Source organism: uncultured Clostridium sp. (assembly GCF_947072515.1).
Taxonomy (GTDB): Bacteria; Bacillota; Clostridia; order Clostridiales; family Clostridiaceae; genus Clostridium.
This window is the reverse complement of record NZ_CAMTIG010000002.1, coordinates 115343-171778: the sequence shown is the minus strand read 5'-3', so window position 1 is coordinate 171778 and position 56436 is coordinate 115343. Positions and strand designations below refer to the sequence as shown.

At 28.0% G+C, this 56436-nt stretch carries 51 protein-coding genes, 1 tRNA gene, 1 pseudogene and 1 other annotated feature (1 of these 54 running past the window's edge); of the genes and pseudogenes, 2 read left to right on the top strand and 51 right to left on the bottom strand.

Annotation, left to right across the window (positions count from 1 at the left end):
* Positions 1-13 precede the first annotated feature (13 nt).
* From Q0W06_RS01735 to Q0W06_RS01695, 9 genes are all read right to left on the bottom strand, one after another.
* On the bottom strand, positions 14-211 hold the full coding sequence (locus tag Q0W06_RS01735; RefSeq protein ID WP_297630496.1) for an alpha/beta-type small acid-soluble spore protein: 198 nt from the start codon (positions 209-211) through the stop codon (positions 14-16).
* An 86-nt stretch (positions 212-297) separates the two neighbouring features.
* Positions 298-876, bottom strand: coding sequence for a hypothetical protein (locus tag Q0W06_RS01730; RefSeq protein ID WP_297630493.1), 579 nt, complete (start codon positions 874-876; stop codon positions 298-300).
* 259 nt (positions 877-1135) lie between these two features.
* Positions 1136-1211: transfer RNA gene (locus tag Q0W06_RS01725), tRNA-Trp, on the bottom strand.
* 48 nt (positions 1212-1259) lie between these two features.
* Positions 1260-1991, bottom strand: a complete 732-nt coding sequence (locus Q0W06_RS01720) for an ABC transporter ATP-binding protein (RefSeq protein WP_297630492.1) — start codon at positions 1989-1991, stop codon at positions 1260-1262.
* Complete coding sequence (locus tag Q0W06_RS01715) at positions 1988-2890, bottom strand: glycine betaine ABC transporter substrate-binding protein (RefSeq protein WP_297630489.1); 903 nt, start codon at positions 2888-2890, stop codon at positions 1988-1990. The genes Q0W06_RS01720 and Q0W06_RS01715 overlap by 4 nt, the downstream gene beginning before the upstream one ends.
* Complete coding sequence (locus tag Q0W06_RS01710; RefSeq protein ID WP_297630511.1) at positions 2887-3360, bottom strand: ABC transporter permease; 474 nt, start codon at positions 3358-3360, stop codon at positions 2887-2889. The genes Q0W06_RS01715 and Q0W06_RS01710 overlap by 4 nt, the downstream gene beginning before the upstream one ends.
* Before the next feature lie 275 nt (positions 3361-3635).
* Positions 3636-4655, bottom strand: a complete 1020-nt coding sequence (gene asrC, locus Q0W06_RS01705) for a sulfite reductase subunit C (protein WP_297630486.1) — start codon at positions 4653-4655, stop codon at positions 3636-3638.
* 14 nt (positions 4656-4669) lie between these two features.
* Entirely contained in the window at positions 4670-5680 is a 1011-nt protein-coding gene (locus tag Q0W06_RS01700; RefSeq protein WP_297630483.1) for a 4Fe-4S dicluster domain-containing protein, read from the bottom strand.
* A 256-nt stretch (positions 5681-5936) separates the two neighbouring features.
* Positions 5937-7169: an MFS transporter gene (locus tag Q0W06_RS01695; RefSeq protein ID WP_297630480.1), complete on the bottom strand. Its 1233-nt coding sequence runs from the start codon at positions 7167-7169 to the stop codon at positions 5937-5939.
* A gap of 280 nt (positions 7170-7449) precedes the next feature.
* Here Q0W06_RS01695 and Q0W06_RS01690 point away from each other — a divergent pair, with 280 nt between their 5' ends.
* Positions 7450-8517: a nitronate monooxygenase family protein gene (locus Q0W06_RS01690; RefSeq protein WP_297630478.1), complete on the top strand. Its 1068-nt coding sequence runs from the start codon at positions 7450-7452 to the stop codon at positions 8515-8517.
* 85 nt (positions 8518-8602) lie between these two features.
* Here Q0W06_RS01690 and Q0W06_RS01685 read toward each other — a convergent pair whose 3' ends face one another.
* The 40 genes and pseudogenes from Q0W06_RS01685 to Q0W06_RS01490 all read right to left on the bottom strand — a co-directional run bounded on the left by Q0W06_RS01685 (position 8603) and on the right by Q0W06_RS01490 (position 54062).
* On the bottom strand, positions 8603-9769 hold the full coding sequence (locus tag Q0W06_RS01685) for a lysozyme inhibitor LprI family protein (protein ID WP_297630476.1): 1167 nt from the start codon (positions 9767-9769) through the stop codon (positions 8603-8605).
* 104 nt (positions 9770-9873) lie between these two features.
* Complete coding sequence (locus Q0W06_RS01680) at positions 9874-10359, bottom strand: VTT domain-containing protein (RefSeq protein WP_297630475.1); 486 nt, start codon at positions 10357-10359, stop codon at positions 9874-9876.
* 169 nt (positions 10360-10528) lie between these two features.
* Complete coding sequence (locus Q0W06_RS01675) at positions 10529-10984, bottom strand: S-ribosylhomocysteine lyase (RefSeq protein WP_297630474.1); 456 nt, start codon at positions 10982-10984, stop codon at positions 10529-10531.
* A 71-nt stretch (positions 10985-11055) separates the two neighbouring features.
* Entirely contained in the window at positions 11056-11967 is a 912-nt protein-coding gene (locus Q0W06_RS01670) for a cysteine synthase family protein (RefSeq protein ID WP_297630472.1), read from the bottom strand.
* Complete coding sequence (locus Q0W06_RS01665; RefSeq protein WP_297630469.1) at positions 11964-13103, bottom strand: PLP-dependent aspartate aminotransferase family protein; 1140 nt, start codon at positions 13101-13103, stop codon at positions 11964-11966. The genes Q0W06_RS01670 and Q0W06_RS01665 overlap by 4 nt, the downstream gene beginning before the upstream one ends.
* Positions 13104-13115: 12 nt before the next feature.
* Positions 13116-13742, bottom strand: a complete 627-nt coding sequence (locus Q0W06_RS01660; RefSeq protein WP_297630466.1) for a class I SAM-dependent methyltransferase — start codon at positions 13740-13742, stop codon at positions 13116-13118.
* A 121-nt stretch (positions 13743-13863) separates the two neighbouring features.
* Positions 13864-14109, bottom strand: a binding site (T-box leader).
* Positions 14110-14178: 69 nt separating this feature from the next.
* Positions 14179-14775 carry a YdcF family protein gene (locus Q0W06_RS01655; protein WP_297630464.1) on the bottom strand — a complete coding sequence of 199 codons (597 nt, stop codon included), beginning with the start codon at positions 14773-14775 and terminating at the stop codon, positions 14179-14181.
* A 66-nt stretch (positions 14776-14841) separates the two neighbouring features.
* Positions 14842-15045 (bottom strand): hypothetical protein, encoded by a 204-nt coding sequence (locus tag Q0W06_RS01650; protein WP_297630461.1) that lies wholly within the window; start codon positions 15043-15045, stop codon positions 14842-14844.
* Positions 15046-15261: 216 nt separating this feature from the next.
* Positions 15262-16053, bottom strand: a complete 792-nt coding sequence (locus Q0W06_RS01645; protein ID WP_297630458.1) for an ABC-2 family transporter protein — start codon at positions 16051-16053, stop codon at positions 15262-15264.
* Positions 16054-16057: 4 nt separating this feature from the next.
* A complete protein-coding gene (locus tag Q0W06_RS01640) occupies positions 16058-16876 on the bottom strand; it encodes an ABC-2 family transporter protein (protein WP_297630455.1) in 819 nt (272 codons plus the stop codon).
* A 4-nt stretch (positions 16877-16880) separates the two neighbouring features.
* Positions 16881-17879: an ATP-binding cassette domain-containing protein gene (locus Q0W06_RS01635; RefSeq protein WP_297630452.1), complete on the bottom strand. Its 999-nt coding sequence runs from the start codon at positions 17877-17879 to the stop codon at positions 16881-16883.
* Between the two features lie 182 nt (positions 17880-18061).
* Positions 18062-19093 (bottom strand): M42 family metallopeptidase, encoded by a 1032-nt coding sequence (locus tag Q0W06_RS01630; RefSeq protein ID WP_297630449.1) that lies wholly within the window; start codon positions 19091-19093, stop codon positions 18062-18064.
* Positions 19094-19168: 75 nt separating this feature from the next.
* Positions 19169-19585 (bottom strand): universal stress protein, encoded by a 417-nt coding sequence (locus Q0W06_RS01625; protein ID WP_297630446.1) that lies wholly within the window; start codon positions 19583-19585, stop codon positions 19169-19171.
* Positions 19586-19812: 227 nt separating this feature from the next.
* Positions 19813-20595 (bottom strand): endonuclease/exonuclease/phosphatase family protein, encoded by a 783-nt coding sequence (locus Q0W06_RS01620; protein ID WP_297630444.1) that lies wholly within the window; start codon positions 20593-20595, stop codon positions 19813-19815.
* Between the two features lies 1 nt (position 20596).
* Positions 20597-22234: a PTS transporter subunit IIBC gene (locus Q0W06_RS01615; RefSeq protein ID WP_297630441.1), complete on the bottom strand. Its 1638-nt coding sequence runs from the start codon at positions 22232-22234 to the stop codon at positions 20597-20599.
* Positions 22235-22263: 29 nt separating this feature from the next.
* Positions 22264-23925: an alpha-glucosidase gene (locus tag Q0W06_RS01610; protein ID WP_297630438.1), complete on the bottom strand. Its 1662-nt coding sequence runs from the start codon at positions 23923-23925 to the stop codon at positions 22264-22266.
* 359 nt (positions 23926-24284) lie between these two features.
* Entirely contained in the window at positions 24285-25274 is a 990-nt protein-coding gene (locus Q0W06_RS01605) for a LacI family DNA-binding transcriptional regulator (RefSeq protein ID WP_297630435.1), read from the bottom strand.
* 198 nt (positions 25275-25472) lie between these two features.
* The gene (locus Q0W06_RS01600; protein WP_297630508.1) at positions 25473-27830 is read right to left on the bottom strand and encodes a glycogen/starch/alpha-glucan phosphorylase; all 2358 of its coding nucleotides are present in this window, start codon (positions 27828-27830) and stop codon (positions 25473-25475) included.
* 21 nt (positions 27831-27851) lie between these two features.
* Positions 27852-29315, bottom strand: a pseudogene (gene malQ, locus Q0W06_RS01595) (4-alpha-glucanotransferase); the annotation flags it as partial.
* Between the two features lie 61 nt (positions 29316-29376).
* Positions 29377-30390: a LacI family DNA-binding transcriptional regulator gene (locus Q0W06_RS01590; protein WP_297630432.1), complete on the bottom strand. Its 1014-nt coding sequence runs from the start codon at positions 30388-30390 to the stop codon at positions 29377-29379.
* A gap of 68 nt (positions 30391-30458) precedes the next feature.
* Positions 30459-31571 (bottom strand): sn-glycerol-3-phosphate ABC transporter ATP-binding protein UgpC, encoded by a 1113-nt coding sequence (gene ugpC, locus Q0W06_RS01585; RefSeq protein WP_297630429.1) that lies wholly within the window; start codon positions 31569-31571, stop codon positions 30459-30461.
* A 41-nt stretch (positions 31572-31612) separates the two neighbouring features.
* Positions 31613-32467, bottom strand: a complete 855-nt coding sequence (locus Q0W06_RS01580) for a sugar ABC transporter permease (protein WP_297630426.1) — start codon at positions 32465-32467, stop codon at positions 31613-31615.
* Position 32468: 1 nt separating this feature from the next.
* On the bottom strand, positions 32469-33416 hold the full coding sequence (locus Q0W06_RS01575) for a sugar ABC transporter permease (RefSeq protein WP_297630423.1): 948 nt from the start codon (positions 33414-33416) through the stop codon (positions 32469-32471).
* 86 nt (positions 33417-33502) lie between these two features.
* The gene (locus tag Q0W06_RS01570) at positions 33503-34705 is read right to left on the bottom strand and encodes a maltose ABC transporter substrate-binding protein (protein WP_297630420.1); all 1203 of its coding nucleotides are present in this window, start codon (positions 34703-34705) and stop codon (positions 33503-33505) included.
* A gap of 399 nt (positions 34706-35104) precedes the next feature.
* Positions 35105-37072: a YgiQ family radical SAM protein gene (locus Q0W06_RS01565; protein ID WP_297630417.1), complete on the bottom strand. Its 1968-nt coding sequence runs from the start codon at positions 37070-37072 to the stop codon at positions 35105-35107.
* Between the two features lie 233 nt (positions 37073-37305).
* Positions 37306-37866, bottom strand: a complete 561-nt coding sequence (locus tag Q0W06_RS01560) for a phosphatase PAP2 family protein (protein ID WP_297630414.1) — start codon at positions 37864-37866, stop codon at positions 37306-37308.
* A 284-nt stretch (positions 37867-38150) separates the two neighbouring features.
* Positions 38151-38411 carry a hypothetical protein gene (locus tag Q0W06_RS01555; protein ID WP_297630411.1) on the bottom strand — a complete coding sequence of 87 codons (261 nt, stop codon included), beginning with the start codon at positions 38409-38411 and terminating at the stop codon, positions 38151-38153.
* Between the two features lie 86 nt (positions 38412-38497).
* On the bottom strand, positions 38498-39217 hold the full coding sequence (locus tag Q0W06_RS01550; protein ID WP_297630408.1) for an MBL fold metallo-hydrolase: 720 nt from the start codon (positions 39215-39217) through the stop codon (positions 38498-38500).
* Between the two features lie 285 nt (positions 39218-39502).
* Entirely contained in the window at positions 39503-39925 is a 423-nt protein-coding gene (locus Q0W06_RS01545; protein WP_297630406.1) for a hypothetical protein, read from the bottom strand.
* Between the two features lie 166 nt (positions 39926-40091).
* Positions 40092-41276, bottom strand: a complete 1185-nt coding sequence (locus Q0W06_RS01540; protein WP_297630403.1) for a hypothetical protein — start codon at positions 41274-41276, stop codon at positions 40092-40094.
* Positions 41277-41310: 34 nt separating this feature from the next.
* Positions 41311-42255, bottom strand: a complete 945-nt coding sequence (locus tag Q0W06_RS01535) for a glycosyltransferase family 2 protein (RefSeq protein ID WP_297630400.1) — start codon at positions 42253-42255, stop codon at positions 41311-41313.
* Positions 42256-42461: 206 nt separating this feature from the next.
* On the bottom strand, positions 42462-42905 hold the full coding sequence (locus tag Q0W06_RS01530) for a hypothetical protein (protein WP_297630397.1): 444 nt from the start codon (positions 42903-42905) through the stop codon (positions 42462-42464).
* A gap of 140 nt (positions 42906-43045) precedes the next feature.
* The gene (locus Q0W06_RS01525; protein WP_297630395.1) at positions 43046-44398 is read right to left on the bottom strand and encodes an SLC45 family MFS transporter; all 1353 of its coding nucleotides are present in this window, start codon (positions 44396-44398) and stop codon (positions 43046-43048) included.
* 290 nt (positions 44399-44688) lie between these two features.
* Positions 44689-45552, bottom strand: coding sequence for a DMT family transporter (locus tag Q0W06_RS01520; protein ID WP_297630392.1), 864 nt, complete (start codon positions 45550-45552; stop codon positions 44689-44691).
* 31 nt (positions 45553-45583) lie between these two features.
* Positions 45584-45979, bottom strand: coding sequence for a hypothetical protein (locus Q0W06_RS01515; protein ID WP_297630389.1), 396 nt, complete (start codon positions 45977-45979; stop codon positions 45584-45586).
* Positions 45980-46003: 24 nt separating this feature from the next.
* On the bottom strand, positions 46004-47875 hold the full coding sequence (locus tag Q0W06_RS01510; RefSeq protein WP_297630386.1) for a molybdopterin biosynthesis protein: 1872 nt from the start codon (positions 47873-47875) through the stop codon (positions 46004-46006).
* 16 nt (positions 47876-47891) lie between these two features.
* Positions 47892-49112 carry a molybdopterin molybdotransferase MoeA gene (locus tag Q0W06_RS01505; RefSeq protein ID WP_297630383.1) on the bottom strand — a complete coding sequence of 407 codons (1221 nt, stop codon included), beginning with the start codon at positions 49110-49112 and terminating at the stop codon, positions 47892-47894.
* A complete protein-coding gene (gene fdhD, locus Q0W06_RS01500) occupies positions 49093-49881 on the bottom strand; it encodes a formate dehydrogenase accessory sulfurtransferase FdhD (protein ID WP_297630380.1) in 789 nt (262 codons plus the stop codon). The genes Q0W06_RS01505 and fdhD overlap by 20 nt, the downstream gene beginning before the upstream one ends.
* A gap of 80 nt (positions 49882-49961) precedes the next feature.
* Positions 49962-52652 (bottom strand): formate dehydrogenase subunit alpha, encoded by a 2691-nt coding sequence (fdhF, locus tag Q0W06_RS01495; protein WP_297630505.1) that lies wholly within the window; start codon positions 52650-52652, stop codon positions 49962-49964.
* Between the two features lie 234 nt (positions 52653-52886).
* Positions 52887-54062, bottom strand: a complete 1176-nt coding sequence (locus Q0W06_RS01490) for a DUF1002 domain-containing protein (protein WP_297630377.1) — start codon at positions 54060-54062, stop codon at positions 52887-52889.
* Between the two features lie 250 nt (positions 54063-54312).
* On the opposite strand from Q0W06_RS01490, the gene Q0W06_RS01485 reads away from it, so the two are divergent.
* The gene (locus Q0W06_RS01485) at positions 54313-55365 is read left to right on the top strand and encodes a hypothetical protein (RefSeq protein ID WP_297630375.1); all 1053 of its coding nucleotides are present in this window, start codon (positions 54313-54315) and stop codon (positions 55363-55365) included.
* Positions 55366-55386: 21 nt separating this feature from the next.
* On the opposite strand, the gene Q0W06_RS01480 is transcribed toward Q0W06_RS01485, so the two are convergent.
* Complete coding sequence (locus Q0W06_RS01480) at positions 55387-56193, bottom strand: hypothetical protein (RefSeq protein ID WP_297630372.1); 807 nt, start codon at positions 56191-56193, stop codon at positions 55387-55389.
* A gap of 143 nt (positions 56194-56336) precedes the next feature.
* Positions 56337-56436, bottom strand: partial view of a hypothetical protein gene (locus Q0W06_RS01475; protein WP_297630370.1) — the final stretch only. 317 nt of this gene lie beyond the right edge of the window; only the last 100 of its 417 coding nucleotides appear in the window; its start codon lies beyond the right edge, outside the window — the gene reads right to left on this strand; its stop codon occupies positions 56337-56339.

Here is a 56436-nt window from a genome sequence, read left to right as displayed (position 1 = left end):
TTCACTTAGAATACTATAAATCTTCTTTTTCTAAAGATTTTTCATACTCCTTAACCATTCGCTTAACCATTTCTCCACCAACAGCTCCACACTGCTTTGCTGTTAAATCTCCATTGTATCCTTTCAATGGAACTCCAATTTCTCTAGCAACTTCATGCTTAAAAGCCTCTAATTTATCTTTATTATTATTTAAAGCTGTTTTCTTTCGCATAAAGAATCCTCCCTATTGATGAATTAGTCTGTCCTCATATATATTATCTATTATGTATCTATTTTTATTCTATGTAATTTTATCCACTATATTAATGCTTTAAAGCTATACCCTTTTTCTTTTAATTCATTTATTTCATTTTTTACTTTTAAATCATTTTTTTCTACTGTATTAAGATTATTTATAAAAATTATAATTCCACTATTGTTTAAAAGCTTTACTCTAATTCCATCAGCGGTTTTAGTTGTCTTCGCATCTTTTTCATTCATATAGTTTTCTAATTCTTTACTGTCTGGAATTACAGTATTTCCTTCACTTTCTATAGTATTCTTATCTAAATTTTTTTGATCTATAAAAGTAAATTTAACCCCTAACTCTTTACTTAGAGTTGCTATTTTTGCACTATCTATCTGGCTTACATCTTTCGTGTCTACTACTACGTAAGCCTCTTTATTTACCGAATCATCTATTCCACTAACTTTTTGATAACTTTCATTTTCTATTACATCAATTACTGAATTTACTTCCTGACTTGATTCTATTGATGTCCCATTTATGACTTCATACTTTTCACCACTTAAGCTTATATTTGAGAAAGTAATAACTAGTCCTAAAACAAATAGAACTGAAATCAATATCCCGATCCCCCATCTTTTCAACCTCATCTATTTCACTCCTTTCTTTATTAAATTATACCACATTTTTTAAATAAATAGTGAACTTTTTTATTTTTTTGTTTAATTTAATTATACTTTTACCTTAAATAATCGCCTTTTTTCATATTTTCTTCATATTTTTATTTATTATCACTTTTTAACTGGATAAATTTAATAATTTGATAAAATCTTTACTTTTCTTTCTATACTTTATCAATAATAAAATTCGACATAAAAAAAAAGACATTTAGATTAATCTAAATGTCTTTGGCAGGGGCAGTAGGACTTGAACCCACAACCAATGGTTTTGGAGACCACTACTCTACCAATTGAGCCATACCCCTAGAACGTCTTTAATTCTATCAAACCTCCTATTAGTTGTCAACATATTTTTATTTCTCTTTTATAAGTTCCTTAACAAAATCAGTTTTAGGATTTTGAGTTATTTCCTTTGGTGTTCCATCTTGTACTATCTTTAATTTATCCATCACTATAACTCTACTTCCTAATTTTAAAGCCTCTTTAATATCATGAGTTATAAATATTATTGTTATTTTTTCCTTCTTATATATTTTTATTAATTCTTCTTGAAGACTCTTTCTAGTTATTTCATCTACAGCGCCAAAAGGTTCATCCATTAAAAGAATTTCTGGTCTATTTGCTAATGCTCTAGCAATACCAATTCTTTGACATTGTCCTCCAGATAGTTCTCTCGGAAATTTATTTAATACTTCTATATCTAATGATGCTATTTTCAGTAATTCCTTTATTCTACTTTCTATTACTTCTTTATCTTTTATTCCTTCTAATTTCATTACATATACTATATTTTCTTTAATCTTCATATGTGGAAATAATCCTACTCCTTGCACCACATATCCTATTTTTCTTCTTAAATTAATAATATTTAAATCTTGTATGTTTTCCCCTTTTATAAACACATCTCCTTCATCACCTTTAATAAGTCCATTTATTAATTTTATTAATGTAGTTTTTCCACACCCTGAACTTCCTATTATAGTTATAAACTCTTCTTTTTTTATTTTTAAATTTATATCTTCTAAAACTTTATTCTCTTTATAACTTTTATTTATATTTTCAAATTCTATAAGTTCTCTCATCATTTTATTATTCCTTTTTCTCTTAAAAAGTCTTTTGCTACCGTTCCTTCATCTTTTCCATTTCCCTCAACTTCATAATTTAACTTCGCCATTTCTTCTTCATTTATTATTCCATCCATTTTCATTAATACTTCTTCTAATTCTGGATATTCATTTAATATTTCTTTTCTAATTATAGTTCCACAATAATAGGTATTATAAAAGCTTTTATCATCTTTAAGTATTACAACATCTGATGTAGTAAGTTGTCCATCTGTTGTAAATACATTCATAACATCTATCTTCTTTTCATTTATAGCTTTATGTTTCAATCCTATATCTAAATCTATAGCTTTTTTGAACTTTAATCCGTAAGTATCACATAATCCTTTATATCCATCTTCTCTTTCATAAAAATCATATTCTGCTCCAAATACTAACTCCTTAGAATATTTCGCCAAATCTGAATATGTCTTTATATTATATTTTTCTGCTAAATCTTTTCTAATAACTAATCCAAAGTTATTTTCAAAACCATATAACCCAACCCATTTCAAATTATAATCTTCTTCATATTTTTTATTTAATTCTTTAAATAACTTATCATCTTCTAATTTTCTTTTTTCTTTTAAAACAAAATTCCAACTTGTTCCTGTATATTCTGGATATAGATCAAAATCACCTTTTACTATAGCAGGATGTATATTGCTAGTTCCTCCCCCAATCCCTTTAGTTATTTCCACTTTTAAATCTGTATTTTCTTCAATAATTTCTTTTATCATCTCACTTAAGATAAATTGTTCTGTCATAGGTTTAGTTGCCATCTTTAAAATTTTACTTTCTTCGGCTGTCCCACATCCACCAATTATTGCTGTTAAACATAAAAGTAACATTATTGCCCCTACTCTTTTTATTTTCCTCACAAATCCAGTCTCCTTTTTATTTTTTTCTCTATTATTCCTATTCCCCAATCTAAGGTAATTGCTAATACCGCAATTAATAGACTTCCCCCAATCGTTAATAAACTATTATTAGTTGTTATTCCTCTATATACTGCTATTCCCAATCCTCCTGCGCCTATAAACGATGCTATCCCAGTTAATGCAATAGTCATTACTACCATATTTTTAAATCCTGCAATAATGATCCCTGCTGCTAATGGCAATTTTATCTTATATAATATTTGAAAATTTGTACTTCCCATAGCCTCTGCTACTTGGACTATACCTTTATCTACTCCTATAATTCCTTCATAAGTATTTCTAATCATTGGTAATAACCCATATAAAATCAAAGTTATTATTGCTGTTTTATCTCCAATTCCAGATACCGGAATAAGAAAACCTAAAAGAGAAATAGATGGAATTGTATAAATAAAATTTACTCCTCCTATAACAAATTTTGATAACTTTTTTTTCTCACTAATGATAATTCCAATAACTCCACCTAATACCGCACTAATTATAATTGCTATTATAGAAATTCTTAAATGTTCTACTGTTAATTCTATAAAAAACTCTTTTCTATCTATATATAGATTTATTAATTCTTTAATTTTTTCTCACCCCTTAAAAGCACTTAATACCAATATATGTATTTAAAATCTTTTATATTAATGATTTTATGCATAAAAAATAGGAGCTACTACAGCTCCTATTTCTATATATACTATTTTATAACTTCACTTGCTTTAACTACATTTATGTTAGTTTTATACTCAACTTCACTCCAGTTAATTCTTTTTGCTATTTTAGCTTCTTCATTAAACTGAACATCTTTAAATAACATTTCCTTAACTTTTTCATATCCAACCATATCCATTAAATGACCACCATGCATATAAACAGGTTGTCCATGTAATACGTATTTAGAGAATGGAATCCAATTTTCAAATATACTTAATAATGTTTCTTCTGTTACATAATCAACAAACACTTTACCTATTCTTGGATTCTTTCTTCCTGTTCTTCCACCAATAGTTATTCTATATAGTTTCTTATCATATCTTTTCATAGCTCTAGTTGGACATACATCTGTACATTCTCCGCAACCTATACAAAGATCTCTATTTATAATCATTTTTCCATTTTCTTCTGTTATAGCACCAACACTGTGTGCTCTACATGTTCTTTCACATCCACCACACTCTACACATCTACTATAATCATATTGTGGAAGTGTAACTCCATATATTCCAAAATCACTCATATGTGCTTTTATACAGTCATTTGGACACCCTGTTATATTTATCTTTATATGATAATGACTTGGATATATTATTTTTTCAAGTTTTTGAGATAATTCTGCTGTGCTAATATTAGCTTTTATACAATGCTCCCCACCAATACATGCTCCAATATTTCTTGCTCCTAATGTTGGATACCCTAAGTTATCTGTTTCCATATCAACATTACATCTTTTAACTTCAATTTCTTCTATATATCCCTTTACTAAAGCATTTACAGCTTCAATATTTTCATACTTTATACCTGGAACATTAAAAGTTTGTCTTGTTCCAAAGTGAAAAGTTCCATTTCCATATTTAGTTGCAATTTCTTGAACTAATCCTAAGTGCTTTGCATCCGTTATTCCTCCAGGAACTCTCATTTGAAACATAAATTCTCCTGGTATTTTTGATTGACGGAAACAATTTGAACGTAATGCCTCTACATTTATATCTTTATTCATAATCCCAAACCCTCCTAATTACTTTCTAACTCTTCAGCTAATCTAGTTGCTGTATTTGCGAAACTTATTAATTTAGGACAAATATCTGTACAACGTCCACATCCTACACACATTTGTTCTTGTGAGTTTTCAGTTTTAGGATTATAAAATTTATCTAAAATCCTTTGTCTAATTCTTGTAGGAACTACTTCCTTTACTGTATGTCCGTTTAATGATTTTGTTTTTACTAATTGACATCCATTCCAAACTCTTCTAATTTCAATCACATTAGAATTATTAACTGGAACCTCTTTTGTATGAAGGCATGTACATGTTGGACAACTTGCATTACAACTTCCACATCCTATACAACGATTTTTATATTCTTCCCAAAGCTTAGAATTCATAACTTTATCTAATGCTTTATAGTCCCATACTTCTAATTTAGGAATCTTCATAACTACGCCATCTTCTTTAGCAAATCTAATATCAAATTCTTCTTTAGTGAATCCATCAGAAATATATTTATCAAAATCTGAATCTTTAACTTTGATAAATATATTTTCTTCAGTAGCTCTTATTCCTAAAGAATAGTTTTCTGTTTCATTTGTCTTTGTTGAAACACAATAACAAGTATCAAAAGCTTTTGGACACTCCATTATCATAAACTTAACTTTTTCTCTTCTTGCCTTATAGAAATCATCTGATAAAAATTTATTATCTATTCTTTCTATTGCATGTACATCACAAGAACGAAGCATTATAATTTTTTTCTTTTCATTATCAGCATCTTCATTTTTTATGATATTTCCATTTATCTTAACTCCATATATATGATTTATTGGTAATAATACTTCTTTTGCTGAATAGTGAGATTTTTTATCAAAAACCACATCATTAAAAGACTCAATTTTACCATATCTAATACTATCTACATTGCTATATCTTCCCTCATTTTTATAAGCTATCGGTGCAAAAATATCATATTCTTCACTTAAGCTTTTTAAGAACATATCTGCCGCTTCTCTTGAAAATTTAATATCCACAAAATCACATCCTCATCAAATTTAATCGAGACTTTCGATTAAAGCAATTATAATTGATAATTCCGTAGAAATACAAGGAATTAAATTTTAATAATGATTCTTTATTAACACAATGTAGTGTTACATCATTCTTTTTTGCTAATTTGTATATTCTAATATATACATTGTATAAATACTTTAAAAAATACCCATTATATATATAAAATTTAATTTTATTATATATATTATAAAATTTCCCTATTATTAAACTATTTTTTTATTTAATTCTAATATTTTCTGAAAAGGCTCTTTTACTAAGAATAATGAACATTATGAATATTATTATTGAAAATATTAGTAATCCCATAAATAAAAACCCTTTATTTATATGATATATAAATGCCGCAACTATTGGTCCTATTGAATATCCTATTGATTCTGAAGCTCCAATAATTCCAAATACTATACCTTTTATATTTTCATTTTCTCCAAACTCTAACAATGAGTTTTGAAGTGCTGAGTTTAAAAATGTTGCACCTAAGAAATAAAAAAATATAACTACTGTAAATAATATTTTTGCTTTTATTATCCATAATAAAAATAAAGTTATAAGCATTACTATAAACGATGCATATAATTGCTTTTTTACACCAATTTTATCACTGACTACTCCTCCAAGAGGTGCAAAAAGACCAAACACAAAAAGGTATATTGAAATTATACATGAAGTATAAAAAGCTGTTCCCCCTAATACTTCCTGTCCATAAAAAGGAAACATTGATACTACACATCCATATATAAAATCTCCAAGCAATGCTACAGCAGATAAAACTATTATTCTTGCTAATAATTTATGCTCTTTTATTTCAGAATATATAACTTTTATTCTACAGCTTAGTGGTTCTTTAGATTCTTTACACTTTGTCATAATCTTTGTTGGCTTTTCTATTTTAAAAATTAAATACAATAGTGATAAAAATATTCCTATTGATGCTAAAATAAATGCTAATGCATAACTATTAAAGTATGCTGAAACAAATCCTCCAATTATTGCCCCTATTCCCCCACCTAATGTAAATACTGCTGATGCATATCCAGTACATTCCCCTCTTTTTCTCTCATCCAAAGATCTTGATAACACTGAAAAAGTTGCTGGTGCTGCCATTCCAAGTACAGCACCTTGAATTATATACGTAATTTTAGCTCCTATCTGTATTTTTATAAAAATATAACTTAAAGGAACTATAGTCATAAGTACTAATGCTCCAATCCATAAAATTTTATCTCCTATAGAGTCTGAGATTATTCCAAATGGAATTTGTGCAATAGCTTTTGCAACTCCATATAATGACATAATTGTTCCAATTACTAATGTTCCTATACCTATAGAATTAAAAAATAAAGGTATTATGGGTATCATAAAACTATAACTTATTCCAAAGAGAAATCTTAATGAACAAAATCTAAACAATTCTTTCTTTTTAAATAAAATATTTTCTTTTATTTTCATAATTAGCCTTTTACTCCTTTAGATATTTTTCTATTTTATAGTTAATCTCTTTTTCTAGTATTCTTTTACTTATCATCTATTATTCATTCTTAAATTATTATTAAAGTATTTTTAATTTATAATTATTTGTTGTTAAATTCTAAAAATTAGATTATAATGAAATAAATTAATTTGATTATCAAAGTATTCTATATTCAAAGTACAAGTTTTTTATTTGTCCACTTATTTTGATATTCAAAATATTTAATTTTCAAAATATTGATTAAGAGAGGTATTTTTTATGAATATTAAACCTTTAATAATAGGAAATTTAAAAGCAAGACTTCCAATAATACAAGGTGGTATGGGAATCGGAGTTTCTCTTTCATCTTTAGCTTCAGCTGTTGCTAGAGCTGGTGGTATTGGTATAATCTCTGCTGCTCAAACAGGATTTAATGATAAAGATTTCTTAAAGAACCCAAAAGAAACAAATTTAAGAACTCTTAAAGAACATATAAAAAAAGCTAAGGAAAATTCAAATGGTGGCGTTATAGGTGTTAATATAATGGTAGTAACTCAAGACTATCAAGATTATGTTAAGGCTGCTATCGATGCTGGTGTTGACCTTATAATTTCGGGTGCTGGAATGCCAACGATGTTACCTAAAATAGTAAAAGATTCTAGTGTTAAAATTGCACCTATTATATCTTCTTTAAAAGCTTGTAAAGTTATACTAAAACTTTGGGAAAGACATAATAATAGACTTCCTGATTTAGTTGTTGTAGAAGGTCCTAAAGCCGGAGGACATCTTGGATTTAAAAAAGAAGATTTAAATATTTCTGATGAAGATTTCGATAATGAAGTTGTTAAAATTTTAGAACATGTAAAGGAATATGAAGTAAAATTCAATAAAAAAATTCCTGTAGTTGTTGGTGGCGGTGTTTTTGATGGAAAAGATATTGCTAAATATTTAAAACTTGGTGCTGATGGTGTACAAATGGCTACTCGCTTTGTTACAACACATGAATGTGATGCTTCTGATGAGTTTAAAAGAGCTTATATCAATGCTAAAAAGGAAGATATTCAAATAGTCTCAAGTCCAGTTGGACTTCCAGGTCGAGCTATCTTAAATAGCTTCGTCTCTAAAACAAAAGAGGGAAATGTACCTGTTAAAAGATGTTATAATTGTATGATTCCATGTAACCCTTCTGACACTCCATATTGTATAAGTCAAGCATTAATTGATTCAGTTCAAGGGAATGCTGATGGAGGATTAGTATTCTGTGGTGAAAATGCATATAAATTAGATAAAATAATTTCTGTTCAAGAGCTTATGAATACTTTAGAAAAAGAAATTTTAGAATCTTAAACCGATATATTTTTACAAAAAATAAACAAGATTGCAATTAAGCAATCTTGTTTATTTTACTTTTATTCTTTATTTTATCTCTACTCTACATATAAGTATTGACTAAATAATAACACCTTTGTTTTGCAAGGTCTCTTTGCGTTTGATAATTAGCTGTTTCTTTAACTATCTGTTCACTATATTGTGCTTCACTTGCTGTAGCTTGCTGATCTTTCTGTTTCAGCCAATCAGCTTGCCCACTTTGAAGTTTACTAAGTTGTGTAGAATTCAAAGTATTTTGTAACTGTGTATAAATTTTATTTAATTCATTATTCCATGCATTATATTGATCTTTTGCTTTTTGCAATTTTTGTTCATAGCTTTGAGCATTTGGATCCATGTTATTTACTGTATTCGTTAATCCATTTAATCCATTTAAATACTTTCCTTTTTGTGAAAATTGAGTTTGCCCTTGTCCCGATGCTCCTAATGATTGTTCTACGCTACTAGCGATTTCAGATACATAAGCTTGCTGCGTACTATTTAAATCTTCACTATCTAATCTCTTAATAACCTCTAAAGCTTTTTGGTATTGTCCACTTGAATATAATGAATTAAGTGTCATTAAATCTTGTTTTGTCTGGTCTGCTCCACTTTGTGCGCCTTGTTTTCCCCCATTAGAATCTAACTGACTCTTAAGTTCATTGACTTTTACCCCTATTGGATATCTCATATAATCTGGGTTTATTCCATCTAAAGTTTGAAGTGCCGCTGATGCATTTCCTGCCTTATACTCACTTTGTGCTTTCAAATAGCATTGTAATATCTGAACTAAATCAGTTGCTTGCTGATTTGTTTTATCTAGTTTAGATACTTCCTCATAGCTATTTAAAGCATTTTGATATTGATCATTTAATACATAGTTATTTCCTTGTGTCATATATTTATTTATCTTATTTATACTTGGTGTCTTTAATTTATAGATAGTTATTATTCCTACAAAAACAATAACTACAATTAATGCTAACAATCTTCTTCTTCTTTTATATTTTAATATATTATTTTTCTTATTTTGTCCTATCTTTTTATTAATGCTTGCACCTGTTTTACTACTAGCTTTATTAATATTATTTTTAGCAGTACTACTTTTAGCAGTATTTTTTTTCTTATTATTTTTAGTAGTGTTATTTTTTTTCTTTATTTGTTTTTTTTGCGATGAAGATCTATTACTTGCATTGGGTTTCATTGTTTTCTTTTGCTTTTTATTATTCACTTCTCTTCGCTCCTTCTACTATTCATCTTCTTGTTAAAACATACAACTAATTATATATGAGTATTTTAAAATTTAGCAAAAGTCAATGAAAGTTCACACTTATTTTACATAAGAATTCCACCTGCTATATAACCACTCATTATTATAAGTAAGTTAAACCCAAACACTCCAACTATAGCAGTTTTTATAAAATCTGAAAATTTTATTCCTATCCCCCCTTCAATCAAAGGTGTAAGTGTTCGTACTCCTGGAATAAATCTTGTGCTAATTCTTCCATATGCATTTCTGGATAGTATTTCTACTTTCTCTATTCCCTTTTCAAACTTAGGAATTTTTTTCACTAAATACTCAATTACTTTACTTCCTGCATATTTTCCTATTAAGTAAAGTATTATATTAGCTAGAAGTGCTGCTATTAAACATATTATTAAAATTATAATTATATTAATATCTCCTTTTTTTGCTATAACACCAACTCCACCAAGTAAAATACCTGCCGCAAGTCCAGGTGTATTTAAATTTTCTAAAAATATCAATATAAATATAATAAAAACTCCATAATTAGAAACTACAGAAAAAATATCATTCATTTTCTTTCTCCTTTAATTCGAACTTATTCTTTCTATATTTTAATAAAAACATCTTAATATTTGCTTAATAGTAACTTATGATATTCTTAAAGATATCTTATTTTTAATACATTAAAATGAGGTCACATTTTGTAACCTCATCATGAACACTTTATTTTTTTTACTTCTATTATTCTATATAGAATTTATTATTAATTCCTTCATTTAAAAGCTTTTGTGCATATTTTTTAGCTAATTCTAATGAATGCAGTTTATAAGAACCACACTGAACTTCATTTTCTGCTGGAATTACTTCTTGTTTTAAAATCTCCTCTAATGAATAATTCAAAGCTTCTATTACTTCATCTACTGGAGTCTCACCAAAAGTCACCATATAAAATCCTGTCTTACATCCCATAGGTGAAATATCAATTAAATCCTCAATTTTATCTCTCATGAATCCTGCTAAAAAATGTTCTAATGTATGAATTCCTCTTTCATCCATCATTTCCTTATTAGGTTGTACAAATCTTATATCAAATTTTGTAACTATATCCCCTTTTTTTCCTTCTTTAATCCCAGCTTGTCTCACATATGGTGCTCTAACTTTTCTATGATCCAATTCAAAGCTTTCTACTTTTTTCATACTTATCCCTTCCTTTTATATATACTTTTTAATAGTTTTTTATTTTGAAATTTATTCTTAATCTTAACTTTTTATACAAATAAATTTTTACTAAAATATCTATCGCCTCTATCTGGTAATATTACAACTACATTTCCTTCATTTATACTTTCTATAAACTCTACGGCACCTGCCATAGCTGCTCCTGATGAAGAGCCTGCTAAAATCCCTTCTTTTTTTGCTAAAAGTTTTGTATATACAAATGCCTTTTCATCGCTAACTTTAATTATTTTATCTATCAATTCCTTTTCTAAAACTTCTGGAATAAAGTTATTACCAATCCCTTCTACTTCATAATTACCATGCTTTCCGCCTCCAATAATAGAGCCTATTGGATCTATTAAAATTCCTTGTACATTTTCTAATCTATCTTTTAAATATTTAACTACTCCTGTAAAAGTTCCCCCACTCCCTGCTCCTGCAATTATATAATCTATTTTTCCATCTAAATCTTCATATATTTCTTTCCCTGTAGTTTCATAGTGTGCTTTAGGATTACTTAAATTTTGGAATTGTTTAAGTGAAATAGAATCTTTAATATCTTCTAAAAGCTCATTAGCCTTTTTTATTGCTCCTTCCATTCCATCCTCTTCTCTAGTATTTATTATTTCTGCTCCTAAAGCCTTCATTATTATTTGCTTTTCAATAGAGAATTTATTTGGTACAACAAAAATTACTTTATAACCTTTATTTAAAGCTCCTAATGCTATTCCTATTCCTGTATTTCCTGCAGTAGCTTCAATAATAGTACTTCCCTTTTTCAAAATCCCCTTTTTCTCAGCATCTTCAATCATATAAATCCCTACTCTATCTTTACAACTTCCTCCTGGATTCTGACCTTCAATCTTTACAAACAAATTTACCCCTTTCTTTATGTTAAAATTATTTATTTTTACTAAAGGAGTTTTTCCTATTGTATCTTTTACTTCATTGTAATAATTCATATTTTTGCCTCCTCTATAGCCTTTAAGATATCTTCTAACAAATCATTTTTATCTTCAATTCCTACAGATAATCTAAGCAAACTCTCTGTAATCCCACTTCTTTCTCTTAATTTCTTTGGAATAGCTGCATGTGTCATACTTGCTGGATGACATAAAAGTGATTCTACTCCACCTAAGCTTTCGCCAAAAGTTATAAGTTTAAGATTTTTTATAAATTTTCTATAATCTATATCTGCTGTTAGTTTAAATGAAATAATACTTCCAAATCCCGATGCTTGTCCTTTTTGAATTTCATATCCAACATGATTCTCCAGCCCAACATAGTAAACCTTTTCTACAAAGCTATTTTCATCTAATTTTTCAGCTATAAACTGTGCATTCTTTTCATGTCTCTCCATTCTTAATCCCAGAGTTCTTATTCCTCTTATTAATAAAAAGCTATCAAATGGTTGAAGTATTCCTCCTGTAGAATTTTGAATAAATCCAATTTCTTCTGCTATTTTTTCACCTTTTGTTACTACTAATCCAGCTACTAAATCACTATGTCCACCTAAATACTTAGTTGCTGAATGGACAACTATATCGGCTCCAAGTTTTATTGAATTTTGAAAATATGGACTCATAAATGTATTATCAACAATTAAATATATTCCTTTTCTTTTAGTAACCTCTGACACCTTTTTTATATCTACAATATCTAAAAGTGGATTTGTAGGTGTTTCTACATATACTGCCTTTACTCTACTATCTATCTTTTCCTCTATTTCTCTATAATCATCAAATATTTCATATTCAATATTAAATCGCGAAAAAATTTTATCTAGTAATCTAAAAGTTCCTCCATATAAATTATTATTTATTAAAATTTTATCTCCACTTCTAAACATACTTAAAACTGCTGTTATTGCTGCAAGTCCTGATGCAAATGCAAATCCTTTTTCTCCCTCTTCTAAATCAGCAATTAATTTTTCTAAAGCCTCTCTAGTTGGATTTCCACTTCTTGAATATTCATAATCTCCTCTTTCACCAATCCCATATTGTTTATAAGTTGATGTCTGATAAATTGGAACATTTACTGCTCCTGTATTTTTATCAAATGATATTCCCCCATGTATTAATAACGAATCTTTTCTCATTTTTCTTTCCTCCTATAATTTAATAGCTTCAGCTAAAAATATTCCCGGTTTTATTTTTTCTCCAAAACTTGATTCACCAATTGCCTCTAGTCTTGTATCTTCCATATTAAATTCCTTGAATCCAACATCTAAATACCATTTTTGGAGCTCTATTTCATTAAATCCTAACCAAACATCAAACATTTCTTCCTTTGCCCATTCTCCTTCATGTTTCATAACATCTGTTATGACAACTCTTCCACCTATTTTTAGTATTCTATGAATTTCTTTCAATACTAAGTTAGGATTATGTGCATGATGTAGTGCCATATTCATAAACACTATATCTACTGATTCATCAAATAAAGGTATTTTTTCAAAATTACTCTTCAATAGATAAATATTATTTATTTCTTTAATTTTTATCTCTCTATTTAATTCATTAAGCATATTTTTAGATACATCTAATGAAAAAACTATACTTGCCTTTTGACTAGCCTTTAGACTCATAAACCCTGTTCCTGCTCCTAAATCTGCTACTACTTTTCCATTTAAATCATACTTATTTAAAACTAAATCTCTAAGTTCCTCTTTAAAATAGGATCTACTTAATGTGTTCCATTCATTTGCTATTCCATTAAAATATTTTTTTGAATTCATATATAACTCCCCCTAAAACATCTATGCCTTTAAGCCATTGTTTTATAGTATTTTTAATTTATATAGTTTCTGTGCACTAAAATTATTATTTTTAAATATAAAAAAACCCGTCTCTAAATAAATTAGAGACGAGTTATAAAAATCGCGGTTCCACTCTAGTTCAAATATATAAAAATATATATTTACACTCACTTTCTGATACTAACATATCATATCACTATAACGGGTGAACCCGGAAAACTCTACTATTACTTCGAATCTCTGCTCTAAAGCGCACTTCATCTTTTTTATAATTAAAAAGCTCACACCACTTGCTTTTCTCTCTGTGAATCTCCAAAAGATTACTTTACTTTTTCATTGCATTTTATTCTTACTATTTCTATCAGATTACTTGTTTATGATTATATTATTATCATAAATAAAAGTCAACCTCTTTTTATTTTTTTATTGCCCCTTTTAAATATTCATCAAAATATGTTCCACACTTTTTTACTTCTCCAAGAACTCTACTTATTCCATACTCATTTTCAAACCAATTCCCCTTAGAAATCCCTTGTGTATTTACTGGTACTATATAAAATTTCACTTCTGGAAATGCCCATGAATACGTCATTAAAACTCTTCTTGCATGAAAAGCTTGACAACAAATTATAGCTTTTTTAACTTTTATTTTCTCTTTTTCTAAAATTCTTTGTGAAAAAAACGCATTTTCTTTAGTATTAGTAGATTCATCTTCTTCTATAATATCCTCTTTAGCTACACCATTATCTATTAATACTTTTTTACAAAATTCACAATCAGTCTCATATATCCCTTCATATCTTGTCCCTTTAGTATTCTCACTTATAAATCTATTATTCTTAGATGAATACTTTCCTGCTGGCATTATCTTTTTTGCAAATCCTTTTATATATAATTCACTAGCCTTTTCAGATATCTCATACTTTGATGCACCTGGTATGAATATAATATCTGCTTCCACTGGCTTATCTTCTACAAATATAAAATTTGTAATATCATCTATGACTCTCATTTCAATTCCATCTCCCTAATATAATTAATGCTTGTTTATCTATTTAAATAAACAAGCATTTTACTTTTATTTTCTTTTTGATAACTCTATTTTTTCCATTTCTTTCTCGTCTTTTGATAATCCTACTTCTTCCATTTCCTTTTCACCTTTTCCATCTCTTGCAAAAACTAATCTTGTTACTGATTCTTCTTCTGATGTTTTGGTTGATGCAAATGGATTTACACATTCTAAAACTTCTTCTATCTCTTCTATAATTCCTTCTTTTTTCATCTTCATTTCTCCTATCTTTAAGGATTCTCTATTTCTTATTATTTTTTAATTATATAACTTATTTTCTTTATCTTTTTTTCTGTAATTTTATAATCTTTGTTATACCTCTCCATATATCTACGGATTTATTACCTCTAGTAATTAATTACTAATAAAATTTTATAGTTACTTCTCTTTTATTCTCTATTTCTCATTTCAAAAGTTTAATAATCTCATTTAATTTCCTGAACTTTCATATGCTGCTAAACCTTTAACCCATACATAATAAGCTATTAAAATAAATATAACTCCTACTACTAATGTTAACATTATCCCTTCAAGAAAATTAATTTTCCCTAGCAAATATGCAGCTGGATAATATCCTGTAAAAGCAAATGGAACTATAAATGTCAATATTCCTTTTATTCCACCTGGATATATAGATACAGGGTATTTTGCAAATCCTGCAAGTTCATATCCAATTCTCATACAGCTAAAACTATCTTTTATCCAAAAAGCAATTGATGCTGTTATAAGCTTTATTGCAGTATAAATTAAAGTTCCACCAATTACAGCAATTATAAATCCTATTACAAACATAACGCTAACTTTCAAATCTAGCTTTACTCCTGTATAAATTACAAGTATAAATCCTATAACAAGTTCTCCAAATCCATCTGGTTGAAATCTAGTTGCTATTACTTGAAATAATGGATTTAGCGGTCTTAAAAGATATCTATCAACTTCACCTTTTACTATAGATACTCTACTAAAAAGCCATAAATAATCTGTAAAAATATGATCTATTCCTCTTGGAATTTGTGAAAATCCATATATAAATAAAATCTCATCAAAAGACCATCCTTTTAAATCTGGAATATTATTAAATACTAATCCAATAAATATTAATGATGTTCCTTGAACTAAGAAAAAACCAAATAATCCAAATATAAAATCTCCTCTATATTCCATTAATGTTTTTAAATATTGCTTCAAAAAGCATCTATATACATAAAAATATCTTTTCATCCTTTTAGCCCCCTTGTATAGTTAATTTATAAGCTAATCTATTCCAAATTAATTTTGATAAGACAGACATTATAAATACCCAAATAACTTGCAATACTATCATTTTCAATGCATAAATTGCATCGTATTTTCCTAGATATATCATTGCTGGAGTATATATTATTGAACTAAAAGGTAATAGACTAAATATTTTTTCCACTATACTTGGAAAGAATGTTAATGGAATAAGTGCTCCTGATATAAGCATTACTATAGCATTTGCAATTTGGCTAAGCCCCCAAACATTATAAAATTTAAAAGCTAACAACCCAAACATATAACTATAAAATGAGTTTATTAAAAACCCTAAAAACATACTTATAAAAAATAAAACTATTTGTATAATTCCTATGTGCATTCCCTTATAAAATGAGTAAGCCGTTACTATTATAAATCCTGGTAAAAATAAAAATATAAAATTAAACAAAAATCCACCAAAACTCATAAACATTATTCTTTTTCTATAATTTATAGGCTTAATAAGTTCCATAGCTATAGATCCATCCCAAACTTCACCTCTTACAACCATTGTGCAGTTAGATGATGTTATTATACCTATTACAAAAGTTATCATTACATATATAAGCATGTCATTTAAAGTGAATCCTTTCATAATTCCCTTAGATGAACTGCTATAAATCGCTTTCCATAAAAAGAAAGTAACGCTTACAATAATTATATTTCCTATAGTTCCTAGAAAAATATTTGCATTATATGCCATACTTCTTTTTAAACTTCCCATAGAAAAGGCTAAATATATTTTATTTTTTTTGTAAAAATTCATATATCTACACCTCATCTCTATATATCTTTTTAATTATTTCCTCAAGGCTTGTTTCTTCTATAGTAAAATCAACTATATTAACTTTATGAATAATTTCACTTATAATTTCTGATGAAGTAGTCTTATTTCTATTAAATTTAACTATAATTTCTCTATCCCCAATTTCCTCAATTAAATCCTTTTCATTTAAGGATAGCATTTCCCCTATATTTAATTTATTCTTTAATGTTTCTTTTATTTTTATATTTAAAATCTTTATAAATCCAAACTTATTTTTTATATCTTCTAAATCTCCATCATAAAGCTTTGTTCCTTTATCTATAATTATTATTCTGCTACAAAGTTCTTCAATATCACTTAAATCATGTGTAGTTAAAATTACTGTTGTATTATACTTCTCATTTAAAATTTTTATAGCTTCACGCACTCTTTCTTTCACAACTACATCTAATCCTATTGTAGGTTCATCTAAATATAAAACTTTCGGTCCATGTATTAGTGATGCTGCAATATCTGCCCTCATTCTTTGCCCTAATGAAAGTGTTCTAACAGGCCTTTCCATAAAATCTTCAAGCTCCAAAACACCATTTAAAAAGCTCATTTTCTCATTAAAATCTTCATCACTAATATCATATATTACCTTTAAAATTTTAAAAGTTTCTCTCAGTGGAATATCCCACCACAATTGAGTTCTTTGTCCAAATACAACACCAATATCTTTTGCATTCTTCTCTCTTTCTTTATACGGCACTCTTCCATTTACTGTAACCTTACCTTCTGTTGGTGTCAAAATTCCTGTCATCATCTTTATAGATGTTGATTTTCCAGCTCCATTTGAACCAATATATCCTACAACTTCACCTTCATCAATTGTAAATGAAATATTTTTCACCGCACTTTTAACTTCATACTCATTACTAAATAATCCTTTAAATGCTCCCTTTAATCCTTCTCCTTTAACTTTAATTTTAAAATCTTTACTCAGGTTCTCTACCGTTATCATTTTATCCCCTCCTTTTGAAACGATTCCATTTTTAGTTAAACATTTACATCTACCTTTATATTCTACTACTTTTTTTCTCTTATATATTTCAAATTCTAATTTTTTACTTTTTTTTAATATTTTATATTCTATGGATTTTATAAAAAATAAGACTACAATTTTAAATTGTAGTCTTATTTCCATTATTTAGTTAAATATGCTATTAATAATTTTATTGTACTTTCTAATGCAGTATAATGTGTTCTTTCCATTCCATGACTTGCATGTACTCCTGGTCCTATAAGTGCTCCTCTTATATTGTTTCCACCTCTAAGAGCTGCTCCTACATCTGAACCATATCTTGGATAAATATCTACTGCATATTTTAAATCATTTTCTTTTGCTAAGTTTATTAAATCTGAAACCATATTATAGTCATATGGTCCTCCTGAATCTTTAGCACAAATACTCACATCATATTCTGTACAAGTTAAATCGTCTCCAATACAGCCCATATCAACAGCTATCATTTCAGTTATATCTTCTGGAATATATGATGATCCATGTCCAACTTCTTCATAAGTTGAAATAAATAATTTAGTAGTATACCTTGGTGTTATATTTTCTCTTTTAAATACTTCTAATAAACTAATAAGGCAAGCTACACTTCCTTTATCATCTATAAATCTTGATTTTAAAAATCCACTCTTTGTTACTGTAGTTTTAGGATCTATAAAAATGAAATCTCCTACACCAATTCCTAGATTCAATACATCCTCTTTATTTTTTACTATTTCATCTATTCTTATTTCCATATTTTCAGGATCTCTTTTTTTTGATGCTGCATCTTCATAAACATGAACTGCTGCACTAGTAGATAAAAACGTTCCTGTATACTCTCTTCCATCGCGAGTTCTTATACTACAATATTCCGAATCTAAAGTTGGAACAATTGGTCCACCAATCAAAGTAAATTTTAAAGTTCCACTGCTAGTAATAGACCTTACCATTGCACCTAATGTATCTACATGAGATGATAATCCAATAGTTTTTTCATTTGATTTTCCTTCTATTGTAATTATTCCACAGCCTTTATTAGTTCTTTCAAACTTATATCCAAAGTTATTAACTTTTTTTTCAATCATATCCATTATTTCAAAACAAAAACCACTAGGACTGTTAAATTCTAATAACTCTTTAGCTGTATCTAATACAAAATCTTTTTTTATTTCCATTTTTAACGCTCCTTTTTACTTACATATTAGAAAATTGGCAGTTATTCAACTGCCAATTTTCTCTATATCTATATATTAGTTTTTTTCTGGTATTATAACAAGTATACATTTTGTTTTTTTAGCAACTTGTGCTGTAACAGAACCTACTATTGCAGCAAATTTTTTCTTTGTATTTTTTGCCATAAGAATTAAATCTATATTTTTATCTTCAACATATGCAAGTATTTCATCAGCAGCATATCCAAATGAAAGTTCCGATGTACTATCAAATTCTTTTATTATATCAGCAGCTTCATTTAAAACTCTTGTTCCAATTTCTTCTGCTTCTTTTATTTCTTCTGTGACTGCCATTCCATCCATGAATACTATTTCTCTAACATGAAGTAAAACTACTTCTACTTTATTTGGATCATATAAATCTTTTAAATATTGTAATGATATTAAGCTTTTTTCACTTCCATCAATTGGTATTAACGCTCTTCTTTTGTTCATAGTAAATCACTCCTTCATATTTCTTTAAATTAATTATACCAAATTTTAATCCAAAATTTCACATCAAACTTTATTTAAAACTTTATTCATTTTATATTTCCTGAAAATATAATACTATTCAAATAAAATTTTTCTATTTTCTACATTAAGATAGCATTATTATTTCCCAAATAAGTTATTTTATGAATTCTTTTTTATAAAATAAAAAACTGGCTTAAGCCAGTTTTCTATTCCTCTATCTCAACCTCTACTCCATAGTGATCTGAAATAATTTCTTTATTCATATCATTAAAAATAGTATTACATTTTAAAACTTTCATTTTTTCTGTTACAAATACTATATCAATTCGTAATTTTTCTTTATTTCCTTCCCAACCTGCTATTTCACATTCAATAGTTACTCCACTATCTTTTTCTCTAGCTAAACTATAACTATCTACAAGCCCTAAGTTTTTCAACATGTCATATCCTTCTTTTTGGGTAAATGCATTATTATTAAAGTCACCCATTAAAATAGCTTTCTTTTTTCTTTCTTTAATCTTATTTGCTAAGTTTTCACATTGTACTTCAAAAGGTTCTTCATCATCATTAAACCATCCTAAATGACATGAATAAATATCTGTATCACCTACTGTTGCACACAGTATTTTTCTTGTTTTCCAAAAATATTTATCATTACTCTTCGTTAAGAAAAAACTTTCTTTGTTCTTCATTTCTTGCTTAGTAAGTAAACATAACCCTTCTTCGTAAATATCATATCCTATATGAGAAAAGTCCCAGAAGAAGTCATATATGACTCCTCCTAGTTCTTTTATCTTTTCTAATAAAATTAATCCATAATTATCTATTTTTATATTCTCATATGCTATTTCCGAATCTATTTTTTGACTTACTTCTTGAAGTGAAATTATATCATAATCATTTTCTATAATCGTCTTTGCTAAAATCTCTATTTTCTCTAATTGGTTTTCCTCTTGCCATGAATGGCAATTTAAAGTAAGTAATTTCATTTTAAACTCCTAAAATATCCTGAACATTCGATTTTAAAATATCTGCTTTAGGTCCATATATCGCTTGTACACCTTTATCTTTTAATATAAGTCCTACAGCTCCATTATCTTTCCATGCTTTATCATCTGCTACTAAAGATAAATCTTTTACTGTAACACGCAATCTTGTCATACATGCATCTACATCTACAATATTTTCTTTTCCACCTAAAAGTTCTATTGCTTTTACAGCTATTTCATCTTCGCTTACATTTGCTTCCTTAGCCTTAACTTCTGTATCTTCTGAATCTATATAATTTCCTTGTCTACCTGGTGTAGCAATTTTAAATTTCTTTATTAAGAAATTAAATGCAAAGTAATTTAAGAAGAAGAAAATTCCTGATGTAACTATAAAGTTTATTATGTCTCTAACTAGTCCTGCATTTACCATAAGCGGCATACGCGTTAAAAGTTCTATTCCACCAAAAGCATGGACTCTTAAATTAATTATATCTGCCATTGCAAATGCTATTCCTGTTAAAAATGCATATACTCCATATAAAATTGGTGATACAAACATAAACATAAATTCTAAAGGCTCTGTTACACCTGTTAATAAAACTGCTATTGCTGCTGAGAAAAATACTGATTTATATTTTTTCTTTTTATCCGCATCTACATTTTTAAACATTGCTAATGCTATACCCATTAATGATGCACATGATCCTATAACTTGCCCTGCTTTAAATCTAGCTGGAGTTACTGTAGCTAAAAGATTATTATAAGATGCCATATCTCCTGCTTGTTTAAAATTATTCAAATCTGTAATCCATGCAAGCCATAAAGGATCTTGTCCTGCTACTACAGCTCCTGATGCTGCCTGATATACTCCTCCAAGCTCTGTATAATTTATTGGAATAGTTAACATATGGTGTAATCCAAATGGTAATAATAAACGTTCTAACATTCCATATAAAAACGGTGCTAAGATTGGTGCTGTATCTTTAGATGCTGCAAGCCACACTCCAAAACTATTTAATCCATATTGTATAAATGGCCATATTAAAGCTAAAATAACGGCTGCTACTGTTGAACCTACAATAACTACAAATGGAACAAATCTTTTCCCATTGAAAAATGCTAATGCATCAGGTAATTTATTAAAATTATAATATTTATTATATAATGCTGCTCCTAAGAAACCTGCAATAATCCCTACAAAAACCCCCATATTTAATGCTGGTGCACCAAGTACTGATATAAAGTAGTCTTTAGTTAACAACGTTTGTCCAAAAAGTGTTGTAATAGTCGCTGTTGAATCTGGTGCTATCATTGCTGCTGTTATTCCAAATATAGCTCCTGTAATTCTATTAATTAATATAAATGAAATTGCACCTGCAAAAGCTCCTCCAGCTTTTTCTTTAGCCCAAGAGCCTCCAATCGCTACTGCAAATAATAAGTTTAAGTTACCAATTATCCCCCAACCGATATCTTCCATAACTCTAGCTATAGTTTTTACAAATTCAACATCAATATAGATACCCATGACTTTTCCTATAGATATCATAAGTCCAGCTGCTGGCATAACTGCTACTACAACTAATAATGCCTTACCAAACTTTTGCCAAAAATCAAATGAACCAAGTTTAAATTTTTTCATATCTTAAATCCCCCTACCCTTTTTTAAAACTAAACTTTATATACTCTACATTCATAAGGTTTTAATCTGAACTTATTTAAAGTTTCCTCTTCTAAAACCTCATAATTATTTATCATTAAATTCTCATATTTAAGTTTTTCTTTTGCATACTCATATTTAGCATTTTCTTCTGTTAAATTAACTATTATCACATATTTTTCATCATTTAAATTTCTTTCATAAGCAAATATCTTTTTATCCTCTTCTAAAATCGGATTAAATCCTCCATATATTAAAGCTTCATTATTGTTCCTAAGTTTTATAAGTTTTTTATAGAAATTTAAAATTGAATTGCTATCTTCCTCTTGTGCCTCTACATTTATACTCTCATAATTTTCATTTATTTTAATCCAAGGCTTTCCAATTGTAAAACCTGCATTTTTCTCATTTGACCATTGCATTGGTGTTCTTGCATTATCCCTAGATGTTGCATACACCTCTTCCATTGCTTCTTCTTTAGAAATATTATTTTGCATTCTTTCTTCAAATACATTAATACATTTTATATCGCTATATTCTTTTATATTTTCAAATTTAACATTCGTCATTCCTATTTCTTGTCCTTGATATATAAAAGGTGTTCCCATTTGAAGGAAATAGCAAGTTGCAAATGCTTTTGCTGATTGTACTAAATATTCTTTATCATTTCCCCATGTTGATACACATCTTGGAATATCATGATTTTCTATAAATAAAGCATTCCATCCATCTTTTTCTAAGTCTTTCTGCCACCTTATCATGACATCCTTATATTTTTTAGGATTAAATCCTTGTCCTTTTTCATAATCCCAAAGATGTAAGTGTTCAAATTGAAAAATCATATTAAACTTTCCATCATTCTCACTCACCCATTCATGAGCCTCATTTGATTTTACACCATTTGCTTCTCCTACCGTTACGATATTATAGTTATCAAATGTTTCTTCTTTTAGTTCTTTTAGATATTTTTGTATTCCCTCTACATTCATATGTTTATCAAAAGATGATACATATTGTAAGTTTTCAGGATTATCTATATCTCTAAGTCCTTCTTCCTTTTTTATATGACTTATTGCATCTACTCTAAATCCATCAATTCCTTTATCTAACCACCAATTTATAGTATTATAAACTTCTTTTCTAACATCTTCATTATCCCAATTTAAATCTGGTTGCTTTTTAGTAAATAGATGCATAAAATATTGTTCTCTTTCCTCACAATATTCCCATACCGATCCTTTAAAAATACTCTCCCAGTTATTTGGCTCTAATCCATTCTTTCCATCTCTCCAAATATACCAGTCAGCTTTCTCATTATCTCTAGATTTTTTAGATTCTATAAACCATGGATGCTCATCACTTGTGTGATTTACAACTAGATCTATAATAAGTTTCATATTTCTCTTATGTACTTCTGATAACAATAACTCAAAGTCTTCCATTGTTCCAAATTCATCTAATATTTCTTTATAATCGCTTATGTCATATCCATTATCATCATTTGGAGATTTATACATAGGACAAACCCATATAAGTCCAATTCCTAAGTCTTTTAAATAATCTAATTTCTCAATTATTCCATTTATATCTCCAATTCCATCCCCATTAGAATCTTTAAAACTCTTAGGATATATTTGATAACCAACTAATTCTTTCCACCAATATTTTTTCATATTTTTCTCCTTTCCTTGTGCAATCGTTTGTCTTATAATTCAAAAAAATATAACATTTGTAAACATTTTCTTAATTTTATAAACTAATAATAGCAATTTAATTAACTTTATTCAACTCTTATTTACAGTCAATTTTTAAATTTATCATTATTTTCCTTTAATTATCTTTCATTTAATGCAAACGCTTGCTCATTAATTATAAATATTTTATTTTATATTTTCAAGAACTCTTTTTTAATTCACTCTTTTAAACTTTTATTTTAATTTCATAAATACCAATAAAAAAATGCCCACTTTATATGTTAAGTTGGCACTTTTTCTCTTATTATTTAAACTCAATGTTCTTTTCATATATAAAATTATTTTCTTTCTATAAATTTAGTTTCTACTATTTTATTTTTTTCTTCTATTTCTTCATTATCTAAATAATCAATTAAAAGTTTTGCTGCTTCATATCCTAATTTACTTCCATTTATATCTATAGATGAAATTGGTGGATTTTGATATTGAGTAATAGGTGTATTATTAAATCCTATAATTTCTATTTCTTTAATATTGTTTGCAAATAAATATTTATTTGCTCCTACTGCAAGTAAATCTTCTGTTCCTATTATAGCTGTTGGTTGTTCTTTCTTTAAAATTTGGATTATTCCTTTCTCTCCATCTTTTTCCGAAAAACTTTCACCTTCATAGATCAGCTCTTTTTTAAGTTCTATCTTATTCTCTTTCAAAGCATTCTGGTATCCCTTAAATCTATCTTTAGATACTTTTAAATCTCTATTTCCACCTATAAATGCTATTTTTTTATGTCCTTTTTCTATTAATTTATTTGTTATATTATAGGTTGCATTAATATTATCATTATCTACCCATAATGCTTCCTTTATATCCGGTGTTCCTATTACTACAAATGGGAATTTTATTTTTTGCAAGTATTCAATACTTTTATCATTATCTCTAACTGTTAAAAGACATATTCCATCTAATAAATTATTAGATACAAATTCTTTTACATTTTTAAGTTCATCCTCTTCAGTCTTTCCAAATGCATACATAAGATAATATTTTTCTTCGTCTGCTGCTATACTCATTCCCATCATCGCTTCAACAAAAAATGGATTTGAAAAGAAAGAACTAGCTTCTTTAGGAATGATAACACCTAATATTCTGCTTTTGTTGCTTACTAATTTTCTGGCAAGCTCATTCGGCTTATAATTTAATCTTTGAATTACTTCATTAACTCGCTTCTTTGTTTTTTCACTAATTCTTCCACTATCTGATAAAACTCTCGATACTGTGGAAGTTGCAACATTTGCTTCTCTTGCTACATCTTTTATAGTTACTTTCATAATTTTATACCCCCAAACTTTCTCTCTCTTCTCATTTATTTCAGTATCTATACTTTATATAGATTACACCTTATACCTTTATGTACATTATTAATTCTATCATAATGTAGCCATTTATATAACACTAGAATACAACTAAGGCTATTATACTAAAATAGCATAATAGCCTTTATATAAATATTTATTTAGGAGTAATCTTTATTTATTTTCTTTTTTGTCAATATGCCAAATATCTTTGCAGTATTCAACTATAGTCCTATCTGAAGAGAAAATTCCTGCATTACACATATTTTCAAAACAGATTTTTGCCCATGCTTTTTTATTTTTATATGCTTTAAATACTCTATCTTCTGTTTCTTTAAAGCTTTCAAAATCTGCTAATAAGTAATATTGATCATTTTCATCTATTAATGATTCATATAAATCTTCATAAAGTCCTGTTTCTTCATCATCAAATGTTCCATCTATTAATGTATCTATAACACGTTTTAAACTCTTATCTTTTTTATAATAATCTTTTGATTTATATTTATCTTCAATTTTTTTAATTTCTTCAACAGTTAATCCAAATATAAAGTTATTTTTTTCTCCTGCTTCTCTAACTATTTCTACATTTGCCCCATCCATAGTTCCAAATGTAGGTGCCCCATTTAGCATAAATTTCATATTCCCTGTTCCTGATGCTTCTTTTCCAGCAGTTGAAATTTGTTTTGAAACATCTGCTGCTGGGAATAGTTTTTCTGCATAAGAAACTCTATAATTTTCTACAAATACAACTTTAATTTTTCCGTTTATTTCTTCATCATTATTTATAAGATTTGCTACATCATTTGTAAATTTAATTATAGCTTTTGCTCTCTTATATCCTGGGAAAGCTTTTGCACCATAAATAAATGTTACAGGTGGTATATCCATAGTCTTATCTTCTTTTAATCTATAGTAAAGGTCTAAGACATATAAAGTATTTAATAATTGTCTCTTATATTCATGTAGTCTTTTAACTTGAATATCAAAAATTGAATCTGGATTTAATTTTATTCCGCTATTTTGTTCTATATAATTTGCTAATTGAACTTTTTTAGCTTTTTTAATTTCCATAAATCTATTTAATATTTTTTCATCATCTGCATACTTTTCTAAAGATTTTAATTTACTTAAATCTTTTACCCATGATTCATCACCGATAAGTTCAGTTATAAGTTCAGATAATTCTTGGTTACAAAGTCTAAGCCATCTTCTTGGAGTAATTCCATTAGTTTTATTTTGGAATTTATTTGGATATAACTTGTACCAATTATTAAGTTCTGTATTTTTTAAGATTTCTGTATGAAGCTGTGCTACTCCATTTACAGCAAATCCAATATGAATTGCTAAATTAGCCATTCTAACTTTTTCATCTTCAATTATTTTAAATTCTTCTATTTCATCTTCAGTATATTTTTTCTTTTCTAAGATTTTCACAAATCTTTTATCTATTGCTTCTATTATTTCTAATATTCTTGGTGATAATTCTTCAACTAGTTCTATATCCCATTTTTCTAATGCTTCAGCTAAAATAGTATGATTAGTATATGCAAATATTTTTTCAGCATAACCCATAGCATCTTCTATTTTCACACCTTTTTCGTCTACTAAAACTCTTATAAGTTCTGGTATTCCTATAACAGGATGTGTGTCATTTAATTGAATAGCTGCATAGTCTGAAAGCTTTGAATAATCTGTTCCATGATATTGTTCAAATTCTCTTACTATATCTTGTACCGATGCACTTGCTAAGAAATATTGTTGCTTTAATCTAAGCATTTTTCCTTCTTTTTTGTCATCATTAGGATAAAGTATTCTTGTTATATCATCAGCTTTATTTTTTAAACTTACTGCTTTATCATATTCTCCATCATTAAAAGCTTCAAAATCTAATTCTTCCATAGATTCGCACTTCCATAATCTTAATGTGTTTATATTTTTATTATCATACCCTATAATAGGTGTATCATAAGGCACTGCAAATACTTTCATTCCTGCAAATGTTATTTCTATTTTTTCTGATTCTTTTCTTATACTCCATGGATCACCATATTTTAACCAACTATCTGCTGTTTCAAATTGGAATCCATCTTTAAAATATTGCTTAAATAATCCATTTGAATATCTAAGACCATATCCTCTAATTGGCATTTCCATAGCTGCTGCTGAATCCATAAAACAAGCTGCAAGTCTTCCAAGCCCACCATTTCCAAGTGCTGCATCTTCTTCTGCTTCTTCCACTTTATTAATATCTATATTAAGTTCATCTAGTAAATCTTTAACTTCTTTGTACATTCCCATACTTATTAAGTTATTTCCTAGTGCTCTTCCCATTAAATATTCTGCTGAAAGATAGAACGCTTGCTTTCCTTGTCTATATAAATCTGTTGTTTCTTCCCATTCATCCACTATTCTTTCTAATAATGAACTTGAAAGACTAACCATTATTTCTTCTTCATTAGCTCTTTTTATATCTACACCAAATTTTATTTTTAAATTTTTTTCTAAATCTTTTCTTAATGGACTACTCATACTATTAACCCTCCCATATAATCTTGTAAGATTATATAACTTTCTTTCTAATTCTTTTGTTAATACTCCTTCTTTCATTCTCCAACACCAATTACCACCTAGCGTTGATGGAGTATTCATTCTTCCTTCATTTCCTATCTCTAAAAGATCTTGCATTGTGGCTATTGATACCTCACTTGGAGATGACCAAATAGCTTTTATATTTTTAAATCCTATTTCATCTTCATTATTAATTTCTAAAAATTCTTTTGCTCTTCTACCATCTTTATTAAATTTATTATTTAAATACCATCCCTTTGATGTTTCATTATCATGTGTTCCTGCATAAGAAACAGAGTTTACTTTATGGTTATATGGTAAATCTTTTGAGTTATACTCACCAAAAGCAAATTGCAGAATATTCATCCCCTTAAATCCAGTTTCCTTTTTAAACTCTAAAAATTCATCTGTTATAACACCTAAATCTTCAGCAATTATATTTACATCACCAAGTTCCTCTTTAATCTTATTGAATAATCTTATTCCAGGTCCTTTGGTCCATTTACCATTTCTTGCTGTTTCATCTTCTGCTGGTATTTGCCAATAAGAGTTAAATCCAATAAAATGATCTAATCTTAATACATCATATAATTTCAGATTTTCTCTAATTCTCATTATCCACCAAGCGAATCCTTCTTTTTCCATTTCAGCCCAATTATATATAGGGTTTCCCCAAAGTTGTCCATCTGCTGAAAAACAATCTGGTGGACATCCAGCTACAAACTTAGGATTATTATCCTTATCTACTTTAAACATTTTAGGATTTACCCACATATCTGCACTATCTTCTGAAATATAAATTGGTAAATCTCCGATGATTTCTATACCACTTTCATTTGCATAAGTTTTTAATTCTTTCCACTGTTTAAAAAACTCATACTGTATAAACTTATAGAAGTCAATTTTCTCTTTTAAGGCTTTTCTATATTTTTTAAGAGCTTTGTCTTCCCTATTTCGTATATCTTTATCCCACTCTCTCCAAGCTTTTAAATCCATTTCCTCTTTTATAGCCATATATTCACTATAGTCTTTTACCCAAAACTCATTTTCTTCTATAAATTTATAATATTCTTTATCATCTAATTTTTTAAATCTTTCATATGCCTTATATAAAATTCCTTCTCTTACATTAAATAATCTTCCATAATCGACTTCTTCTCTATTTTCACCAAAGTCTACATCTATATATTCATCTTCTAAAAGTAATCCTTCATTTTTAAGTGTTTCTAAATTTATAAAATTAGGATTTCCTGCTATTGATGAAAAACATTGATATGGTGAATCTCCATAACTCGTATGCCCTAGAGGTAGTATTTGCCAATATTTTTGTCCACTTCTAACTAGAAAATCTACAAATTCATATGCTTCCTTACCAAATGAACCGATTCCAAAATCATTGTTAAGAGAAGATATGTGAAGTAAAATCCCACTACTTCTTTTATTCATTATAATCCCTCCATCTTATTCTATTAACGGGGGCATCCACGATAGCCCCCTCTTCAATCTTCTATGACTTACCTTTTGATAACTCTGTTTTTAATTCTATATGCCTATGAGAACTTTTATTTTTTATTAAATCAATAATCATATTAGCACCTATTTCTGCCATTTCCTCTATAGGCTGAATAACCGTAGTTATTGTTGGATTATAAAATTTAGCTATATCCATTCCATCAAATCCTGATAAAAATATATCTTTACCAACTTCAAATCCTGAATCAATAATAGCTTTTGCACATCCTGTTGCCATAATATCTGATGTACAAAATATTCCGTCTATATTTTGCCCCCTCTTTAACAACTCTATAGTTGCTTCATAAGCACCTTCTGCCGTATAACTTCCATAAGCTACATTTTCCTCTTTGAATTTTAAATTATTTTCCAAAAGTGTTTTCTTATACCCTAAAAATCTTTGGCTACTAATCATTGAATTATCATTTGCCCCTAATATAATTCCAATATTTTTAGCACCTTTTTCAACTAAATATTTAGTTGCTATTTTAGATGAATCTACTTGATTTATGCAAACTGATGAGAAATTTGTTATATTATCATCTACATAAGATTTATTTGGTGACACTAATACAAGTGGTACTTCAACATCTTTAAAAGTTTCATCTGATATTATATCTATATCACACCCCAAGTATATTAATCCTTTTAAATTTACTGATTTGCAAAGACTTATAACTCTTCTCACTTCATTATCCCCAGCCTCAACAAAGTCATTTTGTCTAAGTACTATATTATATCCATCAGTAGATAATATTTTATTTATTATAGTTACCATTTCATAAAAAAACGGTGTAAATACTCCTCTTATTAAAACGCCTATAGAATTTGAATTTACTGAATTCTTTTTTAAATTTACTGCGCTTTTATTTGGAATATAGTTTATCTCATTTATTACATCCATTACTTTTTTTCTAGTAGATTCTTTTACATTTGGATGGTTATTTAAAACTCTTGACACGGTTCCTACTCCAACACCTGCCATTTTTGCTATATCTTTTATATTCATATTAAGTTCCTCCATACTAATTGTTATTTTCACCAAAATATATTAGTACTAAGATTATATCATTAATATTAGAATATTGTTATTTGAGTCTCCTCATCAAAAATATGAAGGTCTTTAACATTAATCTTTAAATCAATGTTATCTCCTACTAGCATTTCAGTTTCACCTTGTTTTTTTACAATTATTGTTTTTTCACCTATTGTTATATGAAGACAAATTTCTCCACCTAGGTTTTCAATAAGTTCTAGTCTTCCTTTAAAATTTATACATTCTTCTGCTGGAATATTGGCATCTTCATAATGTATTTTTTCTGGTCTTATTCCAACTAAAACTTCTCCATCCTTAGATCCAAAGTTAGATACTTTTTCACATTGCTCTTTTCTAAGTTTAACTTCATTTGATCCTTGTACCGATAAGAATTTTTCTGCACTTCTTGAATCTAATTTTCCGTATAAGAAATTCATTTGAGGACTTCCTATAAATCCTGCAACAAACATATTTGCTGGATTATTATATATACCTCTTGGTGTGTCTATTTGTTGAATTTCCCCATCTTTCATAACTACTATTCTTGTCCCTAATGTCATAGCTTCCACTTGGTCATGTGTAACATATATAAATGTTGTATTTAATTCCCTGTGTAATTTTGAAATTTCAATTCTCATTTGACCTCTAAGTTTAGCATCAAGGTTTGATAAAGGTTCATCCATTAAGAATACCTTAGGACTTCTTACTATAGCTCTTCCCATTGCAACCCTTTGTCTTTGTCCTCCTGATAATGCTTTTGGTTTTCTGTCTAAAAGATGTTCTATATCTAGTATCTTTGCCGCTTCCCTAACTTTTTTATCAATTTCATCCTTTGGCATTTTTCTTAACTGTAATGCAAATGCCATATTATCAAATACAGTCATATGAGGATATAATGCATAGTTTTGGAATACCATTGCTATATCTCTTTCTTTAGGAGGTAAGTTATTAACTTGCTTATCTCCTATATAAAGTTCACCCTTACTTATTGCTTCTAGTCCTGCTACCATTCTTAAAGTAGTTGTTTTACCACATCCAGATGGTCCTACAAAAACTATAAATTCTTTATCTTCTATATCTAAATTAAAGTCTTTTACTGCTTCAAATCCATTACTATAAATTTTAAATATATTTTTTAATTTTAACCCTGCCATAAAATTTGCCTCCTTAGCATTTTAACTACTTTGTTTTCAATTTATCCTTTAACTGAACCTGCAACTAATCCTTCAGAAATATATTTTTGGAAAGCCATATATATAACTGTTATTGGAATTGATGCCATAATTGCTGCTGCTGCATATTTTGTCCAGTTTGCTGAGAATTGTCCTGTTATGAAACTTTGTAATCCTGTTGCTACTGTTTCATGAGTTGATCCATTAAATAATGCTGATGCAAATACGAATTCACTATATGTTCCTAAGAAAGTAAAGATAAATATTACTATTAACATATTTCTTGATAAAGGTAATATAATTTTAGTAAATGTTTGCCATGTGCTTGCTCCATCAACTTCTGCTGCTTCCATCAATTCATTTGGTAACCCATCCATATATCCTTTCATAAGCCAGATATTAAATGCACTACCACCACATTGAAGTAAAATATAAAACCACATATGGTTTGCTAAATTAAAGCTATATGCAAATGTTAATATTGCTGGTAAAGCCATCATTGAAGGGAATAATTGTAGAACTAATAAAAATATAAGTCCATATTTTTTTCCTTTAAATTTTAGCTTTGCAAAGGCAAATGCTGATGTTGCTGTAAGAACTAATTGTATTAATGAAACAGAAATACAAATTATCATTGAGTTTTTTACCCAATATAAGAAGTCTGTTTGTGTTAAAACAAATTTATAATTATCTAATGTGAAACTTTGTGGAAATATAGATGTTTGAACAAATGTATTTCCCTTTGCTACTGATGTAGAGAGTACTGCTATTACAGGATATAATACAATCAAACAAACTACCCATAATATTATTCTTGTTACCCATGCACCAATTCTTTCTCTTGGGGTTAACTTTTCTTTATATTTTACTTTTGCCATTTTATTCTACCCCCTCAAATTGACCTGATTTTTTCATTTGTATTGCTGTAATTGTTCCTATTAATATAAATACTAATATACTAAGAGCGGAACCGATTCCATATTGTCCAAAATTAATAGCTAGCTTGTATATACTTGATGATAATATATCTGTATATCCAGCCCACTGTGTATTAAGTCTTGGTGGATTCCCTTGCGTTATTAAATACGCCGCCCCAAAGTTATTAAAATTAAATGCAAAACTTGATATTAAAAGTGGATATGAAGTTTTTACTAGTGATGGTAATGTTATTTTTCTAAATTGAGTAAATTTACTAGCTCCATCAACTTCTGCTGCTTCATAATACTCTTGTGGTATTGATGTTAATGCTCCTAAACAAACATTCATCATGAATGGATATCCAAGCCAAATGGTAACTATAATAATAGCTGTTCTTGCCCAAAATGGATCATTTAACCATGGAATTGGAGTAGAAATTATATGCAAATGTTCTAAAACAATATTAATATTACCATATTGAGTATTTAAAAGACCTTGCCAAGACATTATTGCAATTGTTGCAGGCAATGCCCATGGAACTATTAATATTGCTTTATATACTGCACTTTCTTTAAGGTTTTTATTTTTTACTAAGATAGCTAATAGTAACCCTACTATGTACCCTCCAAAACATGCAAATAATGCATATACTACTGTCCATAAAAATACTGGAATAAATATATTATGGAATGGTCCTGTTATTACTGATTGATAATTTGCTAATCCAACAAACTTAGGTGCTCCCTGAGTATATTGAGTTGAGTTAGTAAAAGATAAATATAATGTATATAGCATTGGTATGCAGGATAATACTGCAATAGTTGTAAGAGCTGGTGCTAAGTATTTATATGCTTCTCTACCATTTTTTTTAGTTTGTTCAACTTCTGGATTTTCTACTTTTTTCCCCATAATTCTTTACTTTCCTTTCTCTAATTTTCTAAAAATTTATTAAAGTTTATACTTTTAAAACTAATTAAAAGTATAAACTTTAACTACTATTGATTTTGTTGTGCTATACCTTGTTTAATTTGTTCTACAGTTTTATCTGCTGCTTGTTGTGGTGTTTCTTTTCCTTCAACCATTAATGTTAAGTTGTTTCCAGCTGGAGTCCAAACGGCTGCTGTTTCTGGAACACTTGGCATATATGTTGCGTTTTTAGCTTGATCTTCAAATCCTTTAATATATGGATTATTTTTAACAGTTGCACTATTGTTTTCAGCACTTAATACTGGGATTCTTGAACCAACTGATGTAGTTACATCTTGTCCATGTTCATCTAAGTATTTAATTAAGCTCCAATCTAATGTTTGATCTTTAGATTTTTCACTTACTATTGCTAATTGAACTGTTGATAATCCTGGGATTGCTTTTCCATCTAATGTTGGTAATGGAGCTACTCCAAAGTCAACACCTGATTTTTTAAGATCTGCTATATTCCATGGTCCACCAATATAGAATGCAGTTTTTCCTGCTTCAAAGTTAGACATAGATACAGTATCAGTATCACTTATAGTCATTAATTTATCTTTAACTAAACTATCTAAGAATTCATATCCTTTTACAGCTCCTGCATTATTTAATCCGATATCATTTGTATCAAAAGTTCCGTTAGGATTTTCTTTAAAGATGTATCCTCCATTAGCTCCTAAGAATCCATATGAATAGTAGAAGTTTGTTAAGTTATATTGGAATCCCTTAGTCTTAGCTTCTTGGATTAATTGTTCCATAGTTGCTGGTGGTGTTGGAACTTCTTTCTTATTATAGAATAATGCTGTAGTTCCTTCTGCTATTGGTTCACCATATTGAGTTCCATTTACTTCACCAGCTTTTATTAATCCAGCCGAAGTAAATTGGTTAGTTGGAATTAGATTTTCTGGTGTTTTTGCTAATAATCCACCTTTAACAAAAGTACCAATATTATCATTTGGAATACCATATACAATATCAGGTCCATTAGATGTTTTCATTGCTGTCATAACATTTTGGAAATCTGATCCTGATTGGAATTCTAATTTAACCTTTACATGATTTTCCTTAGCCCATTCATTTGCTATTGGCTGAAGTGCATTTACTTCAGGTTGAGTTAAATAGGATTGTACAGTTATAGTTTTTTCACTACTACCACTTGTAGCTATTACAATACCACCTACAATAACAACGGCAGCAACTATAATAGCAATTATTGCTTTTTTCTTCATTGATAAAGCCTCCTCTAGAATTTAAATCGAATAAATATTTTATTATTACGTGTTACCTTCTTCAATTAGCTTAACTCTGTTTTGTATTATTAAATAACTGCTTCTTACTTTTCTACATCTTATTTAATAATAGAACCATTATTAATTTAAAAGACTTTCGGTAACGTTTCCAATTATGATTCTAGCACCACGAGTAAACATTTACAATCCAATTTGTGTATATTTAAACGTTTTTTAAATTTATTATCACTTTATATTTATTGTTCATTTTTTGTAAATTTATTGAATTTTTATACTCTAAATCCTATTTTTCTTATTTTTTGGCAATTTAAGTTCCTCTTTTTTATCTATTTATCAGTCTAATATATTTTGAGCTAAAAAAAAGGTGCTAAGCACCTTTTATTTTTTCTTAAAACTTCCCTTACCTTTTTTAGGTCCATGTTTTTTCTTTCCGTTTTCATTTTGTCTGCTATTTGTATTTCCACTCTTACTAGTTGACTTACCTTTTGCAGATTTTCCTCTAAAACTAGCTGACTTACCTCTCATACTAGCAAGATACCTTTGTTCTTTTGATTGAATTAAACACTTAGGTCCATTTCCAATAAGATCTTCTCTTCCTGCTTGCATTAATGCATCATAAACTAAATTATAGTTTTGAGGTCTTTTAAATTGAAGAAGTGCTCTTTGCATAGCTTTTTCTTCTTTTGATTTTGGAACATATACTGGTTTTAATGTTCTTGGATCAAGTCCTGTATAAAACATTGTAGTTGATGGTGTTCCTGGTGTTGGGTAGAAATCTTGCACTTGTTCTGGTTGATATTTTGTATCTCTTAAATATTCTGCAAGTTCTATTGCTTCTTTAAGTCCACATCCTGGATGACTTGACATAAGGTATGGAATTATATATTGTTCTTTTCCTGCCTTTTTACTAAGTTTAAAGAATTTCTCTCTAAACTTATCATAAGTTTCTCCTGATGGTTTACCCATATATTTTAGTGCTTCTGGTGCAACGTGTTCTGGTGCAACTTTTAACTGTCCACTTACATGATGCTCAACTAACTCTTTAAAGAAAGTATCATCTTTATCAGCCATTACATAATCATATCTTATTCCTGAACGAATAAATACTTTTTTAACCTTTGGTAAGCTTCTAACACTTCTTAAAAGATGTACAAATTCCTTATGATCTACCTCCATGTTTTTACATACTCCTGGAGTTAAACATTTTTTCTTTTTACAAGCTCCAATAGTAAGTTGATGATCACAAGCTGGTTTTCTAAAGTTTGCTGTTGGTCCACCAACATCATGGATATATCCTTTGAAGTCTTTAAGCTCAGTTATACCTTTAGCTTCTTCTAATATTGATTCTTCACTTCTACTTTGAACTGTTCTTCCTTGATGGAATGTTATTGCACAGAAATTACAATCACCAAAACATCCCCTTGAAGAAACTATACTAAATTTAACCTCTTCAATTGCTGCAATTCCTCCATCCTTTTCATAGATTGAATGATAGTTTTTCATATATGGTAATCCATATACTTCATCTAATTCTTCTCTATTTAAAGGCATTTCAGGTTTATTAGCAACTACATATCTTTTCCCATGTGGTTGAACAAGTTGTTTTCCTCTTATAGGATCCTGTTCTTCATCTTGTATATTAAAATCTTTTGCATAGATAACTTTATCTTCTGCAATTTCTTTAACATCATGTAATAATACATAATCTCCATATAATTCATCTAACGAATCAACAATATAACAAGTTCCGTTTACGTGTCTTATGTATTTAGCTTCAAATCCATCATTTAATGCATTTGCAACATCTACTATTTGCTTTTCACTCATTCCATATACTAAAAGATCCGCTCCTGAATCTATTAAAATAGAATTTCTTACTGAATTGCTCCAATAATCATAGTGAGCCATTCTTCTAAGACTTGCTTCAATACCACCAATGACTATATTTATATTTTTAAACGCTTCTCTTAATTTATTACAATAAACTATAGTAGCTCTATCAGGTCTAAGTCCCATTTTCCCACCTGGTGAGTAAAGGTCCTTTTCTCTTAATCTTTTACTTACAGTATAATGGTTTACCATTGGGTCCATGTTTCCACCATTAACTAAAAATCCAAGTCTTGGTCTTCCAAGCTTCTTAAAATCATCTAAATTATGCCAATCCGGTTGAGCTATTATTCCAATTTTATATCCTGCATTTTCTAATACTCTTGAAATTATTGCAGTTCCAAAACTATGATGGTCAATATATGCGTCTCCTGTTACTATTATAAAATCGCATTGTTCCCACCCACATTTTTCCATATCTTCTCTACTAATAGGTAAGAAGTCTTTAACTACTGTCATTTAATCACCTTCTATTTATATATTTATTCTTATGTAAATCCCCTCAAAATTTTAGTCATATTTTTTTATTATATACCTTTATCTACTTAATTAGTATATTTTTTTATAATAATCTTTAAAATTCACCGTATTCTACTGGTTTTTAACCTAATTTCCACCTTAATTTCCTTTCATAAATTTAATCAAAAGAAAAAAAGGACTGTACTATTTTATAGTACACTCCTTTACTTCTATTATCTAAATATTTTTCTATCGAAATTCATATAAATTCTTTCAATTGGTTTTCTTAAGAATTTAACATAAATTATATTCATAATGATTACAACTATATATGCTCCTATAACATCCATTGGATAATGGTTTCCAACAAATACTCTTGAGAACGCTACAAAAATTGTTCCTATTGTCATTAATCCACTTAATATTTGACTTGCTCTTCCAAGTCCTAATGCGATACTAAATGTTCCTATAACGTGATCGCTTGGAAATGAAGCATCTGCCTTATGTGGAACTAATAAATTTACTTTATGCGATACAAATGGTCTCTTTTCAAAGTAAATTAATCCTATAATAGAACTTACTATTAAGTTTATAACTGTAAATATCCCTGTGCTTACGGCAACTCTTCTTAGTTTTGCATCCTTCTTTACGATTCCCATTATAAATACAATAAGTAATATTGCTGCATATATAAAAGGAACAACCTTTGTAAAGAATATCATGATGTCATCTAATAAAACACTCTTATACGCCAGTCCATTAATTAAATAAAATAAATGAAGATTCCAGCTCATTTTTACACTCCTTTTTTATCCTTTGTTTTATAGCACGTAATGAAGTTATCTACTCCATTTTCTAATTTACTTTTTTAATATATTATTACTTTAAGTAATTTAGTTTATTTTTATACATTAAAAAAGCATGCCAATATTATTAATATTAGCATACTTTTTAATTTTATTCTTACTTTTTAATTAATAATTAATTTTATAGATTTATAAATTTAATACTTCTTTGCATCTATTTTTTACCATTTAATATTCACTTATATATTCTTTTTTTAACCATAGTTATTTTATTAAGTTAAACTTATCTTTATTATTTCTTGAATATAGTCTTCTGTTATATCATCTTCACTAGGAACTTCTTCATCATCATAATTATCGACTAATATTTCAACTAATTCTATGTCTTCTAAGTCTTCAATATCCTTACAATAGTTTTCATCAATAATTTCATAACAATCCTTATCTACCTTAACGGTTGCAATACATGATGCACTAAAAACATATATTTCTTCTACAATAAATTGAATAGTAACCCTATTTCTACTCTTCATATCTTTCTCCATGAAAATTCATTTTCTTTATTTATATGAAAAAAAGTTTTAGGATGTTCTACTTAATATAAATTTATTATTTTTTATTAAAATTCTCTTATCTTTTCTTTTACATTATCACTAAAAATTCCACCATGATAACATATAAGTGTTTCTATATCATAATTTAATAATTTCTTAATTGATTTTTTAGCCATTTCCATATCAAGAGTATACTGTGGATTTGAAGCTAATAATACACCATTCTCAACAACTAGTGCATCTCCTGTTACTAATGCTTTTTCTTTCTTTATTAATACTGAAATGTGTCCTGGTAAATGTCCTGGAGTTTCTATTATTTCAATTCCTCCAGCTATATCTAATATATCCCCATCTTTAACTATTCTATCAACTTCTACTGTTTGAACAGAGCTAACTCTAGCTTTAAAAGCTTCCATAGTCTTTTTTGTTTCTTCATCAACATTGTTGATTGCTTTATTTATATTTTGAATTCTTAAAAATTCTTCTTTACCACTTATGTATTTACTTTCTTCTTCAGATGCTAATACTTGAACACCTTTTACATTATCCTTTATTTCTTTTAAAGATCCCATATGATCTTGGTCTTGATGCGTTATTATTACTTTGGTAAGTTTATTTATATCTAGATTTTTTTCTGCCATCTTTTCTTTTATTAATTCAAAAGAATTTGGTAATCCACAATCTACTAATACCATTTCATTTTCATCTTCTACAACTGCAAGGTTTACAGGAAATTCATTTCCATTCATTTCATATTTTAATTCTATAACTTCTAATCTACTCATATTTATTTCTCCTTAGTTTTTATTTTTATTATTCCATATTCTATCAACAATATATGTATTTAAATTGAAAATTTAAAATGCAAAATGTAAAATTTATTTTTTATTTAATTAATATTAATAAATTAAACCATTTTCTTCTACTTTTTTTCTTAAAGTAAAAAAATAGAGACCTTTAAGCCTCTATCTTTTTAGATTAAGTTAAGTTTACATTTAATATTCTCCATCTCAATACCCTTTTATATTTTCCCAATTTATCTTTTCTATAAAATCTATTTTTAAAATTTTTTATGCTACTCTATATTTACTTTTTATATAATCTATATTTTTTGCTCCATCTTCAGCAATTGTACTAATTAAAAAACTGCCTCCCATATTTTCAATCTCAATTCCAACTGTGTTTAATTCTTCTCCACACTCCATATTTACATACATATATTCACCATTCATGTTTACCATTTCACCAGTTTTTACATTCCCATGAATAAAGAATGGAATATTTAATTTATTTCCTGCCTGTTTTATATAGTTGAAAAATTGCTCTTCTAAACATCCCTTTGGATTAAATTTTAATATATCTTTTTCATTTTTTCCTTCAATCCACCATAATATATCTTTTGCCGTAAGTTCTTTTCTGCAATAATTTAATATATCTCTCATAAACATTTTTGCATTAAATTCATCTACTTTTATCTTTAATAAATTTTTCATACTCAATCCCCGCCTTCTTTTGTTCACTATTTATTTACATAATACATATTTTAGACTAATTTGTCTAGTTTTTTCCTTTTTTTTATTATTTTTTTTAATTTAATTAAAGATTATTTTTAAACTACTGATTGTTTTTATTTATATACAATAAAAAAAGAAGTTGCTTTTACACAACTTCCATTTCTTTTTTATTATTTTTTAAATATTTATAAAAATCTCTAGCAACAATCAAAAATACTACTAACTGTGCCACCGCTAAATATTGATACTTAATTACATCATACCCCCATAAATAGCTTATATAGGTCATAAATGAATTAAATAATATTACAATTGGTATATAAAATCTATCTCTTCGAATCATAAAATATACTACACTTAGTATATCCGCTAAATATGTATATCTTTCATGCATTCCTGGTAAAAAGTAAGTAGCTATTAATACGGATAAAAGTGATAACATAATTACACCTTTTCCATCAATTTCTTTCTTACTTTCAATTACAACATAAAATAATGTTGCAAATAACACAACAGTAAATATCATTCCAGCCTTTCGTATCATTGAATTATCCCCAGTATAAAACATTGAATATATATTGGGAATATTTAAAGATAATGCTTTATATAAGGCACTTTGTCCAAAATAAACTGTTATTATTTCTTTAAATGGTCTACCTATGATCCAAGCTGGTAAATATAATATTATATTTATTATTGGTATCCATAAGAAATTCAATATGGAAAACTTTCTATTGCTGAAATACAAAATAATTAATACTGGTAATAAGAATACTGTTTGTAATTTAAATGCAAATGCTATTCCAAAAATTATAAGTGAAACTGTAGGTTTTTTACTTATCATAAAGTAAATTGAATAAATACAAAATGCTGAATAAATTGCATCACATTGTGCCCATGCAGCCCCATTTAATATTACAGTTGGAATAAATAAAATCATAAAAAATGATATAACTTGTAATTTTCTCTTTTTTATACTATCCTTAGCTATTTCACCTACTACTAAAGCCACACCAAATGCCAAAATATAATCAAATATTATTGAAGCTATTTTTATTAGTTCTAATGAATGTGATGGCCATTTTGCTATAAATGTTAATATATACAGATAAGGTACATTATAGTTTGCTGGTATATTAGCTAATGCCTTTATGCCACCATGTCCTGCTATGTAGTTTACCCAAGGTTTTAAAAACTCTGTGTAATCTCCAGCAACATTGTTCATAAATACGTATGTTATTCCAAAAGAAAAAATTAGCATAAATATCATAAGTATGTATGAAAAATATTTATCAAATAAAGAATAAATAACTTTATCTATTTTTTTCAAAATTCTTCCTCTTTTCCTTTGTAAAAAAATCAAATTATAATTTCTTGTCTACAATAAATTTCGGTCTCTCTTTTACTTCTAAATATGTTTTACCTACATATTCTCCTATTATTCCTATACAAAGAATTTGTATTCCACCTAATGCCCATATTGATGCTATTATTGTTGTCCATCCTGTTACAGTTTCTCCAATTCCCCATCTTATTAGTGCATATATTATATATATCAAACTTGCTAAAAATACTATTACACCTAATGATGTTACCATTCTTATTGGCTTTACACTTAATGACGTAATTCCTTCAAATGCAAATGCAAGCATTTTCTTTAATGGATATTTTGATTCTCCAGCAAAACGCTCATTTCTTTCATATTTTACAACATCTGATTTATATCCTATTAACGGAACCATTCCTCTTAAGAATAAATTTACTTCTTTATATGACGCTAACGCATTTAATGCTCTACTACTCATTAAACGATAATCGGCATGATTATATACTACATCAACACCTAATTTATCCATTAATCTATAGAAAAATAATGCTGTTTCTCTTTTAAAGAAAGTATCTTTTTCACGGCTACTTCTTACACCGTAAACAATCTCACATTCTTCATTTGCAAACTTATCTATAAATTGATCAACTACACCAATATCATCTTGTAAATCTGCATCCATAGAAATTATAGCGTCACACTCATCCTTGCATGTCATTAATCCAGCTAATAATGCATTTTGATGACCTCTATTTCTTGATAACTTAATTCCACCAAACATGTTATCTTCCTTATTTAATTCCTCTATTATCTCCCATGTTCTATCTTTACTTCCGTCATCTACAAACATTACTCTACTATCAGAAGTTATAGTATTTTTTTCTATTAAGTCATTCATTTTTTCTTTTAGTTGTTTGTATGTTTCATGTAAAACTTCTTGTTCATTGTAGCACGGTACTACAATGTATATTTTTTTACTCATACTAGCCCCCCAATCAAGGTTTATTTTATATGTTTCCATTAAAAATAGTATCATTTTAAAAACGGTTAGTCAATTTTATTAATTGCCCATATTTCTTCTTTTTAAAGACTCTTCTTTCATCTCATTTAAATTTAAAATTATGCTTCTTAGTTTAATCAAAAAAAATCGCAAATTCTCTAAATTTGCGATAAAAACCAATTTATATTTTAATATTTCTCAACAAGTTTATTAAATATAATTCCATTTTTTATATATAATACTCCACCTAAAAATAATGCAACTGCTATCCCTACGTAAAAACTTCCTAAATAGTTTAAATTTATTATATTTAAACTCTTTAAATATATACTTAAAGAAATCATAAAAATCATAATTACATAACTTTTTACATCAAAAAATGCAAATGGACATCGTCTCTGTAATTCACTTGTTATTATTCTTTTTGCATGCTTTACTGAAAGCTTACTAAATATAAAAACAAAGAATACAAATAATGTAGCTGCTCCAATTATAAGATTAATTATGTAATTAGGATCTTTCGCTTCTATTAAACTGTCTTTACCAATTAAAAAGACTCTTATAGCAGCTATAATCCAAACTATTCCCCCAACAAAGAATAATGTTCTTTTGCTTACGCTAAAATATTTCATTCTTTTCTACCTCCTATTTTTTCATTTGTTTATGTTCATATTAAAATTATATATTAAATTCTTCTTTTCTAATAGTCTTTTTCCTTCTATTCTTATAAATAAAAAAAATTAGCCCTTTTTACAAGGCTAATTTTTTTATATTAAATATTCTCTTTACTTGCAAATGTCTCCTTTATTATTGGTACTACTATAGCCCCAATAATAAGTAATACCCCTGATATTAAGAGCATAGCTGGCATTGAGTCCCCTAATATTGGGAATAACGCAAAGCTTAAAACTGATGCTACAATTTGAGGTAAACAAATACTACCATTGAATAATCCTAAATACATTCCCATATTATCTCCTGTTAATGCATTTGTTAATATTGTAAATGGGAAAGTCATCATACTAGCCCAAGCTATACCTATCAATATAAATGAAATTATTAATGCGTATTTATTATGCACAAAAAACATAGATCCAAATCCTAAACCACCAAGTACTAAACTTAAAGAATACGCTTGTTTTCTTCTAGTATTAGAAATTCTTGATAAAACTAATGACCATACTACAGCACTTATTGATTGTACTGCTGATAATACGCCAAACCAGTTTCCTGCAGCTTGGTATCCTGAACTATATGCTGCTGATGTATGCCATACATTTGCTGCAATTGCTCCTGTTCCATAAGTCCATAAATATTGGAATCCCATCCAACAGAAGAATTGTACTAAAGTAATTGTCCAAAAAACTTTTGGAGCTTTTTTAAGTAAAGTAAATACACCTTTTTTTTCTGTACTTTTTGTTATCTTTAATCCATGATATTTAGCATATGCTTCTGGTGGATACTCTTTTACTTTTATTATAGTAAATAGACTACAAAGAATTAATATTGCTGCTCCTATATAAAATGAAATAACAACTGATTGTGGTACCACACCTTTTGGTGCTATATTAGAAACTCCAAGCATTGTTAATAAAAATGGAAAGATACTTGCTAAAACTGCACCACTATTTGATAAAAAACTTTGAATAGAATATGCAAATCCTTTTTGCTCCTCATTAACCATATCTCCTACCATCATTTTAAATGGTTGCATTGCGACATTTGATGATAAATCCATAAACAATATAGTTATTGCTCCAAACATTAATGCTGTAACAGATCCAAAACCAAAACCAAAACTCCCTGAGTTAGGTAATAAGCACATAACTATTACTGCTACTACTGAACCTACTATTAAATATGGTATTCTTCTTCCTAATTTAGGCATCCAAGTTTTATCTGAAAAATATCCAATTAAAGGTTGTACAACTAATCCTGCTAGGGGTGGTAATATAAAGAAAAATCCAAGTTTTGTTGGATCTGCTCCTAAAGTTTGAAATATACGTCCCATATTAGAACTCTGCAATTGAAATGCCATTTGAACCCCTAAAAATCCAAAACTTATCATCCAAATCATTCCTAATGGCAAATTGGGTAATTTATTTTTTGCATTACTATTCTCCATAATTTTCCCTCCAAAATAATAATCATATTTAATCTACTTCATCTTTACTACCCCTATTGTAAACATTATCATTGCATTGTGCAAACATTTGCACAAATCTTTTTTCTAATTTAAAGCTATTATTTTTATCATTTTATCAATCTAACTTTATTTACACTTTGAATTTTTCACATAATTTATTCTTCTTTTTCTTTCTTAGAAAACATTTACGAATATAAAAAAAAGTAGATTTATTAAAATCTACTTTTTTACTATAATAATCATCTTATGTAACTATTATCTATTCTTATTTAAGCCTTTTCACCTCTAGTATTATATAAAAATAATATTACTGCTGCTACAATTATTATTCCATATCCTATTACATCATATAATTTAGGTAATTTTCCCCAAACCAAAAATCCAAATATTGCTGAAAATATTACTCCACTATATGTATAAAGTGATATATCTTTTGCTGCTGCAAATTTATAGGCATATACTACTGTAAATTCAGCTCCTGCAACTGCTACTCCTGATAACATTAGATATATAAATTGCTTCATTGTTAATGGAACATATCCATGTATCATAAAAGGTAAACATAGTAATGATGATATAAATGTATAGAAAAATACTACTGTAACTGGTTTTTCTATTGGTCCTAAATATCTCATAGTAGTATATGCTGCCCCTGCCATCACTGCACTTAATAAAGCTCCTAAAGCTGCTAATAGCTGAAATTTATCTCCTGATGGATGTATTACAAATATCATTCCGATAAATGCTAAAACTAAAGCTATTATTTGAATCGGCTTTATATTTTCTTTTAAGAACATAAATGAAAATATAATTACAAAAAATGGACTTAATTCTGATAACATACTCGCATTGGCCAATAACATATGCGAAATAGCATAAATATTTGCGAGTATTCCTATAGTTCCTACTACAGTTCTTATAATTAATGCTTTCCTACTGTCTTTTGTACCAAAAAAAGTTCCCTTGCTTTTAAGTATTATTATAAAAGATATTATAATGCTTAAAAGATTCCTATATACTAACTTTTCTGCTGTTGGAACATGTCCTGCAAGTTTTATAAATACCCCCATTACTGATAATAATATAGCTGTTAACACTATTAACCCTATCCCCTTAAGTTTATCCCTGTTCATTTTTAATCCTACTTTCTTCTTATATGAAAATTTATTTATCTATCTTACATTTTCCTGATTCTATCACTGATCCAAATAAAACACTATCTTTTAAGTAACATTTTTTATTTTCTCTTACTATCTTACATTCCTCATAGCATCTTTTTCCTATTTTATTTATTTGAATCTTTCCTTCACCAAATCTTATTACATCATTTACTTTAAAGCTCTCATTATTATCTTTTCTTATAACTATATTTGCTTTAAATTTCTTATGGCAAAGTCCTTCAATTTCAAGATTGCTTTTATCGTTAATATAAAGAACCACTTCTTTTAGAGGTGTTCCTCCTTTTCTATCTCCTTCTATCCCAAAGCCCTTTATTAACATACATTCCTCTAGGCGTACTCGCCCTTCATCTGTCTTAATCCATATTTCTTCTATTTTCATATTTATTCACCATTAAAAAAGCTCTTAATTTATATAAATTAATTTTCCTGTGTTTTCTAATGTATATCCCCCTAATGCTTCTAATTTCCCTTTAAATTCTTTACTTTTTATAGCTTCTATAAATGGTTTTAAAAATTCAAGTGAAGATGCTTTTATTAAGAAATCATATTCTTCATTAGCTACTTCTATAAAGTCTAAATCCATTTCATGTGCTGCTGAGTATACTCCAAGACCTACATCTATTTTAGATGATTTAACTTCTGCTGCTACTGACATATGTGTTAACATCTCTCTATCATAGCCTTTTATATCCTCTTTATTTAAATCATTTTTCTTTAATAAATAATCTAGTAATAATCTAGTTCCTGCACCTCTTTGTCTATTTACAAAAGTTACATCTTCTCGTACTAAATCTTTTATGGATTTTATATTCTTTGGATTTCCTTTTTTAACTATAAATCCTTGTACTCTATTTACACCTTTAATTAAAATCATAGGTTCTTTAAAATACTTCTTTACATAAGATATATTATATTCACCTGTTCCACTATCTAATAGATGAATTGGTGCAAGATGACACTCACCTTTTTTAATAGCCATAATTCCTCCCATACTTCCTACATGTGAAGATGTAAGGTTTATATAATCTCTTAATATATCCATTAAAATATCATGGCTTCCTATTGATATAATATTCTTTTCTATTTCTTCTATAGGTTTAAATAAAGAAACTTTAACTTCTTCTCCTTCATTCAACCCTTCTGCTTCTCTCTTTATTTCAATTATTCCATCTGCTTTTAACAGACTTGTTGTAATTCCAGCTCCTCTACTTATAGGAGATACAATAAGCTTTCCATCTACCATTCCCACATTTACACGTACTAATTCTCTATGTTTAAAGGATGAAGCAATCTTTTTAGTTAAAATTCCTTTTAATTTAAATTCATTTTTTTCTTCTCCATTAAAATATTTAGCTATAATAGGTATTAAAAATTCTTTAAATGCTACATATGCAGATACAGGATATCCTGGTATTCCTATAACTGGTTTGTTATCTATTATTCCTAGTATAGTAGGTTTTCCTGGCTTTAATGCAACACCATGAACTACAACTTCTCCAAGTTCTGCTATAATACTTGATGTATAATCATGTGTCCCAGCTGAAGATCCTGCATTTATAAGAACAATATCATTTTCTTTTACTTCTTTTCTTAATTTTTCTTTTAATAAATCATATTCATCTTTAACAGGTGAATTATATTTCCATATTCCACCATATTCTTCTACTAATCCATTTAGCATATAGCTGTTTGAATCTAATATATTTCCATATTCAGCTTCTTCTAGTGAAGACACTATTTCTGTTCCTGTAACTATAGTTGAAATCAGAGGTCTCTTATAAACTTCTATATTAAAGTTCCCTGAAGCTGCTAAAGATCCTAAAGCAAAAGAATTTATTTTATAGTTTGATGGAATAACCATCTCACCTTTAACTATATCTTCTCCTATAGGTCTTATATGTTGCCAAGCCTTTGAAGGTTTTAATATTTCTATATAACCATCTTTCTCAAAAACATCTTCAATCATAATTACACTATCAAATTTATCTTTTATTGGATTTCCTGTATTTACATATTCAAAATCTTTTCCTTCATATAATTTAAGAGGGTTTATTTCACTAGCCCCTTCTGTATTTTTAGCTAAAATAGCTATTCCATCCATTGCTGATAAATGGTTGCTTGGCGATGAGATTTTTGCAAAGATAGCCTTTGCAGAAATTCTTCCTAATGCTTCTCTAATATGTATTTTTTCAATTTTAGGTTCAATACTTAATTTTTCTAAATATTCATCTAATGCTTCTCTATAATCTCTATTTTGTATATATACATTTCTCATTTTAACTTCCTCTTTCCTAATCAAATAAATAGAATTTTACTAAGCTATCTTTATATAATCCTTCATTCTTTTCATCTATTTCTAAATATCCATTTGCTGTGGCTAACGTTTTTATCATAGATGATCTGAAAAATAAAGGATTTACATATTCACCTTCTATATTTCCTAAAACAAAAGTAGTTTTTCCTGGTGCTGAATGTAAATTAGTTTTTAACTTTAAATCAATACTTCTCTCTATTTTTTCTCCTGCTGTAAGAGTTCTTATATATTCTTCTACAAATAATTTAGAAGCTAAAAGACATGATACTGGATTTCCAGGCAATCCAAAAAATCCTTTTTCTTTAATCTTCCCAAATAAAACTGGTTTTCCTGGCTTCATTCTTATTCCATGGAATAGAATCTCTCCAAGTTCCTTTAAAAGCTTTGCCATATAATCTCTTTCACCAACAGAGCTTCCACCTGACATAAGGATAAAATCAGAATCTTCTATAGTATCTAAAATTGATTTTTTTAATGCTTCATAATTATCTTTTACTAGTACCTCATGAGAAATTTCGCATCCTAGTTTAATAAATGATTCCTTTAATGCATAAGAGTTTATATCCCTAATTTCAGATTCTTTTAAAATCTCTTTTTCTATAGGTACTATTTCATCTCCTGTAGAAATAATTCCTACTCTAGGTCTCTTAAACACTTTAACTTTTGTTATTCCTAAAGAAGATAATACTCCAATTGAAAAAGGTGTTAATTTAGTTCCTTTCTTTAAAACTACTTCTCCAATTTTTATATCTTCTCCTTCTAAAGTAATATTTTCATTTAAAGAAACAGATTTATCTACTAGTATCTCTTCATCAATAATAGAATCTGTATCTTCAATCATTACTACTGCATCTGCTCCTTTTGGAACTTCTCCTCCTGTTGGAACATAAGCACATTCTTCTGATTGGATTATAAAACTTGGTTTTTTTCCAATAAAAACTTTATCCTTTAACGTAAATATAGTTTGCATAGTTTCAGAAGAACCATTAGTTTCATTAAATTTTACCGCATATCCATCTACTCTTGATCTATTGAAACTTGGAACATTCTCCTTTGAAATTATATCTTCATATAAAATTCTGTCGGTAGCTTGATAAAAGCTTACTTCTTCAAATAAAACTTTATTTTTCTCTCCGACCTCTCTTATTATTCCTTTTGCTTCTTCAACTGATACTGAATTAAAAAACTCCATCTTCATTTAAATCAATCCTTTCTTCACCTGAATATATATTAAATCTATTTCCACGTGAAAATCCTATAAGCGTCATATTCATTTTTCTTGCAAGATTTACTGATAAGCTCGTTGGGCAAGCTCTAGAAATAGCTACAGAAATTTTTGCTTTACTTATTTTTGAAACCATTTCTGAACTTAATCTTCCTGAAACATAGATAATAAATTGCTTAACATCTAAATCATTCAATATTAAATGTCCTATAGCCTTATCTATAGCATTATGTCTTCCTATATCTTCTCTAAAAATCTCATAGTCTTTAGATTTTAATAAAACACTGTGCACTCCACCTGTTTCTTCAAATATATCTGAACGAGTAAAAAAGTCTTTCATTGTATCCATTATCTCTGTTTTATCTACTTTTATATTATTATTGAATTTTATTTCATTCATAAAATCCATAGCATCATAGTAAAGACTTCCCTTACTTCCTGATGTTACTACTCTATTTTTATAAAGAGTCTTAAAATCTAAACCTTCTTTTAATTCTATGCTAAAGATGTTTCTCTCTCCTTCAATTAACTCTATTTTTTCAATATCTCTTTTAGATTTTATAATCCCTTCATTAAATAAAAAACCTACTCCTAGTTCTTTTAGTTTAATTGGTGTGCACATTATTGTTATATAATCCTCATTATTAACTTTTATAGTTAATGGTACTTCTAAAACAACTTTGTCATACTCTCTAGTAGTATTTTCTCTAGTGACCTTAATTATCTCAAATTCTTTTATCATCTTATTTACTCCTATAAATTATTTCTTTTTTCAAAAAGAGGATGCTCAAAGAAAATTTCTTTGATACATCCTAATTTTAATTAAGCCTTAGTTACACTAACAGCACATACCTTTAATTCTGGTATATTACATTCTGGATCCATCGCGGTATTTGTTAAGGCATTACAGTTTGCTGCTGCAAAGTGGAATGTCATAAATACTACTTCTTCTAATATTTTATCTGTTACTAATGCTTTAGTTTTTACTTTACCTCTTCTTGAAGCAACATAAACTAAATCTCCATCCTTTATACCTAATTCCTTAGCTTTATTAGGATGAATTTCTACATAAGACTCTCCTGATTCTTCATTTAATCCTTCAGTTCTTCCTGTCATTGTTCTTGTATGATAATGATATAAATTTCTTCCAGTTGTAAGAATGAAAGGATATTCTTTTGAAGTTACTTCATCAGCTTCCTTATAATCTTGATACATAAGGACTCCTTTTCCTCTTACTGGTCCATTTTCATGCATAAATACAGTTCCTTCAGAATCTAAAGTTTTACAAGGCCATTGTATTCCGCCTTTTTCAAGCTTTTCATAAGTTATTCCATAGAAGTTTGGATTAGCTAGTCTTATTTCATTAAACACATCTTCTGGTGAAGTAAATCCTTTATGTCCAAATAACTCCATAACTTCAGATATTATTTGCCAATCTGGTTTACATTCTCCTTTTAAAGGAAGTGCTTTTCTTACTCTTTGAACTTTTCTTTCTGTATTTGTGAATGTACCATCTTTTTCAGCAAATGCTGCTGCTGGAAGTATTACATCTGCATATTCACAAGTTTCATTAAAGAAAATATCTTGACATACTATAAATTCTGCATTAGAAAATGCTTCTTTTACGTGAGCAGTATGTGGATCTGAAACTATAGGGTTCTCTCCAAATACATACATAAACTTCACTTTATGATGATGAAGTGCTTCTAGCATATATGGTACTGTTAATCCTCTTTTATGACTTAATTCCATGTTCCATAATTTTTCAAATTTTTCAATAGCGTCCTTATCATCAGTATGAAGATACCCTGGATAATATTCAGGTAAACATCCCATATCACATGAACCTTGAACGTTATTTTGACCTCTAAGTGGGTTTATTCCAGCTCCTCTTTTACCAAGGTTACCTGTAACCATAGCTAAGTTTGAAACAGACATAACACCTGAAGTTCCTGTTTTAAATTGTGTTATTCCCATAGCATAATATATAGCAGAACGCTTAGATTTTGCATAAAGTCTAGCTGCTTCTTTTATTGTTTCTACAGAAACACCACAGATTTCTGCTGCCATTTCAGGTGTAAACTTTAATATGTTTTCTTTTAAAGCTTCAAATCCTTCTGTATGTTTTTCAATATATTTAAAATCACAAAGATTTTCAGTGATAATTACATTTAACATTCCGTTAAGTAAAGCAATATTTGTTCCTGGTTTAAGCTTAATATAAATATCTGCATGTTGTACAAGTTCAATTTCTCTTGCATCTGCAACAATAAGCTTTGCACCTTTTTTTACTGCCTGTTTGATTTTCGCCCCTATAACTGGGTGATTTTCTGTTGTATTTGATCCAATTACAAAAATAACCTTAGATTCTAAAATCTCTCCAATTGAATTTGTCATTGAACCACTTCCTAATGTAGTTGCAAGCCCGGCAACTGTAGAACTATGTCAGAGCCTTGCACAATGGTCTACATTGTTAGTTTTAAATACTGTTCTAAATAATTTTTGGAAAGAATAGTTTTCTTCATTTGTACATCTTGCTGAAGAAAGCCCTGCAAATGCATCTGGTCCATCTGATTCCATTATTTCATCTGCTTTTTTCTTAATTAAAGCATACGCTTCTTCCCAACTAGCTTTTCTAAATTCACCATTTTCTTTTATTAAAGGATGTGTTAATCTATCCGGATTATTTAAGAATTTATATCCAAATTTTCCTTTTACGCAAAGAAGTCCTGAATTTGGTCCATCATTTAATGGCTCAACTCCAACAACTTTATCTTTAACAACTTTAAGATTAAATTGACATCCTACACCACAATAAGAACATGTAGTTCTTACTTTTTTTACATCCCATTCTCTAAAGCTTTCTTTTTTCTTTTCCATTAAAGCTCCAGTAGGACATACAGATACACAGTTACCACATGAAACACAATCTGTTTCTGATAAAGGTACATATGGATGAACTCCGCTATGAACTTTAAATCCTCTGTTTTCTGGTGTAATAGCATTTTGCACTTGTAAATCACTACAAACACGAGTACATCTTCTACAATCTATACACTTATTCTTATCAAAATAATAAAATTTATTAGATTTATCAATTGCATAAGCTTTTTCATTATAGCCATCTTCTTCATGCTCATATCTATATCTTTGTCTATCGACACCATATTCATACGCATAATTTTGAAGTGTACAATTTCCAACTTTTTCACAAGTTAAGCAATCATCTGGATGTGTTTCTAGAATTTCTTCTAATCTTGCCTTTCTGAATGCTCTTACTTCCTCCGTATTTGTCCATATTGTCATACCTGATTTTACTTGCATACAACATGAAAGAATTAATTCATCTCTCCACTCAACCTTTACAGCACATAACTTACATTTTGCTGCTGGTTTCATTCTTTCATCTTCACATAAAACAGGAATATCTATTCCTATATGTCTGCAAGCATCAATTATTAACGTACCTTCTGGTACCGTTACTAATTTTCCATCAATAGTTAGGTTAATCATTTTACCAACTACCATTTAACTCACTCTCTTTTCTTTTTTATTTTAAATAATTTATTGTTTAAATATTGAAAAACAAACATTATGTAATGTTCCTTACTCTTTTAAAATACCATATACATATTAATAATCAATAGCACTATAATTAATAAAATAATAAATAAAATTTATCTAAATTTTCCAATTTAATGAAAAAAGCTACTTTAAAATAATTTTAAAGTAGCTTTTTTTCAGTATTTAATTTTCTTTATTCCCCTCTTCGTTAGAATTAGTATTAGTATTTTTATCTACATTCTCAATATTGCCATTATCTTTATTAGTATTGTCTGTATCTTCATTTTCTCTATTTATATCTGTTTGTTGATTTTCACTATCTTTATTTTCAATATTTTTATCCTCTTTTTTAGTATTATCATTTTCTTTTGATATATTTACATCCTCTACAGCATTTGAATTCCCTGTTGTTATTGCATTTTCGCCTATTGTCGTATCATTATTTGTATCATTTACAATACCTATATTCTTATCTTTACTATTAAATAAATCCTTCACCCAATTTATAAATTTATTTGCATAAACTTTTAAATTATTTAAAAATCCTTTTAGCTCTCCTTGCTCTTGCAATAACTGGTTTGTTTGTTCTTTTATTTTATCTAAAGTTTTCTCCATAGCATTTTTATTATAATCTTGCTTACTTATTTTTTGCATTAGATTATTTAATGATTCCTCTTGCTCTTTACTAAGTGTCACTCCATAATTATTAGTTATATTATTTATAATTTGTGCAACTTGTGTCTGATTTTGATTTCCATTTTGAATTACTTCTGCTTTTACTCCATTTACTATAGCTGCTGCCTTATCTTGTCCAACATTTTCATCATCTGCTATGTTAGTCGTTACTTTCAATTCTGTATTTGCAAGTTCCTTTTTCTCACTGCTTATTTCTTCCCCACTTGCTTTTTCAAAACCTGTCATTACTCCTGTCAATGCTCCAGTACCACTCACTTGAAAAGGAGCTGCTGCTATAACATTTGCATTATAAATACCTGCAGTTGTAAGCGCATTTGTTATCATACTTGCCGTTACATATGTAAGGTTAGCAGTTTTTACATTTATTCCTCCCTTTTCAGTAGGTTGTACATATGCGCAAGAAATAGTCTTATTTCCTATTTGTGCAACTGGAATTATTCCATTTAACTCTTCTCTTTCCTGTTTATTAGTTATTCTTATCTCCTCATAGCTACCTTTTGGTGCATTAAAATATTTAAGCATTTCATCCTTTTGCTCTGTCGTTAAATTAGCCCCCATACTTATTACATTAAACCCATCTGCAAATGCTAAACCTGTTGGTAAAAATATGCTACCTACAACAACTACCGTTGTCAATATCCCTACTATCTTTTTATTTCTCATTAAAATTCTCCTCATCCCATTATGTTTTTTGTTTATTATATCATCCATTCCGTTAAAATTTTCTTAACATTATCTTAAAATTTAAACTACTTATTTTTCTTTTTATTCATATTTGAAATAATAAATTATTTATAGTCATATATTAATTACCACTTATTCTATTGTTCTGTAATATTACTGACTTAAATTTATGATATTATATTAGAATATATAGATTTTTATATTAACACTATTAATGGGAGGATAATTAATGACAAAAAAGAATTCAAATTCATTTATAAAAATTGCAATTATTATAGCTTTTGTTTTATGTTGTATTATTGCTATTGGATATTATTATATGTATCAAGACTCTGAAGTTGTTTCTGCTGTTCAAGCTTCACAGACTGCTTTAAATAGTGGTGATTTAACTAAAGCTATTCAAGATTTAGACAACCTAGGTGGCAAAACTTTTGCGGATCGACAGCTTTTAGAAACACAGGAAACAGCAATTAAAAATTATGAAAATATTTCTACACAATATAATACAGCCGCTAATTATATAAATAATTCGGAATATGGTCAAGCGTTGCCAATATTAAACTCACTACATACTAACAATAAATACTTAAGTACTAAAATTCAAAACGCTATAACTATTTCTAATGAGAGTTTTCCACAATTACTGTATAAAGAAGGTGTAGATGCTTTAAAATCAGATAATAAAGATGCAGCTAGCAAGTATTATTCACAACTAGAAAATTTCTATCCTAATAGTTCCTTTACTAAACAGTTAGGTGACTATTTAGCTGGTAACTCAAATAATACTATAGATTCTTATAACATAGTAATTTCTAGACCTAATTTAGATGGTATTAGTGCTAGTCAAAGCGCTTCTTCAAGTTCAGGTTCTACACTAGCAGCTATTAGTACTCCTAAAGTTACTCAAGTAGCTAGTACTCCTAAAGTTATAACTTTATCTACTAGCACTACAGATACCAAACCTTCTAATACAAATAGTAATGTTGCTAACAGCAATACTACTGCTCCTGCTACTAATAATGCTAGTAATACTAATAGCAGCAACAATAATAATAGTAGCAATAATGCTACTGCTAATAATACTAAACCATCTAATCCAGCCCCTACTGCTAATAGTAGTACTTCTAGCAGTAACAAAAATACTACTACAAATAATAATACTCCCCCTCCATCAAACAAAGTAGTTTCTCACACATCTGTAGCTCAAAACCCTACTCCAAAGTCTACAGATAAAGAATCTGCTCCAACTAAAACGGATACAAAAGATGGTGCAAATAAATAAAAAAGGGCATATGCCCTTTTTTTATTCTTTATATTTATAATCTTTATCCTCTATTGCTACAAATAGAATTTTTTCTACTGTTTTTTTATTGAATAATTTGATTAAATTCGAATGAACTTTCGATGTCACTTCATAATTTATTTTATCAATTTTTCCAAATTCATTTAATATGTTTAATCTACAATATACAGTTATTAATGTATATAATCTAATATAAAAATCATTTGAATCTACATTGCTTTTTTTCATTCTTTCATCAATAAAATTAGAATTAAGATTTTTATATAATAATTCAGTTAAAATTATATTTGCCTTTGGAGTTTCTCCAGCCTCATTTATCTCTGAATAATTTATATCTTTACACATTTTAAAATATTTCTTTACTCTAACCTCATTATCTTTATATAACGACAATGCTTTTCTAAGCTTAACTCTAAACTCATCTAATGCTACATCAATTAAAAATTCTACCTTTTCATCATTATCTATATTTCCTACTAAATCTTTACTATATCTTTTATTTGATAATTTATCTAAAACAAGTTTTTTACTCTTTAAAATATCTCTATTTTCTTCTAATAACCCATTTAATAATTCTATTTCGTTTTCTGTATAGTGAACTTCTACATCTACTTTCTTTAAAGCATTAACTCCATTTAATAATCCATAATCTCCATCTAAAACATCTAATAAATAATTCAATCTATTAACTATATCGAAAGTTTCAAATTTCACTTGTATCCATTTTTCCTGATTGTTTATTAAATATTTTATCTTCTTATCCTCTTTATTAAAATCTATAATTTTAATTTCTTTATTTTCATGCATAATGTCATTCCTCCTACTTCTAAACGTTTTATTTCATTTTAACAAATAATTGTGTAATTTCTATTAATTGTATCTTTGCCATTTTGTGTATTATTTTTATAAAATAAAAATATAGTTGTAGAAAAATCTACAACTATATTTTTTTATTCATATTCACATTCTTTTGTAGAGCTTATAAGAAAGCCTATTCCTGAAAAAAGTAAATTTTTAAATAGGATTAATGATGGATTATTCATATTAATT

Bases quoted from the DNA above. Each gene is read 5' to 3' on its own strand.
- Q0W06_RS01570 (WP_297630420.1), bottom strand. From the start codon at position 34,705: ATGAAGAAAAAAGCAATAATTGCTATTATAGTTGCTGCCGTTGTTATT.
- Q0W06_RS01580 (WP_297630426.1), bottom strand. From the start codon at position 32,467: ATGGCAAAAGTAAAATATAAAGAAAAGTTAACCCCAAGAGAAAGAATT.
- Q0W06_RS01660 (WP_297630466.1), bottom strand. From the start codon at position 13,742: ATGAATTCAAAAAAATATTTTAATGGAATAGCAAATGAATGGAACACA.
- fdhD (WP_297630380.1), bottom strand. From the start codon at position 49,881: ATGATAAAAGAATTTGAGATAATTAAGGTCACTAGAGAAAATACTACT.
- Q0W06_RS01680 (WP_297630475.1), bottom strand. From the start codon at position 10,359: ATGAATGATATTTTTTCTGTAGTTTCTAATTATGGAGTTTTTATTATA.
- Q0W06_RS01690 (WP_297630478.1), top strand. From the start codon at position 7,450: ATGAATATTAAACCTTTAATAATAGGAAATTTAAAAGCAAGACTTCCA.
- Q0W06_RS01530 (WP_297630397.1), bottom strand. From the start codon at position 42,905: ATGAAATATTTTAGCGTAAGCAAAAGAACATTATTCTTTGTTGGGGGA.
- Q0W06_RS01515 (WP_297630389.1), bottom strand. From the start codon at position 45,979: ATGAAAATAGAAGAAATATGGATTAAGACAGATGAAGGGCGAGTACGC.
- Q0W06_RS01555 (WP_297630411.1), bottom strand. From the start codon at position 38,411: ATGAAGAGTAGAAATAGGGTTACTATTCAATTTATTGTAGAAGAAATA.
- Q0W06_RS01505 (WP_297630383.1), bottom strand. From the start codon at position 49,112: ATGAAGATGGAGTTTTTTAATTCAGTATCAGTTGAAGAAGCAAAAGGA.
- Q0W06_RS01635 (WP_297630452.1), bottom strand. From the start codon at position 17,879: ATGATAACGGTAGAGAACCTGAGTAAAGATTTTAAAATTAAAGTTAAA.
- asrC (WP_297630486.1), bottom strand. From the start codon at position 4,655: ATGAATAAAGATATAAATGTAGAGGCATTACGTTCAAATTGTTTCCGT.
- Q0W06_RS01655 (WP_297630464.1), bottom strand. From the start codon at position 14,775: ATGAGAGTCATAGATGATATTACAAATTTTATATTTGTAGAAGATAAG.
- Q0W06_RS01695 (WP_297630480.1), bottom strand. From the start codon at position 7,169: ATGAAAATAAAAGAAAATATTTTATTTAAAAAGAAAGAATTGTTTAGA.
- Q0W06_RS01735 (WP_297630496.1), bottom strand. From the start codon at position 211: ATGCGAAAGAAAACAGCTTTAAATAATAATAAAGATAAATTAGAGGCT.
- Q0W06_RS01545 (WP_297630406.1), bottom strand. From the start codon at position 39,925: ATGAAAAATTTATTAAAGATAAAAGTAGATGAATTTAATGCAAAAATG.
- Q0W06_RS01670 (WP_297630472.1), bottom strand. From the start codon at position 11,967: ATGAATTATTACAATGAAGTAAAAGATACAATAGGAAAAACTCCTTTA.
- Q0W06_RS01640 (WP_297630455.1), bottom strand. From the start codon at position 16,876: ATGAATTTTTACAAAAAAAATAAAATATATTTAGCCTTTTCTATGGGA.
- Q0W06_RS01520 (WP_297630392.1), bottom strand. From the start codon at position 45,552: ATGAACAGGGATAAACTTAAGGGGATAGGGTTAATAGTGTTAACAGCT.
- ugpC (WP_297630429.1), bottom strand. From the start codon at position 31,571: ATGGCAGGGTTAAAATTAAAAAATATATTTAAAATTTATAGTAATGGA.
- Q0W06_RS01550 (WP_297630408.1), bottom strand. From the start codon at position 39,217: ATGAGTAGATTAGAAGTTATAGAATTAAAATATGAAATGAATGGAAAT.
- Q0W06_RS01620 (WP_297630444.1), bottom strand. From the start codon at position 20,595: ATGAAATTACTTACTTTAAATTGCCATTCATGGCAAGAGGAAAACCAA.
- Q0W06_RS01485 (WP_297630375.1), top strand. From the start codon at position 54,313: ATGACAAAAAAGAATTCAAATTCATTTATAAAAATTGCAATTATTATA.
- Q0W06_RS01600 (WP_297630508.1), bottom strand. From the start codon at position 27,830: ATGAGTAGTCCATTAAGAAAAGATTTAGAAAAAAATTTAAAAATAAAA.
- Q0W06_RS01480 (WP_297630372.1), bottom strand. From the start codon at position 56,193: ATGCATGAAAATAAAGAAATTAAAATTATAGATTTTAATAAAGAGGAT.
- Q0W06_RS01525 (WP_297630395.1), bottom strand. From the start codon at position 44,398: ATGGAGAATAGTAATGCAAAAAATAAATTACCCAATTTGCCATTAGGA.
- Q0W06_RS01510 (WP_297630386.1), bottom strand. From the start codon at position 47,875: ATGAGAAATGTATATATACAAAATAGAGATTATAGAGAAGCATTAGAT.
- Q0W06_RS01730 (WP_297630493.1), bottom strand. From the start codon at position 876: ATGAGGTTGAAAAGATGGGGGATCGGGATATTGATTTCAGTTCTATTT.
- Q0W06_RS01590 (WP_297630432.1), bottom strand. From the start codon at position 30,390: ATGAATATAAAAGATATAGCAAAAATGGCAGGTGTTGGAGTAGGAACC.
- Q0W06_RS01645 (WP_297630458.1), bottom strand. From the start codon at position 16,053: ATGAAAAGATATTTTTATGTATATAGATGCTTTTTGAAGCAATATTTA.
- Q0W06_RS01665 (WP_297630469.1), bottom strand. From the start codon at position 13,103: ATGAGAAAAGATTCGTTATTAATACATGGGGGAATATCATTTGATAAA.
- Q0W06_RS01720 (WP_297630492.1), bottom strand. From the start codon at position 1,991: ATGATGAGAGAACTTATAGAATTTGAAAATATAAATAAAAGTTATAAA.
- Q0W06_RS01565 (WP_297630417.1), bottom strand. From the start codon at position 37,072: ATGACAGTAGTTAAAGACTTCTTACCTATTAGTAGAGAAGATATGGAA.
- Q0W06_RS01535 (WP_297630400.1), bottom strand. From the start codon at position 42,255: ATGAGTAAAAAAATATACATTGTAGTACCGTGCTACAATGAACAAGAA.
- Q0W06_RS01560 (WP_297630414.1), bottom strand. From the start codon at position 37,866: ATGAGCTGGAATCTTCATTTATTTTATTTAATTAATGGACTGGCGTAT.
- Q0W06_RS01650 (WP_297630461.1), bottom strand. From the start codon at position 15,045: ATGAAAAAAGAAGGAATTATAGAAGAGATAGAAGAAGTTTTAGAATGT.
- Q0W06_RS01610 (WP_297630438.1), bottom strand. From the start codon at position 23,925: ATGAAAAAATATTGGTGGAAAGAATTAGTTGGTTATCAAATATATCCT.
- Q0W06_RS01630 (WP_297630449.1), bottom strand. From the start codon at position 19,093: ATGGAAATAAAAAAAGATTTTGTATTAGATACAGCTAAAGAGTTATTA.
- Q0W06_RS01615 (WP_297630441.1), bottom strand. From the start codon at position 22,234: ATGAAAAAATTTAAACTTGGTTCATTTGATTTTTGGCAAAAGTTTGGT.
- Q0W06_RS01675 (WP_297630474.1), bottom strand. From the start codon at position 10,984: ATGAAAAAAGTAGAAAGCTTTGAATTGGATCATAGAAAAGTTAGAGCA.
- Q0W06_RS01625 (WP_297630446.1), bottom strand. From the start codon at position 19,585: ATGAACAAAAGAAGAGCGTTAATACCAATTGATGGAAGTGAAAAAAGC.
- Q0W06_RS01605 (WP_297630435.1), bottom strand. From the start codon at position 25,274: ATGAAAGTAACTATAAAAGATGTAGCAAGAGAAGCAAATGTTGCAACT.
- Q0W06_RS01575 (WP_297630423.1), bottom strand. From the start codon at position 33,416: ATGGGGAAAAAAGTAGAAAATCCAGAAGTTGAACAAACTAAAAAAAAT.
- Q0W06_RS01490 (WP_297630377.1), bottom strand. From the start codon at position 54,062: ATGAGAAATAAAAAGATAGTAGGGATATTGACAACGGTAGTTGTTGTA.